General features: G+C 55.8%; 49 protein-coding genes and 1 tRNA gene (1 of these 50 running past the window's edge). 35 read left to right on the top strand and 15 right to left on the bottom strand.

Features of this window, described 5'->3' with window-relative positions:
* Positions 1–365, top strand: the 3' portion of a protein-coding gene (locus EPN93_02390; protein TAL39209.1) for a 50S ribosomal protein L17. 103 nt of this gene lie to the left of the window's left edge; 365 of the gene's 468 nt are visible here — the last part of the coding sequence; its start codon lies off the left edge, out of view; its stop codon occupies positions 363–365.
* A gap of 70 nt (positions 366–435) precedes the next feature.
* On the opposite strand, the gene EPN93_02385 is transcribed toward EPN93_02390, so the two are convergent.
* Positions 436–1,293 carry a hypothetical protein gene (locus tag EPN93_02385; protein ID TAL39208.1) on the bottom strand — a complete coding sequence of 286 codons (858 nt, stop codon included), beginning with the start codon at positions 1,291–1,293 and terminating at the stop codon, positions 436–438.
* 194 nt (positions 1,294–1,487) lie between these two features.
* On the opposite strand from EPN93_02385, the gene EPN93_02380 reads away from it, so the two are divergent.
* The 12 genes from EPN93_02380 to groL all read left to right on the top strand — a co-directional run bounded on the left by EPN93_02380 (position 1,488) and on the right by groL (position 12,086).
* Positions 1,488–2,381: a DUF2225 domain-containing protein gene (locus tag EPN93_02380; GenBank protein ID TAL39207.1), complete on the top strand. Its 894-nt coding sequence runs from the start codon at positions 1,488–1,490 to the stop codon at positions 2,379–2,381.
* A complete protein-coding gene (gene truA / locus EPN93_02375) occupies positions 2,327–3,136 on the top strand; it encodes a tRNA pseudouridine(38-40) synthase TruA (protein ID TAL39206.1) in 810 nt (269 codons plus the stop codon). The genes EPN93_02380 and truA overlap by 55 nt, the downstream gene beginning before the upstream one ends.
* A gap of 110 nt (positions 3,137–3,246) precedes the next feature.
* Positions 3,247–3,810 (top strand): hypothetical protein, encoded by a 564-nt coding sequence (locus EPN93_02370; GenBank protein TAL39205.1) that lies wholly within the window; start codon positions 3,247–3,249, stop codon positions 3,808–3,810.
* Positions 3,810–5,141, top strand: a complete 1,332-nt coding sequence (locus tag EPN93_02365) for a hypothetical protein (GenBank protein ID TAL39204.1) — start codon at positions 3,810–3,812, stop codon at positions 5,139–5,141. The genes EPN93_02370 and EPN93_02365 overlap by 1 nt, the downstream gene beginning before the upstream one ends.
* Before the next feature lie 34 nt (positions 5,142–5,175).
* Positions 5,176–6,387 carry an aspartate kinase gene (locus EPN93_02360; protein ID TAL39203.1) on the top strand — a complete coding sequence of 404 codons (1,212 nt, stop codon included), beginning with the start codon at positions 5,176–5,178 and terminating at the stop codon, positions 6,385–6,387.
* Between the two features lie 3 nt (positions 6,388–6,390).
* Positions 6,391–7,497 (top strand): D-alanine--D-alanine ligase, encoded by a 1,107-nt coding sequence (locus EPN93_02355; protein ID TAL39202.1) that lies wholly within the window; start codon positions 6,391–6,393, stop codon positions 7,495–7,497.
* Positions 7,412–8,188 (top strand): HAD family phosphatase, encoded by a 777-nt coding sequence (locus EPN93_02350; protein ID TAL39201.1) that lies wholly within the window; start codon positions 7,412–7,414, stop codon positions 8,186–8,188. Before EPN93_02355 ends, EPN93_02350 begins: the two co-directional genes overlap by 86 nt.
* 99 nt (positions 8,189–8,287) lie before the next feature.
* Complete coding sequence (gene pssA, locus EPN93_02345) at positions 8,288–9,019, top strand: CDP-diacylglycerol--serine O-phosphatidyltransferase (GenBank protein TAL39200.1); 732 nt, start codon at positions 8,288–8,290, stop codon at positions 9,017–9,019.
* Positions 9,020–9,031: 12 nt separating this feature from the next.
* Positions 9,032–9,502 (top strand): cyclic pyranopterin monophosphate synthase MoaC, encoded by a 471-nt coding sequence (moaC, locus tag EPN93_02340; protein ID TAL39199.1) that lies wholly within the window; start codon positions 9,032–9,034, stop codon positions 9,500–9,502.
* Positions 9,499–9,828: an STAS domain-containing protein gene (locus EPN93_02335; protein TAL39198.1), complete on the top strand. Its 330-nt coding sequence runs from the start codon at positions 9,499–9,501 to the stop codon at positions 9,826–9,828. The genes moaC and EPN93_02335 overlap by 4 nt, the downstream gene beginning before the upstream one ends.
* A gap of 307 nt (positions 9,829–10,135) precedes the next feature.
* Entirely contained in the window at positions 10,136–10,420 is a 285-nt protein-coding gene (locus EPN93_02330) for a co-chaperone GroES (GenBank protein TAL39197.1), read from the top strand.
* Between the two features lie 34 nt (positions 10,421–10,454).
* Positions 10,455–12,086, top strand: coding sequence for a chaperonin GroEL (gene groL, locus EPN93_02325; protein TAL39196.1), 1,632 nt, complete (start codon positions 10,455–10,457; stop codon positions 12,084–12,086).
* A 73-nt stretch (positions 12,087–12,159) separates the two neighbouring features.
* Here the strand turns inward: groL and EPN93_02320 are convergent, their stop codons facing one another.
* Positions 12,160–13,140, bottom strand: coding sequence for a glycosyltransferase (locus EPN93_02320; protein TAL39195.1), 981 nt, complete (start codon positions 13,138–13,140; stop codon positions 12,160–12,162).
* A 162-nt stretch (positions 13,141–13,302) separates the two neighbouring features.
* Between EPN93_02320 and EPN93_02315 the strand changes: the two genes are divergently transcribed.
* Positions 13,303–14,337 (top strand): 2-hydroxyacyl-CoA dehydratase, encoded by a 1,035-nt coding sequence (locus tag EPN93_02315; protein TAL39194.1) that lies wholly within the window; start codon positions 13,303–13,305, stop codon positions 14,335–14,337.
* A gap of 7 nt (positions 14,338–14,344) precedes the next feature.
* Here EPN93_02315 and EPN93_02310 read toward each other — a convergent pair whose 3' ends face one another.
* A complete protein-coding gene (locus EPN93_02310; GenBank protein ID TAL39193.1) occupies positions 14,345–16,330 on the bottom strand; it encodes a hypothetical protein in 1,986 nt (661 codons plus the stop codon).
* 277 nt (positions 16,331–16,607) lie between these two features.
* Between EPN93_02310 and gatA the strand changes: the two genes are divergently transcribed.
* From gatA to moaA, 5 genes are read left to right on the top strand one after another with little or no spacing between them, the layout of a single operon-like run.
* Positions 16,608–18,059, top strand: a complete 1,452-nt coding sequence (gatA, locus tag EPN93_02305) for an Asp-tRNA(Asn)/Glu-tRNA(Gln) amidotransferase subunit GatA (GenBank protein TAL39192.1) — start codon at positions 16,608–16,610, stop codon at positions 18,057–18,059.
* Positions 18,043–18,513, top strand: coding sequence for a hypothetical protein (locus tag EPN93_02300; GenBank protein TAL39191.1), 471 nt, complete (start codon positions 18,043–18,045; stop codon positions 18,511–18,513). Before gatA ends, EPN93_02300 begins: the two co-directional genes overlap by 17 nt.
* On the top strand, positions 18,503–19,009 hold the full coding sequence (locus tag EPN93_02295; GenBank protein TAL39190.1) for a hypothetical protein: 507 nt from the start codon (positions 18,503–18,505) through the stop codon (positions 19,007–19,009). Before EPN93_02300 ends, EPN93_02295 begins: the two co-directional genes overlap by 11 nt.
* The gene (locus EPN93_02290; protein TAL39189.1) at positions 18,999–19,772 is read left to right on the top strand and encodes a hypothetical protein; all 774 of its coding nucleotides are present in this window, start codon (positions 18,999–19,001) and stop codon (positions 19,770–19,772) included. The genes EPN93_02295 and EPN93_02290 overlap by 11 nt, the downstream gene beginning before the upstream one ends.
* A gap of 1 nt (position 19,773) precedes the next feature.
* Positions 19,774–20,772, top strand: a complete 999-nt coding sequence (gene moaA, locus EPN93_02285; GenBank protein ID TAL39188.1) for a GTP 3',8-cyclase MoaA — start codon at positions 19,774–19,776, stop codon at positions 20,770–20,772.
* Between the two features lie 38 nt (positions 20,773–20,810).
* Here moaA and EPN93_02280 read toward each other — a convergent pair.
* Positions 20,811–20,885, bottom strand: a tRNA-Asp gene (locus EPN93_02280).
* 87 nt (positions 20,886–20,972) lie between these two features.
* Here EPN93_02280 and EPN93_02275 point away from each other — a divergent pair.
* Positions 20,973–21,893 carry a hypothetical protein gene (locus EPN93_02275; protein ID TAL39187.1) on the top strand — a complete coding sequence of 307 codons (921 nt, stop codon included), beginning with the start codon at positions 20,973–20,975 and terminating at the stop codon, positions 21,891–21,893.
* On the opposite strand, the gene EPN93_02270 is transcribed toward EPN93_02275, so the two are convergent.
* Positions 21,869–23,191: a M48 family peptidase gene (locus EPN93_02270; protein TAL39186.1), complete on the bottom strand. Its 1,323-nt coding sequence runs from the start codon at positions 23,189–23,191 to the stop codon at positions 21,869–21,871. The genes EPN93_02275 and EPN93_02270 overlap by 25 nt on opposite strands.
* Before the next feature lie 14 nt (positions 23,192–23,205).
* Between EPN93_02270 and ychF the strand changes: the two genes are divergently transcribed.
* Both ychF and EPN93_02260 read left to right on the top strand, forming a co-directional pair.
* Complete coding sequence (ychF, locus tag EPN93_02265) at positions 23,206–24,273, top strand: redox-regulated ATPase YchF (GenBank protein ID TAL39185.1); 1,068 nt, start codon at positions 23,206–23,208, stop codon at positions 24,271–24,273.
* Positions 24,274–24,308: 35 nt separating this feature from the next.
* Entirely contained in the window at positions 24,309–25,172 is an 864-nt protein-coding gene (locus EPN93_02260; GenBank protein ID TAL39184.1) for an A/G-specific adenine glycosylase, read from the top strand.
* On the opposite strand, the gene EPN93_02255 is transcribed toward EPN93_02260, so the two are convergent.
* Entirely contained in the window at positions 25,167–25,577 is a 411-nt protein-coding gene (locus EPN93_02255; protein TAL39183.1) for a hypothetical protein, read from the bottom strand. The two genes, EPN93_02260 and EPN93_02255, sit on opposite strands and share 6 nt — an antisense overlap.
* Positions 25,578–25,693: 116 nt before the next feature.
* Here EPN93_02255 and EPN93_02250 point away from each other — a divergent pair, with 116 nt between their 5' ends.
* On the top strand, positions 25,694–26,626 hold the full coding sequence (locus EPN93_02250) for a radical SAM protein (GenBank protein ID TAL39182.1): 933 nt from the start codon (positions 25,694–25,696) through the stop codon (positions 26,624–26,626).
* Positions 26,627–26,634: 8 nt separating this feature from the next.
* On the opposite strand, the gene EPN93_02245 is transcribed toward EPN93_02250, so the two are convergent.
* Positions 26,635–29,133: a hypothetical protein gene (locus tag EPN93_02245; GenBank protein ID TAL39181.1), complete on the bottom strand. Its 2,499-nt coding sequence runs from the start codon at positions 29,131–29,133 to the stop codon at positions 26,635–26,637.
* Between the two features lie 139 nt (positions 29,134–29,272).
* Here EPN93_02245 and EPN93_02240 point away from each other — a divergent pair, with 139 nt between their 5' ends.
* A complete protein-coding gene (locus EPN93_02240) occupies positions 29,273–32,809 on the top strand; it encodes a hypothetical protein (protein ID TAL39180.1) in 3,537 nt (1,178 codons plus the stop codon).
* A 113-nt stretch (positions 32,810–32,922) separates the two neighbouring features.
* Here EPN93_02240 and EPN93_02235 read toward each other — a convergent pair whose 3' ends face one another.
* Both EPN93_02235 and EPN93_02230 read right to left on the bottom strand, forming a co-directional pair.
* A complete protein-coding gene (locus EPN93_02235) occupies positions 32,923–38,004 on the bottom strand; it encodes a hypothetical protein (GenBank protein ID TAL39179.1) in 5,082 nt (1,693 codons plus the stop codon).
* A gap of 206 nt (positions 38,005–38,210) precedes the next feature.
* Positions 38,211–39,230, bottom strand: coding sequence for an FAD:protein FMN transferase (locus tag EPN93_02230; protein TAL39178.1), 1,020 nt, complete (start codon positions 39,228–39,230; stop codon positions 38,211–38,213).
* A 397-nt stretch (positions 39,231–39,627) separates the two neighbouring features.
* On the opposite strand from EPN93_02230, the gene EPN93_02225 reads away from it, so the two are divergent.
* The 4 genes from EPN93_02225 to EPN93_02210 all read left to right on the top strand — a co-directional run bounded on the left by EPN93_02225 (position 39,628) and on the right by EPN93_02210 (position 42,243).
* On the top strand, positions 39,628–39,909 hold the full coding sequence (locus tag EPN93_02225; protein TAL39177.1) for a BrnT family toxin: 282 nt from the start codon (positions 39,628–39,630) through the stop codon (positions 39,907–39,909).
* A complete protein-coding gene (locus EPN93_02220; GenBank protein TAL39176.1) occupies positions 39,884–40,141 on the top strand; it encodes a CopG family transcriptional regulator in 258 nt (85 codons plus the stop codon). The genes EPN93_02225 and EPN93_02220 overlap by 26 nt, the downstream gene beginning before the upstream one ends.
* Positions 40,142–40,222: 81 nt before the next feature.
* The gene (locus EPN93_02215) at positions 40,223–41,170 is read left to right on the top strand and encodes a dihydroorotate dehydrogenase (protein TAL39175.1); all 948 of its coding nucleotides are present in this window, start codon (positions 40,223–40,225) and stop codon (positions 41,168–41,170) included.
* A 20-nt stretch (positions 41,171–41,190) separates the two neighbouring features.
* The gene (locus EPN93_02210; protein TAL39174.1) at positions 41,191–42,243 is read left to right on the top strand and encodes a histidinol-phosphate transaminase; all 1,053 of its coding nucleotides are present in this window, start codon (positions 41,191–41,193) and stop codon (positions 42,241–42,243) included.
* Here EPN93_02210 and EPN93_02205 read toward each other — a convergent pair.
* The 5 genes from EPN93_02205 to def form a co-directional block, all read right to left on the bottom strand.
* Positions 42,227–42,901 (bottom strand): hypothetical protein, encoded by a 675-nt coding sequence (locus tag EPN93_02205; GenBank protein TAL39173.1) that lies wholly within the window; start codon positions 42,899–42,901, stop codon positions 42,227–42,229. The genes EPN93_02210 and EPN93_02205 overlap by 17 nt on opposite strands.
* 71 nt (positions 42,902–42,972) lie before the next feature.
* Positions 42,973–45,495: a cyclic nucleotide-binding domain-containing protein gene (locus EPN93_02200; protein ID TAL39172.1), complete on the bottom strand. Its 2,523-nt coding sequence runs from the start codon at positions 45,493–45,495 to the stop codon at positions 42,973–42,975.
* Between the two features lie 52 nt (positions 45,496–45,547).
* Positions 45,548–45,898 (bottom strand): HNH endonuclease, encoded by a 351-nt coding sequence (locus tag EPN93_02195; GenBank protein ID TAL39171.1) that lies wholly within the window; start codon positions 45,896–45,898, stop codon positions 45,548–45,550.
* A 4-nt stretch (positions 45,899–45,902) separates the two neighbouring features.
* The gene (locus EPN93_02190) at positions 45,903–46,853 is read right to left on the bottom strand and encodes a methionyl-tRNA formyltransferase (GenBank protein ID TAL39170.1); all 951 of its coding nucleotides are present in this window, start codon (positions 46,851–46,853) and stop codon (positions 45,903–45,905) included.
* On the bottom strand, positions 46,850–47,407 hold the full coding sequence (gene def, locus EPN93_02185) for a peptide deformylase (GenBank protein TAL39169.1): 558 nt from the start codon (positions 47,405–47,407) through the stop codon (positions 46,850–46,852). The genes EPN93_02190 and def overlap by 4 nt, the downstream gene beginning before the upstream one ends.
* 226 nt (positions 47,408–47,633) lie before the next feature.
* Here def and ilvB point away from each other — a divergent pair, with 226 nt between their 5' ends.
* From ilvB to EPN93_02160, 5 genes are all read left to right on the top strand, one after another.
* Positions 47,634–49,313: a biosynthetic-type acetolactate synthase large subunit gene (ilvB, locus tag EPN93_02180; protein TAL39241.1), complete on the top strand. Its 1,680-nt coding sequence runs from the start codon at positions 47,634–47,636 to the stop codon at positions 49,311–49,313.
* Positions 49,310–49,783 (top strand): acetolactate synthase small subunit, encoded by a 474-nt coding sequence (gene ilvN, locus EPN93_02175; GenBank protein TAL39168.1) that lies wholly within the window; start codon positions 49,310–49,312, stop codon positions 49,781–49,783. The genes ilvB and ilvN overlap by 4 nt, the downstream gene beginning before the upstream one ends.
* A 204-nt stretch (positions 49,784–49,987) precedes the next feature.
* Positions 49,988–50,983 (top strand): ketol-acid reductoisomerase, encoded by a 996-nt coding sequence (ilvC, locus tag EPN93_02170; GenBank protein TAL39167.1) that lies wholly within the window; start codon positions 49,988–49,990, stop codon positions 50,981–50,983.
* A gap of 409 nt (positions 50,984–51,392) precedes the next feature.
* Positions 51,393–52,538: an ATP-binding protein gene (locus tag EPN93_02165; GenBank protein TAL39166.1), complete on the top strand. Its 1,146-nt coding sequence runs from the start codon at positions 51,393–51,395 to the stop codon at positions 52,536–52,538.
* Between the two features lie 168 nt (positions 52,539–52,706).
* Positions 52,707–52,886 (top strand): hypothetical protein, encoded by a 180-nt coding sequence (locus EPN93_02160; GenBank protein TAL39165.1) that lies wholly within the window; start codon positions 52,707–52,709, stop codon positions 52,884–52,886.
* 78 nt (positions 52,887–52,964) lie between these two features.
* On the opposite strand, the gene EPN93_02155 is transcribed toward EPN93_02160, so the two are convergent.
* A complete protein-coding gene (locus EPN93_02155; GenBank protein ID TAL39164.1) occupies positions 52,965–54,413 on the bottom strand; it encodes a CoA-binding protein in 1,449 nt (482 codons plus the stop codon).
* A gap of 282 nt (positions 54,414–54,695) precedes the next feature.
* On the opposite strand from EPN93_02155, the gene EPN93_02150 reads away from it, so the two are divergent.
* Together EPN93_02150 and EPN93_02145 are read left to right on the top strand one after the other, a co-directional pair.
* A complete protein-coding gene (locus tag EPN93_02150; protein ID TAL39163.1) occupies positions 54,696–56,228 on the top strand; it encodes a metallophosphoesterase in 1,533 nt (510 codons plus the stop codon).
* Positions 56,229–56,294: 66 nt separating this feature from the next.
* Positions 56,295–57,518: an IS256 family transposase gene (locus tag EPN93_02145; protein TAL39162.1), complete on the top strand. Its 1,224-nt coding sequence runs from the start codon at positions 56,295–56,297 to the stop codon at positions 57,516–57,518.
* The last annotated feature ends 153 nt before the right edge of the window (positions 57,519–57,671 follow it).

Raw genomic sequence — 57,671 nt, 5'->3', positions numbered from 1 at the left:
TCACTACAAAGCAAAAAGGCCGGGAATTGAAAAAGATTTCCGAGAAACTCATCACCAGGGCGAAAAACAATCTTTCCCTTGCGGAAGCCGAAGCCGGGAAAAAGCTTCATAACAAGAGAATGGTCATGCGCATCGTTAAAAATCGCGATGTTGTAAAAAAACTTTTCGAGGATATTGCGATTCGCTTTCAGGCGCGGAACGGCGGCTATACCCGGCTTTACCTTTTAGGCAGACGCCCCGGCGACGCGGCGGAGATGGCGATTGTCGAGTTGGTTGAAAGGAAAGCGGAATCTGCCAAGGGCGCCGATAAATCAAAGGAAAAGACGAAGAAAAAGAAGGAACCCAAGGAAAGCAAAGAGAAATAGCCGTTAGCTATTGATTAAAAAAGCCCCGCTTGTCCGGGGCTTTTTTTATTTTTACCCGAAAAAAGTATTTCTATTTTGTTTTCTTCGTCAAGCGTTCCTTTTCTATGGAATGTATCAATCGCAGATTGTCGTTCGCATCAATCTTGTATTCTTCCGGTATCCTGTCGTCGAATATCGGTGAAAGAGCCTGTGAAGTAAGATTGTATTTTCTGAGAATTTCCCCGATCATGTTGATTTTCAATATTTTGTGAATTTCAATACCATATTGCTTTGCCACCCGGCAATTGCTGATTGTTTTCCAGTAGCGATCAATTATAAAGTCAAGATTACTCGAGGTCTTGTTCTTTTTTTCCTTCACGATTTTCAGCTCTGGGTCCTCGAAGACGGATTTTGCCAGCTCGAGTCGTTTATAACCGGAACGAAGGTAGGTTTCAATCGCTTCCTTGTCGTAGAAAAAGTGATATTCATCTTCCTTGATGGGTTTTATTCCTTCGATGGGATCGTACGGCATGGACAGATATTTTTTCAAACCGGAGTTTTTTCCGTACTTGAGAATGATATCGAACGAGTTTTTTGACGTTGAATCGAGAATTTCCCTGGTTCTCTTGAGATATGCACCGGCTATGATTTCAAGCAGCTCGGAAAGCCGCTCCTTAACCCCAAAGTATTTCTGATGCGAAACCGAAAAACTCTGCGCATAGTAGCTTTCCGAGGCGTCATTGAACAGCTTTTTAATTTCTTCGTATTTTGTCTTTTGTTCTTCGGTTCCGAAATTTTCGATGAAAATCCTCAGATTGCGCAGAACATCGAGTGTGAACATGTAATCAAATTGGGTTTTTACGGCGGTCGAAACGGCAAACCCGGGAGCGGGATGGACAACCGCCTGGAACAGGATGATGCAGAAGATAATGAGTATTTTCCCACGCATGATTAACCTCGGGTGCTGCATTTTTCTTATTATCGTAATATTTTTGTTCATTTTGTATAAAAAATTGTCCTAAAAAAGCAATTAGGCCTGCCTGTTTATAAACAGGTCAGGTAAAATTTTGATTGCATAATTAGTATACTGGGGTATAGGAATAATTCATCCTTTAATACTACTACTAGGCAAAGAATTTATAAATGGACGAAAAAAAGGTCTCCTACAGGCTGAAAGACCCGACCAAGTGCCCGGTGTGCGGGAATGAGTTCCACCGAGAGGAAATGCTCACCGGCGGGGGACGGCTCATCGCCGGCAAGCTGTCGGATGAGCTGAGGCGGCTCTACGATAAAAATGAAAAATGGGGCGTAATCTACCCGCTTGCATACGTCCTCACCGTATGCCCGAGGTGCCTTTATACCGCATATCCGAAGGATTTCGCCATTATTACCCCCGCTGAGGCCGACAAGATAAAGGCGACCATGCAGGCGCGGATCAATTCCGTTAAAAAGTTTTTTGGCGATGTGAGCTTTGAAAGCAATCGCGACCTTCCGCTTGGGGCCGCATCGTACCTGCTTGCGGTGGACTGTTATGCCTTTCGGGTTAAAAATGTGGCGCCGACGATAAAGAAGGCCATCTCGTGCATCCGGGCGGCGTGGATGTTCGGCGATCTTGCCAGGCTTGTTCCGGATAAACCGTATCAGAAAATATCGGATTTTTTCTACCACAAGGCCTACCAGTTTTATCCGCAGATACTCGAGCTCACCCAGAAGGGCGGGGAGTCCCTCGAAGCCGCGGGCCATATCGGACCCGATATCGATAAGAACTGGGGATACGAGGGCATCCTTTACATGATCGCGGCGCTGACGCTGAAGATTGGAATTAAAGAACCCGATATTGCCAAACGCGTCGATCAGTTCGAGGTCACCAAGCGCTACCTGAGCAGGCTGTTTGGGAGCGGAAAGTCATCCCGCAATAAGCCGGGCGCCCTGATAGACATGACCCGCGACCTTTATGACCGGATGAACACCCTGCTGGAAGAATGGAAAAAGGAACTGGAACCGGAAGCGCCCCCGACGCCCCCTGTCGCAGGATAGCCCTTCTCATACAGTATGACGGGACGGCCTATAACGGATGGCAGGTCCAGGTTGGCGGGCTGACTGTCCAGGGCGAGCTCGAGCGTGCCATTGCGGTGCTCACGCGACAGGAGAAGCGGGTTACGGGGTCGGGACGCACCGACGCCGGAGTCCATGCCCACTGCCAGATCGCCCATTTCGACGATACCACCGACATTCCGCTCAAACGAATGTGCGCGGGGCTTAACGGGTTGCTGCCGAAAAGCATCTCCGTGAAGAATGCGTACCTGGTCCCCGGGGATTTCCATGCCCGTTACCGGGCGATCGCACGGGAGTATCTGTACCTGATCCACAACCACCCCCAGCGGAACCCGTTCATGATCCACCGGGCAATGTGGCTCCGCGAGCCCCTGGACACGGACTACCTGCGTCGGGTGGCATCCCGCCTTATCGGCGAACATGACTTTAAATCGTTCTGCAAGAAAATCTCGGCCGAGGGAAACACCGTGCGGCGTGTCGACGAAATCGAGTTCACCAGGATGGACGAGCTCGTCGTCATGAGGATCAAGGGCAACGCCTTCCTTCACAATATGGTCCGGAGCATCGCCGGAACGCTCCTCGAGATGCACGGGGAGAGGCGGGAACCGGAATACCTGGACGGCATAGTGCTGGCAAGGGACAGGGACGCGGGCGGGATCACGGCACCGCCCTGCGGACTTTACCTGAACAGGGTCTGGTACGACCCGCCGCTCTCGTCGATGCCCGCGGCGTATTAATAATTTATTGACAGATACTACCCCTCCCACGATAGTACCTTGATTTTATTCCGCGGCATTGCGTAACTTATATCAACCGCGAACACCAGATTCATAAACCTGATAAACGAATGAAGCTTTTACAATCGATAGTGATATTCTGTTGCGTCATGGGCGTGAGCGCGGCATTTGCCGAACGTCGCGAGGCCGACTATTTTGCCAAGCCGCAGCTGGGGCTTTGGTTTGGTCCCGTCACCCCCGTGTTCGAGACAAACCAGGTACTGGATACAAACCTGGGAGGCGGATTGTTTTTCCGATATACGACTCCGTACAGGCCGCTTAAGATCGGGATAGACGGAAGCTACCAGTATTTTCCCTCCAAGGGCGTGAATTCCCTCACGATGTGGCCGGTCTACGGAAGTTTTCTGTATAGAATACCCCTGAAATTCGCGCTCATGTTCCAGTTGAAGGCAGGCGCCGGCGGAAGCCGTATGGAGATCATGCCGGACGGCATTTCGCAGTGGGACCCGATGTTCACACTCGGTTTCGAAGGCTCATTCCCGGCAGGACGCGTGATCAATATCGGGTTCCGCATAGATTACCTCTATATTTATGAAGGTTATATCAAGGGGGCCCAGCGGGGCGGGCACATCGTCAATACGGGCATAACCCTTTTCTTCAATGTGGGCGGATGATGAATAACGGCGCGATAAAAAATATATTCCTGGCCGGCCTGCTTGCCGCGGCGTCCCTGCCCGGTTGCGGGGATAAACCGCTGTTCGACGAACTGGCGACCAACAGGCTCAAGGTCGTGATCAAGGGCACGTTTGAATCGAATGGTCCAAAAGATTGGAGCGGAACATACCCTGTAGATGATTCGGTGAATGATTTTACTACTTCCAACCTGGATCCCACACGGTTCATGGTCGACATCGCGGAAATGAAGCTGGGGAGAAGCCCGTTCGCAAACTATCGCCAGACGTATGCCTTTGATACTACAAATACCGATCCGTTCTTCAATGGAACCGGGGTGGAATTCGTGTGCGACGACCCGTCACCCAAGCATCATGGTATGCTCCACATTTATTTAAGAAAGCTCATCTTCGACCAGGGGCTTCTGTACCACCTTGACCCCGTGGGAACCTGGACGGCCGACGGCGATCTAAGTTCTATTTTTAAAGAACACACGGTTGAGGGCTTCGATTTCAACCAGCTCCTGGTCAACAGTCACTACGACAGCCTGCTCGACCAGGCGGATAGCATTAACAAGGTATTTCCACTGAGTATTGAAATAGACGACGGGGGACTTGACTTCGATAATGACGAAGAGGAGACCGTACTCGAGGTTCGTTTCGTAATCAAGAATTTCGTGAAGCTGTATGAATACGATTCCTACAATGACGATGGATATCACCAGATCGGGCATTATTATGCGGTTTCGGATTGGCTGCGTGACATGCAGGCGGACGAGAGCGATCTGGGGGGAAACCTGATCGCAACGGCCAGGGCGTACGTGCCGGGAAAGACGGGGACGATCCAGGGATCTGTTACAGCGAACAGCTATGTCGTCGCCATCCCGGCCGATAAAACTATCAGCAGTTATTTTATTTCTGCTCAGGCCGCGCGCCCGGTATGCAATGATACTAATTGCTATGATAAGCCAAAGACACCATATCTTCCGGCTGGGAACAGCCCCGAATCATTCCTGGATTATTATCTGAAATACGAACAATACAAATACCGATTCAATTTATTTGTTCCAAGGGTGGAAGATGGCACCTATGAGACGCAATGGGACGCCTATGAGGACGATGTTAAAACATACAAGATTCCGCCCATAGCTACTTTTTCCACTGGTACAACCTATACGCTGGTGAATGTGCCTATTGGAAAAAAATATAAGCTGTATAGTATAGCAGCAATTCCTGATGGCAATATGCACATAAATGCGGGATGGACCGCCTCAGCAGCGAACTCTTCTCCCATAACAATTATCACCGGAACTAACACAATAGATATACCATAATATACTTTATTTGGAATTAGCCCGCATGTCCGAAATGAAAATCATCGTACAAAAATACGGCGGTTCTTCCGTGGCAACCACGGAGCGTATCAAGGCCGTCGCCGACCGCATCAAGAAATATGTTGAAGATGATTATCGCGTTGTCGTGGTCGTTTCCGCCATGGGAAAAACTACCGACGGCCTCATCAAGCTCTCGAAAGAAATAACCGAGAATCCCGACAAACGCGAGCTTGACATGCTGCTGTCAACCGGCGAGCAGGTCACCATCGCGCTCCTGGCCATGACGCTCCATACCATAGGGATCGACGCCATTTCCTATACCGGTTCCCAGGTGCGCATGATGACGGACGGGAACTTTTCCAACGCGCGCATACAGAGCATCTCCACGGACCGCATCATGAATTCCCTGCGACAAAACAAGGTGGTGATCGTCGCGGGGTTCCAGGGGATCGACGGGGACGAGAACATCACCACCCTGGGCCGCGGAGGGTCGGACACGTCGGCCGTGGCCCTGGCCGCGGCGATAGGGACGCGCGATTGCGAAATCTACACGGACGTGGACGGCGTATACACCGCCGATCCGCGGGTTATCGAAAACCCGAAAAAACTGAAAGAAATCAGCTACGATGAAATGCTGGAGCTCGCGCGACTGGGCGCGAAGGTGCTGCATTCGCGATCGGTCGAGTTCGCGAAAAAGTATAACATCAGGCTCATCGTGAGGTCGAGTTTCAATTACGAAGAGGGCACCGTGGTGATGCCCATGGAGGAAATGATGGAGAAATTCATTATCAGCGGAATCACCTCCAAGGCCGACGAAGCCAAGGTGACCATTCGCAATATGGCCGACAGGCCGGGAATTGCGGCTTCACTCTTCGGAAAGCTTGGCGAGCAGATGATATCGGTGAACATGATCGTGCAGGCGACAGGGGTGGACGGGAAGGCATCGATATCATTCACGGTGCTCAAGGCCGAACTTAAAAAAACCATTGAAATATGCGAAAGCCTGAAGGCCGACCTTGGCGCAAGCTCCATAGATTCCAAGGAGAACATCGCGATCGTTTCGGCGGTCGGGGTGGGGATGACCTCGTCCTACGGCGTTGCCGGCAGGGTATTCAAGGTGCTCGCCGAACACGGCATCAACATCGAAATGATATCCACCTCGGAGATCGGTATCTCCTGCGTTATCGACCCCAAGTACGTCGAGCTTGCCTGCAAGGTCATTCACGGGGAATTCCTGGAAAAATAAACCATGGTGACGATTGCGGTATTATACGGGGGGAGGTCGGGCGAACACGAGGTTTCGCTGTGTTCGGCCGCGTCCGTCGTCTCGTTCCTGGACAAGCAGAAGTATTCAATAATCGCGGTCGGTATCGACAAGCGGGGCGTCTGGCATGTGCAGGAAGAGCCGAGCATCGTCGATGATCCGGAATTCGGCAGGAAACTGGCGATGGCGCGTACGGGACCATGGCTCGTCAATCATTACGAACGCGAAAATAAGCTCGTCATGCTGAACCCCGCGAGCGGGAAATCGGTCTCGGCGGACGTGGTATTCCCCGTGCTCCATGGAACCTATGGCGAGGACGGAACGCTTCAGGGTCTCCTGGAGCTTGCGATGGTGCCGTACGTGGGGGCGGACGTCCTGGGCTCGTCGGTAGGAATGGATAAGGACGTGGCGAAACGCCTGCTCGAGAGCGCCCGGGTGCCGGTAGTTCCCTGGATCACCGTGCATAAATCGGATTGGATCGCCGCACGAGCGTCCATAACGGAACAGGCTCAATCCGAACTTGGGCTTCCGATGTTCATCAAGCCGGCATGTACCGGCTCATCGGTGGGGATCAGCAAGGTAAAGAGTAGAGATGCCCTGGACGACGCGATGACGAAGGCGTTCAAATTCGATACGCGCGTCCTCATTGAAAAAGCTGTGCAGTGCCGGGAGATCGAGTGCGCGGTATTGGGAAATGAGCGTCCCCAGGCATCGGTCCTGGGCGAAATAGTGCCCAGGCACGAGTTCTACTCCTACGAAGCCAAGTATATCGATCCCAACGGCGCCGAGCTCAGGATTCCCGCGGATATTTCGCCGCGTCTCGCGGAGACGATTCGCGATACGGCATGCCGGGGCTACAGCGCCCTTGGGTGTGGAGGAATGGCGAGGGTCGACTTTTTTCTGGAAAAAAATACGGGGGAATTTTTTCTCAACGAGATAAATACCCTGCCCGGATTCACCTCCATCAGCATGTACCCCAAACTCTGGGAGGCAAGCGGTCTCTCGTATGCGGACCTGCTGGACCGCCTGGTCGATCTTGCCCTCGAGCGTCATAGGGCCAGGCTTGCCGTCCAGACCGATTTCACCCGCTGAAACTTATCCCGATGCAACCATGAAACAGCTTAAAGCCGTATTTTTCGACCTGGACGGTGTGGTAGTCGATTCCATGAGGATCCATGCCGATTCGTGGATAGCGATACTGGCGGAACAGGGAATTGAAATTACACCGGATGAAATTTTCAGGCGCGAGGGCATGTCGGGGATAGGCTCGATTATCGACATCTTCCGGGAGCGGGGACTGAGCGTACCCGACGACGGCACGCTTGCCGGAATGCTTGAGCGAAAGCTCATCATGTTCGAGAATCACACCATAGGGCTTTTCCCCGGGGTGGCCGATATACTGCTCCTCATTAGAGACCATGGACTATCAATGGCGCTCGTCACCGGCTCGCTGCGCCGAACGGTTGAATTCGAACTGGATTTGGAAATCCGCTCGTTCTTCGACGCAATCATCACGATCGAGGATGTCGAGAGAGGGAAACCCGATCCGGATCCCTACCTGAAGGCAGCCCGGGTAATTGGGGTAGCTCCAGGAGAGGCTCTCGTAATTGAAAATGCGCCGATGGGAGTGATTTCGGCGAAAAGAGCGGGAATTTTCTGTGTGGCGGTACAGACCACGCTCGGAAGGGAGCACCTTGCCGCCGCAGATATCGTGGTTCAAAATCACCGGGAGCTTCTTGATTATCTGTCCGGGCGCCTTGAAACAATGCATCCGATTGGTTGATAAGGCTTGCCGGTCATTTTTTCATTGACATCCGGTTTTAATGGGATATTTGTGAGTCCGGTTTGAACGACAGTAGTATCGGCGAATACCCTGAATCGTATGGAAAAGGTAGAAAGCATGAACCTAGCGTGGATCCCGAATTCCCTTACGATGGGAAATTTAGTATGCGGTTTTATTTCACTGGTGTTTTCGAGCAACGGCTCACCGGGGGGGTACCTTGTTGCAGGACTCCTGATACTCGGGGCGGCGCTACTGGACGGACTTGACGGCCAGGTGGCAAGGGCGCTCAAGGTGGAGAGCAAGCTTGGAATGGAGCTGGATTCCCTCGCAGATTGCGTAACCTTCGGGGTTGCGCCGGGTTACCTGGCATACAAGGCATACCTTTCGGGCATCTATATACCGGAATTCGGATTTGCATTCGATTTCGGAATTCTCATTGCATCCATATATCCTGTATGCGCCGCGTACCGGCTGGCCCGGTTCAACGTGGTCCATGCGACCGATTCGTTCAGCGGTCTTCCCTCGCCTGTGGCCGGGGTGATCATGGCCCTGGTGCCGGTCAGCTTCGGGACGATAATGATCCCCAAGCTCGCGTTCGGTCTGTTTTACGCGCTTATCGGGCTCCTCATGGTTTCCACATTTAAATATACGAAACCGCAATCGGCCCTGGTTAAGAACATCCATGGCATCAAGCTGCTGATCTTCCTTATCGTCATCATTCTCCTCGTCGTGTTTCTGCGACAATGGGCGGTATTCGCGGTCCTCTTTTTATATGTACTTTCGGGAATCCTTTCATTCGTAATTCAGTTCATTCAGGATCATAAGTACTGAACCGCGGATTCCATGGCCGAGTTCACACATTATTCCGGAGAGGGCTCCCCCACCATGGTGGACGTTTCCGGAAAGTCAGTGACGTCGAGAAAGGCAAGGGCGTCCGGATTCGTGCGCATGCGCGCCGAGACGCTTGATCTTATTTCAAGCAGGCTCCTTCCCAAGGGAAATCTTTTTGAAATAGCAAAAATCGCGGGAATTTCCGCCGCGAAAAGAACCTCCGACCTGATTCCGCTCTGCCATCCCCTCCTCATAAATTTCGTGGACGTTTCGCTCTTCATCGAGGAAAGCCTGCCCGGCGTTCGCATAGAGTCGGAGGTGAGGGTCGAAGGCAGGACCGGCGCCGAGATGGAGGCGCTGACGGCCGTGGCCGCGGCAGCTCTTACCGTGTATGATATGTGCAAAGCGGTCGATAAAACCATGGTGGTGGAAAATATCCGGCTTATTGAAAAACGGGGCGGAAAGTCGGATTTTTCGATATGATAGTCACCAGCCGCGTGGATAAGCACCTTCTCATCCTCATCAAGGACAGCGTAATTATGAACGATGACGCCCTTTACGAGGAAGTGGGGAACGCCATAAGCGGTTCGGAAATACGGCGGGTGAAAATCGATATGGGCGAAATGGAACGCATAGACGATCACGGGGTGGACATCCTTTACAGGCTGATTCAGAAATTTACGCAGCGCGGCTATAATATCAGGATTCAGCACCCCAACCTGTATCTGCTAAAGCTTCTGGTTGTAAAAGGCCTTATTGATAAAATAAACATAGATTACGAGCCCTCAGAACTGCAAAAATATTCCTGATTCGTGAATTAATTTCTAATTTCATGAAATTAGGTCATAATTGCCAATAAATGCCTATATTTACTAATAAATTACATTATCGTCCTATATCTAGGTTTGCATACTAAAAGGAATTGTATATATCTTATTCTTGTTAGCACTCTCTTTGATGAGTGCTAACAAATCCAGGAATTAAATTCATCTGCTAACGGGAATCCAATTTTCTGTAAAGCGCCTGCACTATCTATTTAAGGCTTCAAGACGCGGTGCTCTCGCAGAAATGAGATAAAAAATTCTAAGAATATATTTTTATAAAAGGAGGCTCAAAGTGGCTATTAAACCGTTAGGAGATCGCGCTCTTATCGAGGTATTGGAAGAAGAGATCACCAAACAGGGATCGCTCTTCATTCCCGACACCGCGAAGGAAAAGCCCCAGCAGGGAAAGGTCATTTCGGTGGGGAAGGGACGTTACGAGGACGGGAAATGGATCCCCCTGGACGTAAAGGCGGGCGATACCATACTGTTCGGCAAATATTCGGGCACTGAAATTAAGCACGATGGAAAGGAATATCTCATCGTCAGGGAAAGCGACATTCTCGCGATCGTCGAGTAAACCAATAACACATTATCGATAAGGAAGGTTTGTTATGTCAAAAATTCTGCAATACAACGAGGAAGCGAGACGTTCGGTTCTCGCAGGCGTCACTAAATTAGCCGACGCCGTAATGGTTACGCTGGGGCCCCGCGGGCGCAACGTGGTCATCGACAAGAAGTTCGGATCCCCCTCCATTACCAAGGACGGCGTTACCGTCGCGAAGGAAATCGAGCTCGAGGATCCCTTCGAAAATATGGGCGCGCAGATGGTGAAGGAAGTCGCGACCAAGACGAATGACGTGGCCGGTGACGGCACGACGACCGCAACCATACTCGCCGCGGCCATCTACAGGGAGGCGCTCAAGAATGTTACCGCCGGCGCCAATCCCATGAGCCTTAAGCGCGGCATGGACAAGGCCGTCGAGGCGAGCGTGAAGTTCATTGCGGACACTTCCCGCGAGATCAAGGACAAGAAGGAAATCGCCCAGGTTGCGAGTATATCGGCGAACAACGATACGACGATCGGCGACCTCATTGCCGAGGCGATGGAGAAGGTGGGGAAAGACGGCGTCATCACCGTCGAGGAAGCGAAGTCGATCGAAACCCATCTCGAGGTTGTCGAGGGCATGCAGTTCGACCGCGGTTATATCTCTCCCTATATGGTGAACGATCCCGAAAACATGGAAGCGGTGCTCGAAAACGCGTATATCCTGATCCATGACAAGAAGATCGCGTCCATGAAGGACCTGCTCCCCGTGCTCGAAAAGGTAGCCCAGTCCGGCAAGTCGCTCCTCATAATCGCCGAGGAAGTCGAGGGCGAAGCGCTCGCGACCATCGTCGTCAACACCCTGCGCAAGACTATCAGCTGCGTCGCGGTTAAAGCACCCGGTTTCGGTGATCGCCGCAAGGCCATGCTCGAGGACATAGCCGTCCTTACCAAGGGCCAGGTGATCTCGGAAGACCTGGGACTCAAGCTCGAAGGCACCACGATGGATATGCTCGGAAGGGCGAAGAAGATCATCGTGGACAAGGAAAACACCACGATTATCGAGGGCGGCGGAGACCAGAAGGACGTGAAGGCGCGCATCAGCCAGATCAAGAAGCAGATCGACGAGACCACCTCCGATTACGACAAGGAGAAGCTCCAGGAGCGTCTTGCGAAGCTCGCGGGCGGGGTCGCGGTCATCAACGTGGGCGCCGCAACCGAGGTTGAACTCAAGGAAAAGAAGGCGCGCGTCGAAGACGCACTTTCCGCGACCAGGTCGGCCGTGGAAGAGGGCATCGTTCCCGGCGGCGGGCTCACCCTGATGTACGCCCAGGCGGTGGTGCGCGAGGTCGGCTCCAAGCTCGATGGCGACGAGAAAATAGGCGCCGAGATCGTCGCAAAATCCCTTGAAGACCCCATGAGGCAGATCGCGAACAATGCCGGCGTGGAAGGCTCTGTCATCGTGGAAAAAGCGAAGACCGAGAAGAAGGGAATCGGTTTCAACGCGTCAAGCATGGTGTGGGAAGACCTCATGAAAGCCGGCATCATCGACCCGGCGAAGGTCGTACGCTCGGCCCTGCAGAACGCGGCGTCGGTTGCCAGCATGCTGTGCACGACCGAAGTTCTCATTACCGACAAGAAGGAAGAAGATAAGACGCCTCCAATGCCCGGCGGAATGCCCGGCGGCGGAATGTACTAGGAAACGGCACAACACCAAAAAAGAAGGGGGGGTGTAGAGACGCGATTAATCGCGTCTCTACACCCCCCCTTCTTTATTTAATGTTGATCGTTTCTTTCACCTGGTAAGGGCGCTTGTTCTGAGATTCGTGGTAGGTGCGGATGGAAATTTCGGCGAGGATGCCGAGCATTATGAAAAGGAAACTCAGGGTTATAAGAAGAACGGTGAATTGCAGCAGCGGATTGCGTACCATCGACATGTGGAAATATATCTTCATCAAGATAACGGCTATGCCGGTGACGACGCTCATTGCAAAGAGCAAGAATCCCGTCCCCCCGAAAATGTAGATAGGCTTGGTCGCGAACGATCCCATGAACTTGATCGTAATAAGGTCCAACAGCACCTTGAAGGTGCGCTGGATTCCGTATTTCGATTTGCCGAATTTCCTGGGATTATGGTTGACCGGGATCTCGGTTATGCGCGCGCCCACCCAGGAGGCATGGATGGGAATGAAGCGGTGCATTTCGCCGTACAGTTTGACCTCGCGGATCACCTCGCCGCGATAGGCCTTGAGAGAGCAGCCGAGATCGTGAAGTTTTACCCCGCTTACCCGGGAGATGAGCCTGTTTGCGATACGCGAGGGAATAGTGCGAAAGAGAAAATGATCCTTCCTGTTTTTGCGCCAGCCGCTTACCACGTCGTATCCCTCCTCGATTTTTTCAAGGAGCCTGCGGATGTCCTCCGGGTCGTTTTGGAGATCCGAATCCATGAAGATGATGATTTCTCCCGCGGCATGATCGATCCCGGCGGCCATGGCCGCGGTCTGGCCGAAATTTCTCCTGAATTTAACCAGTTTGATCCTTTTATCTTTCACCGCCAGGACTTTAAGCGCGTCGAATGAGCCGTCGATGCTTCCGTCATCGATAAAAATTACCTCGAAGGATTTCCCGAGTGGGGACGCGGCCTTTATGATCGCTTCATACTGAAGTGTAATGTTCTCCTCTTCGTTGTAGACGGGGAGAATGATGGTCAGGTAAGGGGTTTTCGAGGATGACTTCTTGGTCCTTGGGCTCATGCCAGACTCCTGGAACGGAAACGGTGGAATATTCATACTGGATACAGGGTATATGGGTAAAACCTGAGAGCAAACATTTTTTACCCGGAAGGGGCCAATTTTAATTGCGGTAAATTGGAGCCTTGCCAATCCTCATCACATGTCGACAGCCAAGGAGCCTGGATGCTGAATTCGCTGGAATCGGCCCTGGTCCGGATCAGGGCTTTGCAAGCCGGAATTCCCGAGATCGCGGCAAACTCGGGCTTACCCGTGGCCGGCATCCTGGGCGATGTGATGCCTTCTGAAATTCTCCGGGCAAGTGGAATCCTTCCCCTGAAGGTGCCTTCCGCGGTATTCTCAGGTCTCCCCGTCGATGGGAAAGCGCCGGTTGATTTATACGAATGGCTGATCGTCCCAGAATATATGAAGGAGTTCGTCCAGTCCTCATTCCAGACGAAAAATATTATCGCGCTTCCGGCGATCCACGGCTACGGAGAGCAGGCGGCGGAAGCGATACATGCGCGCATAAACATGGCGCTTTCGGCGATGGGAGCCGGGGAGGCGCTGGGGGTGAGCCTCGATAGCCTGCGGCGTTCCGTCGGTGAATTTAATGAAATCCGACGAGCGGTGAGAGGGATTTCACTGCTGCGCTTGGAAAGAAATTCGGAGCTTGGAAACGCGGCTCTCCAGGAAATATTTGAATCGGCGCTCACGGTGCCGAGTGAAAGGATCAGGCCGGAGCTATTAAAAATACTTGATATCCTGAACGGAATTCCTCCCGTCGAGACCTCCCTGCCGCGGGTCATGATCGCGGGGGGATATTGCGGATGCTGGTCGCTTATCGACGAAATAGAGCGGGACTCCTGCCTGGTGACGGAAGACGATCTCGCGGACGGAAGAAGGCAGTTCGACATAACCCTGGACGAATCGTCGGACTACCTTCATTTCGAGCTGCTCAACGCATATTCGTACAAGGCCTTTCCGTTCGGCGTGCGCGCGGCGAGGGAGCGATTCGAGCTCGTGTACAGCCAATTGAAAAATTACGGGATCGAGGCGGTGGTTTTTCTCGCCGATTCGCTCTGCGGTCCGCGGGGCGAAGAGCTGGAATACCTGCGCGCCCGGCTCATGCGTGCGGGCATCGATCCGATTATCGCGCGCAGTGCGGATGCCGCCGCCGTTACCGCGGAATACCTGCGCGAGGTGCACCGGAGCGCCTGAAGGAGCGTTACCGGCCCATCATCTCGATATAGTCCGCGGCGACGTTGAACGCCTCCCTTAGAAATATATCGCTCGCCGTGTCTATGAGTTTATCCTCGCTGTCGCGTTTCAGCTGCTTTTCGAGATCCTTCATTTTGTTCTTTTCCACCGCGGAGTCCTCCTTGAGGCTGATCTCCTTGGAGTTGACGACCTTTTTAAGCGATGCGATCCTCTCGTTGAGTGCGGTGAAATCCTTGTCCGTCGCCACGCGGCGCTGGGAGGCGCCCTGCAGCGCGGTCACGACCTGGGGGTTGACGAAATTTTTGTAGGGGGCGAACACCGCGCTCTTGATGCGCTCCCACACGAGCGGGTTGCGGAGCTTGTCCTCGCCTATATCCCATACCGAGCTGATATCCGTGATCGTGACGTCGGGCGCGACGCCTCCCATTTGGTTCGAGGTGCCCCCCGGCTGGTAGAAGATCGCGGTGGTGATTTTAATCGCGCCCTTCTTGGGCTGCTGGGGATTGTAGCTCTGTACCGTTCCCTTGCCAAACGTGGAGGAGGAGCCGACTATTATTCCGCGCCGGTAATCCTTGATGGCGCCGGCGAAAATCTCGGAGGCGCTCGCGCTGAATTTATCGATGAGGACGACCAGCGGCCCGTCGTAGGCGACGCCCGGTTCCTCGTCGTTGAGAACCTCAACGGAGCGGCCGCTGTCCTTAACCTGGACGACGGGCCCGCGGTCGATGAACAGGCCGGCGACGTTTACCGCCTCGGTGAGCGCGCCGCCGGGATTGCCGCGAAGATCGACGACCATGCCGTCGAGTTTTTGATCCGTGAGCTTCTTGATGTTTTCAATCATATCGATATACGAGCTGCGCGCCGCGGGATCGTTGCGCTGCACGGCGTCGAAATCCAGGTAAAATCCGGGAAGGCGGACATAGCCTATCCGTATGGCGCGGGTGCCCTTGGTCACCGTGTAGATCTCGGACCTGGCCGCCTTGTCCTCGAGCCTGATCTCCTCGCGGACGATGGGGATCACGAGCCTTTCCTGTTTTCCGGTCTCGGTGGATTTGCGCGTGAGGGTGAGCTTTACAAGCTTGCCCTTCTTGCCGCGGATGAGCTTCACCACGTCACGTAAATCCATGTCGATAACGTCGGCCGGCTCGCTGTCCCCCTGGGCTACCGCGACGATCTGGTCGTTGGGTTTGAGCTGGATGTTCGCGGGAAGCTTCGCGGCCGCCCCGCCGGGCATGATGGAGTCCACGTAGACGAACCCGTCCTCGGAGCGCAGGAGCACACCGATTCCTTCGAGCTTGAGCTTCGTGGAAATCATGAAGTCCTCGTGCTCTTCCTGCGAAAGGTAATTGGAATGGGGATCGAGCGCCGTCGATACGGCGTTGATGAACAGCGCGATTATCCGATCGTCGTCGATTTCCTCTACGCGCTTCTTGGTGAGCCGGTACTTGTTGAGCAGCTTCTCCCTGGCCTCGGCGATATTTTTTCCCGCCGACAGGTAATTCAGCAGTTGGAGCTTGATGCTCTTGCGCCAGCGTTCGGACATGTCCGCCTGGTTCGCCGCGAAATCGGTTTTGTCGCTGTCGGTGTTGATGGTCTCGTCAACCGTGAAGTCGTAGTCCCGCTTCACCAATTCTTCGAATATTTTGAGGTTCTCGTCGAACCGCTTCTTGTAAAGCGTGAACAGCTCAAAGACGAAGCGGTAATCTTCCTTCGCGATGATTTCGTCCATTTTTTCCGCGTAGGGCGCGAACTTTTCGATATCCGCCTTGAAGAAATAATATTTCCCGGGGTCGATAAAACCGACCAGGTTGGTGAACGCTTTCCTGGAAATGTCCTTGTCGATGGCGTGGTATTTCACGTGCTTGGAGAGAAAAATTTCGACCACGGGACGTATATCGGACTGCCGCAGACCGGTGGAACCCTTGGAGCAGCTGAATACGATCACCAGCGTAATGACCGCCGTGATCGCGGCGTTGAACCTTTTATTGATCATAGGGGGGATGGACTCCTCATTATCGGATATTCCTTACTGATAGTTCCGAACCGGCAAAACGTCAATAATAATTATGGGAAGGCCGCGTCGATTAAAAAAATTATTGACCCGTCGCCCGCGTCCCTGCATACACTTATGGGCGCTTCCGGGCGGTTCGTCCTTGCCGCGCAGCGCCGCCCGATATATCTTGATCTTATCGGACGGCCGGCACCATGCTCCGAGGCGGGTACCCGAAGCGATGCGCCAGGAACTTCATTCACCCGCGTGCGGGAGGCACATGATGCTAACGAACAAGACGCTTACCGAGCTCGCCGCGCTGCTGGCACGGGGCGAGGTTTCCTCGGTCGAAATCGCGCGCGAACTCCTGGAAAAATCGCGCGCCATGAACGCGGGGCTTAACGCCTTCATCACGCTGAACGAGGAGGGCGCCCTCGCCGAGGCAGCGGCCTCCGACGCGCGCAGGAAAAAGGGGACGCTTCTTTCCGGCCATGACGGCCTTCCCATCGCGATCAAGGACAACATCTGCACCAGGGGACTCCGGACCACCTGCGGCTCCGGGATACTGCGCGACTTCATCCCGCCCTACGACGCGACCTCGTACGCGAACCTCAAGGACGCGGGATTCGTAACGCTCGGGAAAACGAACATGGACGAGTTCGCGATGGGATCCACCACCGAGACCTCGTTCTTTGGCCCCGCGAAAAATCCCTTCGACCCGGCGCGCGTCCCCGGGGGGAGCTCGGGCGGCTCGGCGGTCGCGGTCGCATCGGGAATGGCGCCCGCCGCGCTCGGTTCCGACACGGGGGGCTCCATCCGGCAACCGGCCTCGTTCTGCGGCGTGGTGGGGATCAAGCCCACGTACGGAAGGGTGTCGCGCTACGGGCTCGTCGCGTACGCGTCGTCGCTCGACCAGATAGGAAGCTTCGCGCGCTCGGTGGACGACGCGGCGCTCGTGCTTGGCGTCATCTCGGGTGCCGATACGAAGGATTCCACATCAATAGCACGCGACATCGATTTCGGCCCGGAAGGTCTCACCGGTAACGTGAAGGGCATGGTGATCGGCATACCGGAGGAATACTACCGGGGGGTTTCGGACGAGGTCAGGGACGGGGTTCTGGCGAGGGTGAAGGCCCTCGAGGACGCGGGCGCGCGCACGCAGCCCATTTCGCTGCGCTACACCGATTACGCGATTCCCGTCTATTATCTCATCGCGACGGCCGAGGCCTCGTCCAATCTCGCGCGCTACGACGGCATACGCTACGGCTTCCACACCCCGCACGCCGGGACGCTCGACGATCTTTACCGCAAGACCCGGAACGAGGGTTTCGGCAAAGAGGTCAAGCGGCGGATCATCCTGGGGACGTTTTCGCTGAGCTCCGGATATTATGACGCGTATTATTTGAAGGCGCTCAAGGGCAGGACGCTCATCATCCGGGATTTCCGCGAGGCGTTCTCGAAGGTGGACGCGATCGTGACCCCGGTGACGACGACGACCGCGTTCAAGATAGGCGAAAAAATAAGCAACCCCCTGGAGATGTACATGTCCGACATACTCACCATTTCCGCGAATCTCGCGGGGATTCCGGGCATCAGCGTGCCCGCGGGGGTCGACCGGGAGGGGCTCCCCATAGGCCTCCAGGTCATGGGCAACCACTTCCAGGAAAGAAAAATTCTGGAAATCGCAAAGGCGGTCGAACGTGTATCCGGGCCCGTTGTTCCGCGCATGTAGCGCGTCCCTGCTCCTCGCGCTGTGCGCGCTCGGGTGCTATTCCTACGCCCCCATCCGCGTCGTCAAGCACGTGGACCCCGGGGCGTATTCAGGCAGGGGGTCCGATACTAAAACGTCCGCCGTCCGCGCGTCATCCCCGGAAATCCGCCCGCGACTGTTTCAGAAAAAGTACCTCGCGGGAATAGGCTTCGCGAACGCCGCGGAGCGCATCAACAACATGGGCGTCGATGCGGCCCTGAGGGGCGAGTTCCGCGAGGCGCAGAAGCTCTTCGAGGAAGCGATCGCCGAGGATCCCGCCATGGCGGCCGCGTACAACAACGCCGCGGTGATCAGCGAGCTTTTCGGCCGCGAAGAGGAGGCATTCCGCCTGTACGCGCGCGCCTGCGTGCTGAATCCGGGGAACGAGCGCTTCCGCGACAATTTCCTGTACCGGATCCATAACGATGAAAACTGATCTCACGATCTTCGCGGTATTCCTACTCGTTATCGCGCTTTCGGGGTGCTCCATAGATTCTCCTGTCGGGGAAGAGTACTTCAATGACCTTGACAAGGTTGATGGCGGAGAAAAGCCTGGTCCGCCGAATCTCCTGAGCGCGAGCGTCCTGGATGATAAATTGACGCTCACCTTCAATACTGATCCCACCGATGGCATACCAGTCCCGGTAGAGACACTGGACCCAGAAACAGGGACCAACGATAATCTTTACTACTTGGTTTATTATTGGGACCAGGACCCCGCGACGGGCCTTTCGGAGCCCGAATACTACAGCGTGCTCTATTATATCGGCTATGTCCGCGAATCGGACTACACGGACCCGGACACCACCAACAAGGGAGTGACCTTCTTCGTAAACCCCGCGTTTTCCGGGAGACTCTGGTTCTGGATGACCTCCTACGACGGGGGAAGGGAGAGCGATCATTCGAACGTGGAGTTTGTCGATGTTCCGTGACATGAATTCCGGATCGCGTGTGCTCCCGTGCGTCATGATCGTGCTCGCGTGCATGATCGCGGCGGCAACCTGCGCATCGGCCCCCCTGTTTGCCGCTGATGCGGCAGCAGTGGAAAAGGCCGCGATTCCCGACGACCGGCAGAAGCAGGCCGGGGACGGAAAGGTCGAGGAAAAAAAACCTGCGGTCAAGGTCGCGGACGAGATCGCGGGCGACAAGGACGATAAAGGGGGCTCGATAAAAGAGAACCGGACGCGCCCGATGGATATCGAAGCGAAATCGCCCGTTGTGCGCCGGGGGATATCCCTGCCCGAGGCGCTTGCGGTGGATTTTTTCGTGCCCGGCGGAGGCATGTTCTACCACGAGAATTACTATGCCGGGGCGCTCTTCGCGGCGGCGAAGCTGGGCGGCGTCTGGTCGATCTATTATTTTTACCGGGAGTGGGAGTATCGGCAATCCCTTTACCGTTCGGCCCGCAAGGCCAACAAGGCGCTGGATCCCGATCACGAGCTTCGATTCAGGGTGCCCGGGGAGGGATACAAAACCGTGGAACAGATGCGCCACGATTACGATCGCGCGGCGCAGAACATCACCTTTGCGGCGTTCGGGACCGCGGCGGCGTTCGCCATTTCGTTCGCGTATACCTGGATACAGGTCGAAAAAATAAACGAGAAAACCATTCCCACGTTTGACATTGCGATGTCGTGTGCTACACTGAATCAATGGGACTTCCGCTTCAACGCGGGCTATTCCTGCAGGTTTTGATATGCTGGTCGACGGATTCAACAGGAAGCTCGATTATCTGCGCGTGTCGGTGACCGACAAGTGCAATCTTCGCTGCGTGTACTGCATGCCGCAGGGAGGGGTGCGCCCGCTCCTGCATAACGAGGTGCTCAGGAACGAGGAATTCGTGCGCCTGGCGGGGATCTTCGCGGACATGGGGATCGCCAAGGTGCGTTTCACGGGCGGGGAACCGCTGCTCAGGAAGGGCTTCCTGGATATCGTCTCCCGCGCGCGCGCGGCGCACCCGTCGCTCATAATGGGCCTCACGACGAACGGCATGCTTCTGGGGCAGGCCCTCCCGGGACTCGCAGGGAACGGGGTTTCGAAACTGAATATCAGCCTGGACACGATCGACAGGACCAGGTTCCGCGCGATCACGGGCAGCGACCGCATCGACGATGTTCTCGATGCGATAGACCGCGCACTGGAAGCCGGCCGCTTCAGCGTGAAAATAAACGCCGTGCTGTTCCGTGAGACCCTGGACGAGCTGGACGGCATGCTCGATTACTTCAGGGACCGGGACGTCACGCTCCGCTTCATCGAACGGATGCCGTTCAACGGCGAACCGGGCGCGGAGGGCTTCACGGGATTCGGGGAGCTTGTGCGTATGCTGGAACAGCGCGGAACGCTGGAGCGGAACACCAGTATCGACACCTCCGTCGCGGTCATGTACTCATTTCTTTACAAGGGGCTTCACCGTATGCGCGTGGGCGTCATTCCCCCCATGACGCACAAGTTTTGCGGACGGTGCAACAGGCTTCGTTTAACCTGCGACGGACTGCTCAGGGTGTGCCTGCACAGCCGGAAGGAGTACGATCTAAAAACCCCCCTGCGCATGGGTTTGGGGGACGACGCGATACGCGGAATTATCGCTGAGGCCGTGGCCGATAAACCCAGGGAGCACACCCTCGAATGCGGGGGAGAAGGAGACGGGTGCGTTTCGCTCGCGGCGCGCAGGCAGATGTCCCAGATTGGGGGATAAAATAAAAAGAACCGCAGTATGCGGTTCCGTTTTAAGTTCGGGGTGTACGAGGCTCGAACTCGCGACCTCCTGCGTGACAGGCAGGCACTCTAACCAAACTGAGCTAACACCCCTTGCGCAAGGCACGATCAGTTAAAGCCAAGGGCGCTTTTATTGTCAATGATATTTTCGATTAATTTTCCGGCGAACCGCAGGGGCATATGGGGAACAAGCTAGTCGAGGAGATTTACCAGGAAATCCGCAGGCGCAATTCGAGCGTGGGGACCGGTTCCATACCGCATTCGGACGAGCTGTACAAGTTCGTCCAGTCGTCCATGGGGATCGATCCGGATCTCGCGAAGACCATCATCCAGGTCCTCGTAAACTCGCACAGGGTTTTCTCGATGGAGGTGACCGCCGAGGACAAGACCCACGACGTTCCCCCGATCGAGGGCTACGTTTCCGCGAACCTCACCGATATCCGCAAGCTCAAAAATTATTTTCAGAACGAGCTCATGATCGAATACGAGAAACAGTTCAACAAGCGCCAGATGACGCACCAGATCGTGAAGGATATTTTTCCCATGATGCGAAGCCTCAACAATACGGCCCTGGGGATGGTCGCCAACAAGGCGATCATGCTCGAAGAGTTCGAAAAACTCATGGAGAAACGGTTCGAGGAATATACCGAGGAATGGAAGGAAAAACGGCTCGATATCGAGCTGTCCCACTCCAACCTGAACGAGCAGGCGGCCCTGTCGCAGAAGGCCGCCGAGGAAAAGAAGCAGCAGGCCGCGCACCCGGCGCGGAAAACCAAGATGGTGCGCGCGGTCGATTCCGCCAAGTACGATGAATTCGCGTCCCGCAGCCGGAACTACCCGCTGCAGCGAATTATCAAAATATACGGAACGAATTTTTTCCTGCAGGTGAACCTGCGCAAGTACCAGTTTTCCTACATCGAGAAGCTCGTGAAGGACGGCCAGCTCAACAAGCGTTCGGACCTGTTAATGCTCAAGGAGATGATCCAGACGGTGAAATCGCACGCGGAGCAGGACGCCGGGCTCGCCGGTCACGAGGGCGAGCTCTACGCGCTTGAAAAAACCGTGAACCACGCGATCTATTTCACCGGCAAGCCTTCCTGAATTCCGGCGCGCGCGAACTGGATTCTCTTCCCGATCGAGGGATGACCGTGAAAAAAGAACTCCACCGCCGGATGGGGCTCGCGGTCCGCGAGGTTTCGCACCGCGATTTTTTCCATCGCCGAGATGAAGGATGACGGGTCGTTGGTCACTTCGAGGGCGTGCCGGTCGGCGGCGCGCTCGAAGGCGCGGGATACGGCGTTCGTGAACGGCATGAGGGCGAGGGAGAGCACCGAAAGAAAGAAGAGCAGTATCGGTATCGCGGCGAGGTCGTGCGGGCCCGCGAGACCCAGGGAGGATATCGCCGCGCTGTACGCCGCGCTGCATGCCCCGAGCGAAAGAAATATCAGCGCGCCGGAGATGAGGATATTTTTGGGAATGTGGCGCCCGGAGAGGTGACCGAGCTCGTGCGCGAAGATGACGCGAATCTCGTCCGCGGAAAATTCCCGTAGAAGCGTATCGCCCAGGATGATGCGCCTGCCTTTGCCCAGCCCCGTGAAACCGGCGTTGGCCTTCCGCGTTTCCCTGCTCATGTCGAACACGAATATTCCGCTTATGGAGACGCCCTCGCGCGAGAGGAGTCCTTCGAGCGCCTCCCTGACCTGGCCCGGTTCCAGCGGCGTGAAGGTGTAGAAGAGCGGGAAGATCACGAGGGGCGCCAGCCGCGCGAACACAATCCCGAGCACGAAGACGCCGGCGCCGAAATACATCCACCACGACGATCCCGCGGATTTCAGGAGGAAATAAAAGAGGAGCGCCACGGGAACGCCGATCACGATCGAGAGAATCGCCGACTTGAGGCGGTCGCGGAGCCACCCAAACACGCTCAGGGTCGACAAGCCGAACCGATGCTCGATGACATAGCCGGAGTAAAAGGAAAGCGGCGCCCCCAGTATTCCGAAGCAGGCCCCCGCGATCGCGAAAAACACGAGAAACCGGGAATATTCCCCGGCGGCGAGTCCGGCCGAAAGCGCCGCGAGGCGCGCGGCAATGCCGCTGAAGGCGAACAGCGCGAGGCACGCGAGATCGAGAACGCCGTCGACAAGCCCCACGACAAGCTTTATGCGTGCGTACCTTTTTGCGTCTTCCGGGGATGCGGCGGCCTGCGCTCCTGTTCGCGAATCATCGTCCATGTGAGGTCCTCCGTTCACCGATACGATTGTAATGTAGGCAAGCGGGGCGGCGCATGTCAAAATAATTTGCCGCGGTATGCGCGTAATGAATAAATTATGGCGGCGGGGCTGAAATATGGTTGCGCGCGGGCGGACAATCTCTGTATAGAGACACACATATCGGATCATGGGATGGACAGACAATGAAGCTTGGAATTTTCGGATTGCCGCAGACGGGGAAAAAGACCCTTTTCGGACTCCTCACGGGCGCCGCGGCCTCATCGCCGGACGCGCAGAAAGCGGTTACGGGGGTCGCGGAAATTTTCGATCCGCGGTTCGACCGGCTCGCCGCGATGTACAACCCTAAAAAGCGGACCCGCGCGCGGATCAATATCGACCTGCTTCCCAAGCTGGAACCGGATTCGGCGGTGGAGGGCGATATCTTCAAGAACATCGCCGACACCGACGCCCTGTGTCACGTGGTGCGCGCGTTTCGGGACGAGGCCGTCTACCATGTGAGCGGGAGCGTGAACCCGGCCCGCGATATCGAGCGCATCAGCTCCGAGCTCATACTCCATGACATGCTCTTCGTCGAGAAGCGACTCGAACGCCTCGCGGCGGGAAAAAAGAAGCAGGGCGCGGAGCTCGCGAAGAAGGAGGAGGACCTGCTCCTGCGCTTCAAGGAGCGCCTGGACGCGAACCGCCCGCTGCGCGGGGAACCGGTGAGCGACGAGGAGACGAAGCTCATCGCGAGCTATCCCTTCGTGACGATGAAGCCCGTGCTTATCGTCCTGAACGTCGCCGACGGCGACGCGGGCGCGCGCGCGATGCTGGACGAGCTTTCCGCAAAGTACGGGCAGGAGGGCGTCGCCCTGATGCAGATCTCCGCGCGGCTCGAGCTCGAAATCGCCGCGCTGGAAACCCCGGAGGAGCGCGCCGAGTTCATGGCCGAGGCCGGAATCGTGGAGCCCGCCGTGAACCTCCTCTCGCGGCTCTGCATGGAGGCGCTGGGGCTCATCTCGTATTTCACCGTGGGCGAGGACGAGGTGCGCCAGTGGCAGGTACGCCGGGGCGCGCTCGCGCCGGAGGCGGGCGGGGTGATCCATACCGACATCGCGCGCGGCTTCATACGCGCGGAGGTGATCAAGTACGACGACCTTATTTCGCTGGGCGGCGAGGACGCGGTGAAAAAGGCCGGAAAGCTCGGGGTGATGGGAAAGGATTACGAGGTGCGCGACGGCGATATCATGAATTTCAGGTTCAATGTCTGATACGCCTGCGCCGCACGAGGAGGGGCAGGTCCCACATGTCACGCTATACGCATGAGGAACTCTCCGGCCTGATAAGGGACGCGCACGCGCCGCAGGACGCGAAGGCCGCCTTCAGGCGGATTATCTATGACCACTACAAAAAACACGGCCGGGCACTGCCGTGGAGAAACGCCCCCACCCCCTACGAGGTCTTCGTATCCGAGATCATGCTGCAGCAGACCCAGGTCGAGCGCGTGGTCAATAAATTTCCGACATTCCTGGCGCGGTTTCCGGACTTCAGGGCGCTCGCGGACTCCACTGCGGGAGAGGTCGTCGCGGCCTGGCAGGGGATGGGCTACAACCGGAGGGCGCTCTCGTTGCACCGCGCCGCGAAGATCATCGTCGAGAAGCACGGCGGCGCACTGCCTATTCATATCGAGGAGCTCGAGGCGCTCCCGGGAATAGGGAAGGCGACCGCGCGCTCCATCGCCGCCTTCGCGTTCAACGAGCCCGTCGTGTTCATCGAGACCAATATCCGCAGCGTCTTCATACATTTTTTCTTCCCTGGCGCGGAAAACGTTCCGGACGCGGAAATCCTCCCGCTCGTCGAGCGCACCCTCGACAGGAAGAACCCATCGCGCTGGTACAACGCGCTCATGGACTACGGCGTGATGCTGAAAAAGGAAAATGCCAATCCCTCGAGGAAGAGCGCAGCCTACAGGCCGCAGGCGCCCTTCAAGAACTCCCGGCGCCAGAAGCGCGGACGGATACTCGCGCGCCTGGTAGAATCGGGTCCGCTGGGCATCGCCGGGGCCGCCGCGCTCCTGGGGGTCGATATCGAAACGGCAGGCGGTCTGCTGGACGAGCTCGAACGCGAGGGTTTTATACGCAAGAAGGGACGCGCGTATGTTCTCTCATGATGAAAATTCGTCGATCACGGGCGCAAGGTCAAGATGGGGTTCGTTGTCGTCGACCGCCGCGAATTCGGAGATCAGGTCCGCGGAGGTCGAGAGGACCGCGCCCTCGATGTGAAAGTTTTCGAGGTTCATGAAAAGCGCGTCGTCCAGGGACGCCTCCGGCAGGAAATCGGCCGGGAGGGCGGGGATCCTGCCATATCGGTACAGGTATTCGAGGGATCGGACTCGAGGCCGGTCGAGCTGCCCGTGATTTGCATCATGGATCGCAAAGTTCGATGCATGGCACGTCGGGCCGCGGGGATTACAGAATCCTGGTTCGAGACGGCAGGAAATCCCCTGATCGTCCTCAAGGGAATCGGTCTCCTCGAAACCGAGGGTATAATACCGGTTTGGATCTTTGGTGCACATGAGGAATCCTCGCGATCTGAATTGCGCCGGGGCGTATACTATAGTGAGGGAATGGACCTGGAACCGACAAAATAATGTTCGCTTCCGGCGAAAAATTTTATATAGTTTGGGATGCGATGCATAACTATGCATTATTAAATGGCGCCGATACCGCCTCCGCGAGGTGTACGATGTGTCCCCGTGCGTGCGGCGCGCCCAGGGCAGATGGCGCCTTTGGCTATTGCAACAGCGGCGTCCTGCCGGAGGTTGCATCGGTATGCGTGCACCGGGGCGAGGAGCCGGTGTTCGGTCCGGAGGGGATGTGCAATGTCTTCTTTTATCATTGCACGATGCAGTGCGTGTATTGCCAGAATTCGCAGATAAGCGTGAATTCCGGCGAGGCCGGGCACACGGATGCGGAAACGCTCGCCGAATCGATACGTACGCGTATCGGCCCCGACCGCCCCTGTGTGGGATTCGTCTCACCCTCACACTTCGTTCCGCAGATGCGGGAGACGATCGCGATTGTCAAGCGGTCCGCGCCGTGGGCGGTCGCCGTCATGAACACGGGCGCGTACGACCGGCGCGAGACCATCTCGTCGCTCGAGGACGAGATGGACGTGTACCTGCCCGATCTCAAGTACATGGACGAGGCGCTCGCGCGCAAGTACTCGCGGACGCCCGGCTACCCGGGGATCGCGCTCGCGGCACTCCGCGAGATGTACCGCCAGAAGGGGTCGAACCTGGCGCTGGACGACGCCGGGATCATCCGGTCGGGGCTCGTTATCCGGCACCTGATTCTTCCCGGCCACGTGGAAAACAGCATCGCGTGCCTGCGCGCGATCGCCGAAGAGCTGTCGGCCTCCGTGCACGTGTCGCTCATGGCACAGTATCACCCGACCGACGCCGTGCGCGCGCACCCGGTGCTCGGGCGGACGATCACGCGGGACGAGTACGAGACGGTGCTGGAGGAGTTTTACAGGCTGGGTTTTTACCGGGGCTGGGTGCAGGAGATGGAGAGTAGCGGAAGCTACCTGCCGGATTTTGGGAGGGGGGATGTGTTTGGGTGAAGGGGGGGCTATTTGGCGATTACAACTTTCTCGAACGAATTCAGGATCATTTTATTCGAAGTCTTTCCTTTCGCTTTTATCTGAATATAGTATAGTCCCACACCAAGAGACTTGTCCGATTTGTTCCTCCCATCCCAACCCTCTTCTTTTATGTTCTGACCGCCTTTTCTAAAGGCGCTGTCGAGGAGTGTTGCAACCGGTCTCCCTTTGATGTCATAGACGATTATGGTAACATCTGCATCTTCGGAAAGGTAATATGACGGATAGGCCTTTCGATGAGTTTTCGTGATCACATTGTTTAAAATGCGTGTAGGCCATGGCTTGAAATCGGGTTTATTAGTTATCGAGAAAGACCACTCGTGATTATTTGGATCAGAATCGACGGAAGCATCTATATCCGAATAAGCCTTGATATCCGGTGGGATCGCCCTCTTCTGAACGGTTTCCAGCACAAATCTTATCTGATTTCCATTCTTGATGATAGATGTTGAGGTCGGATTAGTCGGCAAATAAGCGACCCACTTGTTAGGTGAAATACGTTCTGCTTTGGCAGAGAGTAGATATGGAGGTCCGGGAAAGATTAACAGGTCCGGTGCCGGTCCGACCCCAATAATGTTTGTGGCGGTCATATCTTCTGTATACCAGACATTGATTTCGTCCGGTACATCATCGGCAGTAATAATGCTCATCTCGATCCTGATATTTGATTCTCTTACAGGGCGGGTAGCTGCGTCACCCGGCAATAATGCAGGTGTGAAGGTGTCATAGGGGTGGACGATCCCGTCGCTGATAGAAACGTTGATCTGGTAAGCCGTGGTGCTCACTATCCTGCCAATAATGGGCGGTGATTCATTTCCGAATACGTCTACCGCCGTTATATAAAAATCGTACGGGGTAAAAATGTCAAGGTCCGGTATTACCGTATACTGCCGGCCGGCGTTAATATTTGGAGGATTTCCAAATCTCAGCGAGCTGTCGTCGTTGCCGTTCCATTGCCGGTACGGCAGTGCTCCTTTTCGGAAATAGACCCTGTATTCATAAAGGTCGCCGTTATCAGTGCCCGAAGCCGTATTTAAAGGAATCCACCAGAACGTGACGCTCGTGGCGGAGGCATCGGGAGTTTCTGTATTTATTGTCACCCCTGTATCCGCGTCCGGCGAAAGTCCATTATCCCAATAGATGGTATGTGTGATCGCCGCGCCGTTCCCGTCATCGGGCTGGTTTAATTCGAAGGCACCCCCGGTAATCGAAGTGATCTGGTAGGACCAGCCCACAGTATCATTGGCCGCCACCAGGAAATTGGGATAACCCGTATTATTGTAAGGTATCGCGATTATCTTCTGGCTGAACCCGGAGGGAACCGTCACTAAGAGATTCTCGGTGAGAACGCCATCGGTGAATCGGACATTGAATGTCGTGTCACCGTGCATTGCGAGGCCAGTTCCCCCGCTTACCTGCATGGTCACATTCAGCTCGATGAGCGTTCCCGTCTGGCCGTAGGCCCGGTAATAGTCGGCGATATTATCCGGGGCGGGATGGGTCGGTCCGCGTCCCGCACCGCCGCGAAAAACGAATGACGAAACTTGAGCAAGGTTTGATTCAAGGGCAAGCGAATTTGGACTATCCTTCGTCTGGCCCCCAAAATCAGCGCGGGCGATCCAATAATAACCGTTTCCCAGAATTGCTATGGGTGTCGCCATTGGAACTAATCCGCTGAATGCTGCTGTTGCACCTCCTGCAATTGAGATTGCCATAGTTCCCAGTGTACGTCTTATCAATCGTAGTGATACCGATGTTGGGTTTTCCGTACTATCGGATGCATTCTCAAGATTGTACCCAGGCAGGTCGTAGACGATGGTGCCGGTAACATTAAAATCGGCGCTTCGTGTTGGACTGATAAATCCGTCGGCTGCAATTCCGTCCTGGGCAAAGTTGTACGCTTTTATACTCACTGATATGCCATAGGCCTGAGTTTTGGTGTCGGTTTTAGTTGTAGCGATGCCGGTCTGTTTCACCTGCGCGGTAATGGTTCTCGAAGCATTTACAGTTGAAAAATCGAGCGCCGGAGCGTTTCTCCATCGGAACCTGACCTGAAATGTGAATGTGAGATTGGTCCAGTTGCCATCGTTCGAGGGGGTAATAGCAAGGTCAGGCAGAACATTCGTTGCACCGATGGTGGCAGTTGTAACGGCGGTGGCCGTAGTGTAGCGAATGATCAGGTTCCCGGCAGTGGTCGGAATGGTCAACTGAAAGTACTCATAATCCGTAAGCGCCGTCGCAGCAGGGTTGGTTGCGTTAATCTGGAAGCTATACGCAGTCGCCCCGTGTGCAAGGTAATAACGACCGCCATTAGACATCAGGTTGGGTGTAGGTACTGTAAGGGTCACTGAGCCAAGCTGGGCAAAAGCGCTTGTTGTGTTCAGTATAAGCGCTGCAAGAAGCGCGAAAAGCCCAAAAAAAAGTTTCCCTTTGGGGCGCGGTGCTGGTATTATTGCATTGTGGCTCATAATCGATGGGAGCGTTGAAAAGCCCGTTTATTTATAGTATACTTCACTCCGGCCGGACCGGGTAAGTAATTATCCCTGCTGAGTGATATTTCTTCAAGTAAAAAAGATAGGTTTAGAAGAGCGCGGAATAGGGCGGAATATGAGAGCATCGGATCTGGTTCGGAGTATAGTTTTATGCGCGATGGCTTTTACCCTGGCCTGTTCGGATATAGCGCCGACCGTTCCTCCCACGATCGTGCGCACTACGAATCCTACCGATGACTCCGGCATTATTTATCCGCAGATACAGCTTGTAGTGCCGGGGGGGCTCCAGACCCTTACAGCGCCACAAGCAGTGGATACGGGCATATCGCCAAATAATCCAGGTATTGTCCTGGTTTTTACTAGGGAAATAGAGAATGACGGCGGAGAGATGTATTTCTCCATAGAATTATTACAGGGGGCGGTGAATTTACCTTTTACGCTTAATCCTGCTGGTGCCTCCTCATTCTCTTTCAACCTGATTCCCCTTGGCGCATTGTCCGAAAATACAAACTATGTTATAAGAATATATAATTCCGCTTATGAGAACGGATTTCCTTCGACCACGCTCGTATTCGATAATCTTGGCTCAGTCGGGAATCCCCTGAATCCATTGAATCCTTCGTATGTGGAATATGAATTCCAGACTGGTTCGGAAACCCCTGCGGACCAGATCGCACCCACGCTACAGTCGACTACGCCGGTAGATCTTGCAGTCGGGGTCGCGGTGGATCTAAATCCAAACGGATATATTCAGTTCGTGATGAATGATGCTGTATCTCCAATGATCGATCCCACAACCGTGAATTCAGCCTCCGTGACGTTGTATAATGTGACCGATTCGCTCGCGGTTTCAGGGGCTGTGTTCCTTGATCCTACTGTTGCTAACCTCTCAACCTATCGTTTCTACCCGGATAGCATGCTTGAGTATGGTACAAACTACAGGCTTAACGTTTCGGTAGGCGATGCAATCACCGACATGTCCGGAAACGCGCTTGCCTATGATTCGGTGACCTTCACAACTGCGCCTGAAGGAGATCCGGCGGTATCAGATTATGAAATAACCGCGGTCACTTCTACCAGCGCGACTATTACCTGGTCCACGAGTCGCGCCTCAATCAAACATATCGAGCTGGATGACGCCGCGGCCTTCGTTGCTGCAACTGTCACCGTGCACGATACCACCCTCGCCGATACATTCAGCGAAACCGTCGCCGGGCTTACACCGAACACGCTTTACAGCATCCGCCTGGCGGCCGATAACGAGACCACGACTCCCGTGGGCGGTCCCTTCGACGCGACACAGACATTTAACGCGGTCTTCCGCACGCTTCCGGATACGGCCGAGGGCGCATCCGGAAACTTTCAACTGGCGGTTAACAATAACGCCAAATCGAATATCCGGCTCGTCCAGAACAACCAGGACGAGTCTTACATGTTCTGGCTCGATTCGAGCGGCGAAGTGCGAGGCCAATTTATCGATTCGGCCGCGGGTGCTTCCGACACGTGGGACAAGTGGCCAACTACAGCGGCAAACACTGGTGTCCAGGTGTTCTCATCCGGGGGCAATGATGTGCGTGCCATTGCCGGTACATTTGGAAGTGTTGTCGTGGCGAGGATTGATAATGCTGCCGGGGAGATATATGCTGCTTCCGTATACGACAGCGGTGGAACGCTCGCATTTGACTGGGGGAGCGGCGGCACCGGCATTACGGCATTCGATAACGGCGGAACTGCGATTTCCCACGTGCGCGCGGCGATCACCTACAGCGGATACGTAGCTGAGATAACAAGCGGCACAGTAGACAGGAATGTCATTTATGACAGCAGTATTGATTTTTCCACACTGGCTCCCGCGCTTGACCCTGGTGACCACGTAATCAACCAGGCGACGCTTACAGGTCACACCACCATTACATCGATAGATGGAATTAATTTGCTGGTGCTGCTTGCTTCCATTATCACTTCGGCAAACCGGCAATATCGGATCGGTGACGACGATGTTCAGGAATCGGATACCGCTTCCGCAAATGCCGTCGGGGCAACGATATTTTATAACAATGGACTTTTTGATCAGACAGATATCGTCACAAATAGCACGAATTATTCTTACCTTACGGGTCCGGCGATCTGGCTTGGGGGCTCGCCATGGTATTCTCAAGCTACCGCGATTAATTCAGGTTTTCTTAATACCGAGGCACTTATTACTTATGACTACATCGCAAATGGGACAATGGAAACAAATTTTCTTTTCGATAACGGCATCAATTTCTCTACGGTAGGCCCGCTGGGGACTGGCATCCTTGTAAATGATATTGTTTTTCACTCGAACGTCAGTGGGAGCGCAGAGTATGACAAGGCAGTAAGCGTTTATGGAGCCAATACGAACCTGCTCTTGCTCAGTGATCCGGCCAAATACCTGTTCGATACAGCGGCTGACCAGTACCAGATCTTACGTTTACCGGACCACACGACCTTTGTCACGAGCGGACTGAGTACTGCGACAGGAGCGCTTACCATGACCGAGGCGGGTCGCAGTTTTATGGTGGAAGGTGTACTTGCCGGGGATGTGGTCTACAACCTTACCACTAATCGTTATACCGAAACGACTGCGGTAGCAGCCACAACCATCACCATGGCAAGCCAGATATTTGGAGGAGCTGGGGAGAATTACATAATATTAAGGTACAAAGGCATTACGTTCGTATGGGCCCAGGCAGGTGATATTAGAGGCAGGACGATAGATGCGAATACCGGTGCGTTGATGGACACAAATGCGCTCACCAACGCATTGATAGATCCGGGAACGGTTGCCGGCAACTTTATCGTTTCTCCCAGCGGCGTTAACGCAAAGCAGAATCCATTTATCGTAAGCGGCGTTGAAGGTAATGCAATCGTAGTGTATGAAGCTCAGATGGGCGGTAATATTAACATTTTCGCGAAAAAGGTAACCGGCAGTGGTCAGGTGGTCTGGGGCCTTGCCGGAGATGGAACTTCCATTGTTGCAAATGCAGCGCGCGATGACCTTATCCAGAAGGTTCTTCCTGACGGAAATGGCGGGGTGTGGGTGCTCTATACCTCCCACGATGCCACGACCAAGCGTTCGGGGGTCGCGCATATTTCAAATGCAGGCGTTCCTACTGTCCTGCCAATCCTCACCGATGCCGATCACCCGGACATGACCGCCATAACGGCGGCCAACATTGCGGTAGCATATGAAGTGCTCACAGTGGTAGCCACCGAAACTGTACCGCGAATTTTCGTGCAGAGATACATCAATACCCCTGCAGTGGTTGGCGGCGCGATCAATGTACGTTCGGCAAACCAGGCGATAGCGCAACTGAATCCGCATATCGCATCCGATGGTAATGTAGGCGCGATGGTTTCGTGGTTCGAGATGAAATATGCTCCCTCCATGGCCTATGCCATTTTTGGTCAACATTTTACTAATTTTGCGCCGACCCGTCAGTGGGGAGATGATTATTTCGTGGGGATACCCGTGCTTGATTCGCTTACCGGCGTGAACATCTATACGGCGATAGAGCACGGTATTTTCCGCTGGAACGATGCCGCGGCCCCGAATTCGGGCGTGCTTTACTGGCTCGACCAGAGGGGTACGGGGACGGATATTTATTTTCAGAATGTGAACGATTAAATCGTGTAGGTGAATGATAGTCAATTTACCGTATATCTTAAAAATAAAACCCTGCTATTAAGCAGGGTTTTTTAATGCAAAGTAGATAAATTTAGTGGCCGTGTTATCAGTTTCTACGGAACTCGAGTGCCGTTATCGGGGGCACTATCAGCGCTGTCATGAACAGGGGAGTCGTCGTGAGCAACGACCGTATACACATATGTCGTGCTTACTACGGCGGTAAAATCATCATAGGGGGACCCGGCAATCGCAGTCGCGATAGGCGACCCATCGCGATTAATGGTATAGCTGTCCGCGCCAGTTGAGGCCGTCCAGCTAATTGTTACCCGATCCGTAAGCCCGTCGGTGGCGCTTACCGCGGTAGGGGCTGACAATTGGCGCGTCCCCGTATCCGCGGCGCTCGCCGCGCTGTAATGATCGGGCGAAAGGTCATGGGCGACCACGGTGTACGAGTACGAGGTACCCGGGACCGCGGTGGCGTCATCGAACGGAGAAGTGACCCCGGTGCCTGCGGCCAGAATAATCGCATCGCGATACACGTCATAATTGTCGGCGCCGGTGGAAGCCGTCCAGGTAATGCGGACATCGGTAGTCCGCGTGAAGTCGGTCGCGCTCACAGCCGACGGCGCGGAAATCTGTCGTGTTCCCGTATCCGCGGCGCTCGCCGCGCTGTAATGATCGGGTGAAAGGTCATGGGCGACTACGGTGTACGAGTACGAGGTGCCCGGGACCGCGGTGGCGTCATCGAACGGCGAAGTGACCCCGGTGCCAGCGGGAAGAAGTGCCAAGTCGCGATACACGTCATAGTTGTCGGCGCCGGTGGAAGCCGTCCAGGTAATGCGGACATCGGTAGTCCGCGTGAAGTCGGTCGCGCTCACGGCGGTCGGCGCGGAAATACCCTTATAACCGGTGTTCGCGGCACTCTGAGCGGAGTCATGCACTGCGTTGATATCCGTGTTATGAGCGCGAACGGTATAAGAATATGTCGTTCCCGGTACAACAGTCAGATCGTCCGCTGAATCCGTGTACGAGAGAACCGCAATACCGGACGCGATCGAAGCCCCGTTGCGGAATACTTCGTAGCTCTCGGCACCGGTTACGGCGTCCCAGGATATATTCACTTGAACGGTCGATGTCCCGTCGGACGCGAGTACATTGACGGGAGCGTTAAGGCTCATGTAACCGTTATCGGCGGCGCTGGGGACACTGTCATGAGCCGGGAGGTTAACATGCGCCACAACCGTGTATGAATAGGCGACGCCCTGCAACGGCGCCAGGTAATCATCGTACGAGGTTCCCGCCACACCCGAAACTATCGAAACCCCGTTACGGAATACTTCGTAATTGTTCGCGTTAGCGGAAGCAACCCAGGTTATGTTTACGTGATCGGTGAACCCTCCGTCTGAAGCAGTTACAAGGGTAGGAGCAAGCACCTGACGATACCCGGAATCCGTAAGACTCCCGTCTCCCTCGGCAGAGGAGGATGTCGCATATGCCTTCACCATGTACGAGTATTGTATTCCTGGAGCCGCAGTTGTATCGTTATACGGCGATGCGACAAGTCCTGTTATAATTGGAGTCACGTAACCGTCATCGCTGCGGTAAATCCTGTAGCTGTCTGCGCCGGTGACCGTGGCGTTCCAGCTTATCTGAACATGTACGTTCGAGGTCCCGTCGCTGGCCGATACACCTGTCGGGGCGGTAAGTCTCTTATAGCCGGTATCCGCAGCGCTTTGAGCGGTATCGTGTACGGCGCCCGCATCGGAATTATGGGCCCGCACCGTGTACGAATACACGACGCCCGGCACCACGGTCGCATCGTTTGCGTTATCGGTATATGCCGGTCCAGCGACACCGGAGGCTATCGAAACGCCGTTGCGGTATACCTCGTAGCTGTCGGCACCGGTGACTGCGAACCAGGTTATGTTGACATCGGTGGTTGAAGTGCCGTCCGTGGCTGAAACACCTGTGGGTGTCGCCAGGAGCTTGTAACCGGTATCGCCTGCGCTTTGCGGTGTATCATGAACCGCTCCCGCATCAGAGTTATGCGCCCTGACTGTATACGTGTATGCATTTCCGGGAATCACGATGCCCGCGCCCGCGTTATCGGTATATGATGTAACCAGAATACCTGATGCTATGGATACCCCATCCCGGTAAATCTCGTAGCTGTCCGCGCCGGCGATCGCGTTCCATGAAACGGCGATCTGGGTCAGCGATACGCCGTCATCTGCCGCTACGCCGGTGGGAGTCGACAGGAACTTATATCCGCTGTCCAACGCGCTTTGTGCGGTATCGTGAACCGCTCCCGCGTCGGAGTTATGTGCCAGTACGGTATAGTTGTACACCGTGCCGGGTACCACAGTTACATCATTAGCCGTGTCGGAATACGTGATCGCGCCGATTCCGGACGCGATGGAAGCGCCGTTACGGAATACCTCGTAGCTGTCAGCGCCGGTCACCGCTGTCCAGGATACGTCAACCTGGGTAGTCGACGACCCATTCGTGGCCGCAACTCCAACGGGAATGGTAAGGCGTTTGGAACCGATATCGGCTGCGCTCGCAACACTGATATTTCCTGCAGGGTTGGTGTCATGGGCGATAATCGTATAGGAATAAGTGTTGCCAGGAACCACGACGGCATCGAGAGCCGTGTCGTTATAGGTGAGTCCGGCTATTCCGGTCTGAATTGTTACCCCATCGCGGAGAACTTCATAAGTATTTGCGCCTGTGACAACATTCCAGGATACGCCGATTTGTGTGGTGGAAGTAAAATCGGTAGCGGCTTGTCCGGTCGGCGCCAGCAGCCGTTGGCATCCGTTATCCGGTGCACTGTCGGGACTGAACTGGGTCAGGATTCCGTCATTATTATATGCCTTGATTTTATAGTCATAATTGGTACCGGCAACCGCGGTCAAATCGTCCCAGGTATTTACAGTATTAAGGACACTGCCCATTTCGACATAGTTACCGGCGATATCAGTATTCTTACGGTAAATGTAGTAATTGCGTGTGCCCGCGAATGGAACCCAGTTTATATGCGTCCATGTTACCGTAATCCTGGTCGTATCGGTAAAATCAGTCGCCGCCGTGGCTGTGGGCTGGTCGAGCTCTGTGTGAACATAGCCGATATCCTCCGCGCTAATCAGCCCATAGAGCGTATCCGGGGACCAGGCCCTTACCGTGTAGTAGTAATTCGCGCCGGGCGTGAGCGTGGGATCGCTGTCCGCATATGAAGTCCCTGATGTCACCACCGCGATTTCAGGATACGGCCCGCCGGTGACCGTCGACCTGCCGATATGATATTCCGTAGCTCCCCCGACCGCCGTCCAACTCACCACGATACTGTCAAGGAATGTCCCGTCCGAGGCGGTTACGACGGGAACTCCCAAAGCCAGCTTGTTTCCTGAACCCGCGGGGCCAAGGGCGCTGTATCCTGCGGCAGCATTCCATGCTTTCAACTTGTAATAATAGGTAGACGTGTCTCCCGCCGGTATCGAGGTATCGTCAAAGGTCAACACTACCGCGTTTCCGATCTCCGTATAGGTGCCAAGGAGCGTCGTTGATCGATAAATAAAATACTGCGACGCCCCTGCGACCGCCGCCCACGTCAGTGTGATCCGGTCATCAAGAAGTGTCGTGCCAGTTGGTGCCAGTGGCGCGCTCAAGGTAGACACTATAACCCCGGTGGCCGCGGTTACAAGAGTTATGTCGGTCTCGGAGGTAATAACTGAGTTATATGCCGTGACCTTGTAGTAGTAGGTTGTTCCGGGTATACCAGTGGTGTCATCATAGAAGAAAGTTGTTGGTCCCACCGTCCCGGGGGCAAGCTGGCCGTATGGTCCTGCGAGTGCGCCGGCGCGATATATTCGATACTCGGTCGCATCGGCGGCACTGCCCCAGGTGATGCGCACCTTATCGGTGTAGGCGCTCGTTGCCGAGATATTCTGGGGAACATGGGTGGTCATATCGGAACTGGAGTATCTGAACCCCAGGTCGACGTTGCTGTAGGCGCTATAGGTCACCGTACCCGCATTATAGGCCCTTACCTGGTAATAGTACGCTGTTGCGACCACTGCGGTTAAGTCATCCTTGCTGGTCCCCAACACGTTCAAATCGAGGTCGGACCAGGGTCCAACCGGGGTGTTCCCGCGCTGGATCTCGTACTTGGTAGCCCCCGGCACGGCCGCCCAGCTGATCCTTACCATTGTAGCTAGAGCGATATCGCCGTCAGTGGCCGCAATGACAGGGGGTACGCCCATTACCGCCCGGTAGCCGGTATTGGGGATGCTGCCCAGGCTGTCACCGTTAATCGCCGAGTGCGCCTTAACATAGTAAGAGTATATTGTTCCCGGGAGGGCGGTCGTATCGTCGTATAATACGGTGGGATGTGCCACCGTATTGAGTGGCGTGGATGTATCATCGGATCGATAGATATCATAACTGTCTGCAACCGGGGGACCGGTCACGCCGGTCCAGGTAATGCGTACATAATCACCAAAGGTACCATCCGAAGCGGCGACACCGGCAGGTGTGCCAAGCAGCGCAAGCGTTTCTCCATATTCCGCCACGCTGTAGTTACTGTACCCGGTTGTATCCCAGGCCCGGACCTTATAATAGTACTGGTCGCCTGTAACCACATCCATATCGTCGAAGGTGAGCGCGGAAAGGATTTTGATCAGCGTGTATGTCCCTGGAGCCGCATCGGACCGGTAGACGTAGTATTTAGTCGCGCCCGGGACGGCGGCCCAATCGAGGGAGATTCGGTCGACAAGTGCCGTGCCTCCATCGGTCGCGTTCACGGATGGCGGTGTCAGGACCGCGATAGGATTTCCCGTAAACCCCGAATCGTCGTTACTGAATCCGGAAAATCCATCCGCATAAGACCAGGATTTTATACTGTAGTAATAGGTGGTTCCAATGCCTGCACTGTAATCATCAACCGTGGTATCCCATGAATCGTCGATTTCTGTCGGGTTTGGATCGTTTGCCGTTGTAGAACGGTAGATATAGTACTTTTCCGCCTTGGAAACTGAATTCCAGGAAATTTTCACACGGTCGGTATAGCTTCCATCCGTCGCGCTCACGTTTGAGGGCGCGGCGAAATCCGCAGCCTGTTTGGCGCAGGCTGGAAAAAACGTTAATAATGCCAGGAATAAGGCAGGGATATCTCTATATATATTGAACGGCCTCATGACTCTATTCGGCCACCTGGGCCGATCTACTCAAATATAGCCTACCAGGGATATGCCTTCAAGCAATATTTCCTTCAATACAGGAATCCGAATTTTGACCAAATCAAGAAGGCTCTCACCGTATTTTGGAAATACCGTGCATCGATCATAGAAGTGCAACTTATTTTGGTACCGATTAATCACAATAAATTTTTACTTTTAACTCCTCACCGCCACGCCACCCCCACCACCTCCTCAAACACAATCCTCTCCCTCAACCCCTTCGACGCGCTCATGCGTAAATCCTCATCGATAAGCACCACCTCCAGCTCCGGATGCTCCTTCATGAATCCCGCGGCCTTCCCCGGCCCCATTACGAACAGCGCCGTGGAGTACGCGTCCGAATCGACCGGGCTCTTCGAGATCACCGATACCGATACGAAGCCCCGCGCGGGGTAGCCGGTCTTCGGGTCGATGATGTGGTGGTAGCGGACCCCGCCGTACTCGGCGAAGCGCTCGTAATCGCCGCTCGTGGAAACCGCGTCCCCGTCGCGCATGAGCAGCGTGCAGATCAGCTCCTTTTTCCGCGGGTGCATGAGCCCTACGCGCCACGGCCCGCCGTCCTTCGAGCCCGCGACCTGCATGTCGCCCGCCGCCGCGACGATCGCGTTCGTGACGCCCGCTGCCTTGAGCTCCTCCATGCCGCGCATCGCCGCGTAGCCCTTGGCGATGCCCCCGAGCCCGATGCGCATGCCCGGAACCGCGAACGAGATCTCGGAGGCGGCCGAATTAAGGCGTATGTACCGATAATTCACCAGGGCCAGTGCGCGCGCGACCTCCATCGCATTGGGCGGGATGAAATTCGGGTCCTTCCAGTTCCAAAGCCTCTCGAGCGCGGCGAAGCTGATATCGAACGCCCCGCCCGTCCGCGCCGCCACCTCGTTCGCGCGCCTGACGAGCATGAATGTCCCGTCCGATACCCTCACGGGCCTGTACGCCGCCTGCTCGTTCAGGCGATACACGTCCCCGGCCTCGCTCTTCGGGCTCATGAGCCGCTCGATCTCCTCGATGGCCCCGAACGCTTTTTCCGACGCCGCGTCGGCCTCGCGCTTCGAGTCCGCGATGATCGTGATGTTCACGATCGTGCCCATGAGCGGGCGTGAGTAGGTGTGAGTGCCCCCGCCTGAGCACGCGGTCAGGATCGAGATAAATGCCGCCAAAAGCGCAGTGAGATTTCGATAGATCATGATGGTTGTCGTCCTCTCAGCAAAGTATGTTCATAATTATGACAGCATAATAGAGTTGTTGCAAAACTGGAAATAAATCGCTCCTCCCCCGCCGCAGGCGGGGGAGGAGCGATTTATTAGGCATGTAACAACTCGATTATTTATTCAATGAAAAAAGGATGATGTGGTCATTTAAATACGCCTGGCATTTGCAAAGGTGTATTATAACGAAGCCCAACGGCCCCGTCAGAGATGGTGGAATATCTGACTTGTTGCGTAACTCAATTGTTTACGGGGTATAAGGGGCGAAGCCCCATAAAAAGCGCCTCGCAGGAATTCCCTGCGAGCGCGAGACGGCAGTTTCGCAACAAGTCAAATATATGTATTGACATACATATATTTATATGTATTATTAATCATGGAGTTCGAGTGGGAAGAATCCAAAAACGCGCAGAATATAGCCAAGCATGGAGTTTCATTCTATGAGGCACAGAATGCCTTCCTGGATGCACATAGGGTTATCGCGTTAGATGTGAAACAAAGTACACAAAACGAAAAACGATACTTTTGCTATGGGAATGTTCTGGATAGGATTCTCACGGTCAGATTTACGGTTCGAGCGTCCGCGATAAGGATAATCGGCGCGGGATACTGGAGAGAGGGCAAGAAGCGATATGAAGAGGAAATTAGACTATACTAAAGCGCCTAAAAGCGTTTCACTCGCCATCAGGGAATCCAGGGTAATTGCGGACTTTCTGCCCGCACCCGAAATGCTGGTGAAAAAAGAGGAATCCGTGAAAGTGACCATTTTACTCAGCAAGGCGAGTGTAAATTTTTTCAAGAGCCGCGCTAAAATGAACGGCGTCCCTTACCAGGTGATGATAAAGGCGGTGCTGGACAGGTATAGCGAACATTATCGGGATGGGAAGTAAGCGCGCACGTCCCTTTTATTTCTTGACGGACTTCCCCGGCTACGCTTTTCTATACCGCGCCGAAATTTGGAATAACTGCGAATGAACACGTACGTCACCATAGGAAGCCTCACGCTCAAGAACCCGATCACCGTCGCGTCCGGGACAGCCGGTTACGGGGAGGAGCTCGCGGGCTATTTCGACATCGCGCGGTTGGGCGCCATCTTCACGAAGGGGCTCTCGATCGAGCCGCGCCCGGGGAACCGCGGCCCGCGCATCCTGGAAACCCCTTCCGGCATGCTGAACTCGATCGGCCTCGAGAACGTGGGGATCGATGCGTTCCTTGAAAAAAAGATGCCCTTCCTCCGGGAGAAGGGCGCGACTGTGATCCCGAACGTGGCGGGGCATTCCGTGGACGAAAACGTGGAACTCTGCCGCAGGCTCACGGGCGTTCCGGGCGTCGCGGCCATAGAGCTCAACGTGAGCTGTCCCAACGTGAAGGAGGGCGGCATCGCCTTCGGCAAGAGCGTGCCCACCTTCGCGCCGCTCGTCGCCGCGGTGCGCCGCGTGACCACGGTCCCCCTCATCGTGAAGCTTTCGCCTAACGTTACCGATCCCGCGGAGTTCGCGCGCGCCGCGAAGGACTGCGGGGCCGACGCCGTCTCGGCCGTGAACACGTTCCTGGGCATGAAGATTGACATCGAGAAGGGCAGGCCCTACTTTAGAAATACCGTGGCGGGGCTTTCCGGGCCGGCAATCCGGCCCATCGCGCTCAGGATCGTCTACGAGATATGCGCACGGGTCGACATCCCGGTCGTCGCGATCGGTGGGATAGGAACGCTCGAGGACGTGATCGAGTTTCTCATGGCAGGCGCCTGCGCCGTGTCCATAGGCACCATGTCGCTCGTCGACCCGCTCACCTCCGTCAATTGCATCGAACGGCTCGAAGGCTACATGCGCGAAAAGGGGGTGTCCGATATCACTGAAATAATAGGGCGCGCCCAGGGTCCGCGGAACGGCGATACCGCCGGCGTCCCGTGCGATAACTGACCGATACGCGAGGAGAACTCATGAATTACTGGAACACGCGCCTCAAGATCATGGCCGAGTACACCCCGGGCGAGCAGCCCGAGGACATCGACGATTTCATCAAGCTCAACACGAACGAAAACCCGTTTCCGCCCTCGCCCGCGGTGATCGAGGCGCTACGCAAGGCCTGCAACGAGAAGCTGCGCCGCTACCCGAACCCCACGGCCATGAAGGTGCGCGAGCTTTTCGCGAAGCAAAACGGGCTTGGTCCCGAGAACGTGTTCGTCGCGAACGGCTCCGACGAAATCTTTACGCTTATATTTCGCGGCCTCATCGAGCCGGACGGGAAGGCCGCCTTCGCGTATCCCTCCTATTCGCTCTATTACACGCTCGCGGAGGCGAACGGGATCGCCTACGAGAAGATCAACCTGGACAAAAATCTCGATGTGAACCTTCCCGATTTCCTCAAGAAAAAGCATAACCTGGTGATCATCGCCAACCCGAACAATCCCACCGGTAGGGGCGTCGACGTGGGCGCGATAAAAAGCTTCCTCGCGAAATTCAAGGGGCTGCTGGTCGTGGACGAGGCGTACGTGGACTTCTACGGGGAATCGGCGATCGGTCTGGTGGGCCAGTTCAAGAACCTGATCGTGACGCGCACCTTCTCGAAGTCGTACTCGCTCGCGGGACTGCGGGTGGGGCTCGCGATCTCCCAGCCCGGCATCATCGACGGGCTCATCAAGCTCAAGGATTCCTATAATGTAGACCGGCTCGCGGAGGCGGGCGCGCTCGCCGCGCTCGCGGACACGAGAAGCCTCAAGGCCAATATGCAGATGGTGCGCGACAACAAGGAGTTTCTCGAGGAAAAGCTCGCGGGGCTGGGGTTCATTGTGGTGCCCTCGAAATCGAATTTTCTTTTCGTGAAGCACCCGAAGACGGGCGCGAAGCAGATATACGAAGGACTCAAGGAGCGCAGGATCCTGGTGCGCTATTTCTCCGGGCCCGTGCAGTCGGAATACGTGCGCATCAGCGTGGGGACGATGATGGAGATTCGGACGCTCGTGAAGGAGCTTTCTTCTATGGTATCAGCCTGACGAGCTTTCCCTTCGCATCGGTGATACCGCTTTTGCCGATAAGCTCTTTCAGCAGAAGCTCGCTTTTCTCGTATTTCCGGAGATCGCGCTCGTCCATCCAGACGACCAGAGAATCGGCCCCCCCCGGCCCCTCCCACAGGAAGCGAACTGCCATACCCGCCACCGACTCCTCGCTGAAAAGCGAGGTGCAGGAGTGCGCGACCGCGATCACGTCCCCCAGGTGCGCCTCGAGGATGCGAAGTGCGCTTTTTTCGAAGGGGTCCTTCCCGCCGTACGATCCGCGCGGCGCGGCGATGTCCATCCCCAGGTAAAACCTGTTCCCCCGCGCCTCCTTCCGGTCGTGGTAGAGCCCGATACTGCCCCTGGCCACGGCGAGTTTCTTTTTCCCGGTGAGCACGTAGGCGACCGCGAGCAGGCAGCGCTCGTACTTGCGGTGAAGGGCCGCGCCGCCGCCGGTGTACTTTTCCGGCTCCGCGAGCAGCGCCCGCGCCGACGGGTCGCGCGCCGCCTCGTCCTGGACCGACGCGTTCTCCGCGTTCATGCGCCGGGACTCCTCCAGGAGCGCGAGCTCCCGCTCCGACGCCGATCCGCACTGCGCAGCGATCGAGAAGGGGGAGGAAATGAGCAAAAGCGACGCAACGATCACGAATTTATTCATAGGTATAGCCTGCCAGCGGCACTTGGTTTGTGCGATTTTTACAGGGCGGGACACGTTTCTGTCAAGCGGTTTCAGTTCTGCATGAAATCAAGGAAGCGCTGCAGGGCCTCGGGGAGCCGCCCTTCGCCGTCCATGTATTTCTTGAACTTGCGCTGGTACCCGGTGATCTCCCGGGTCCGGATGTTCTTGAACTTGGTGCCGATTTCGGCGAAGGCGGGCATGTTCTCCAGCCTGTTCCGCACATCCTTCCTGAAGGGGACGTATCGGTACATCATCTCACGCACGACCGAGTTGCACTTCATGATGCCTTCACGCTCGTAGAGGAGCCACATGATGTAATCGTCGGCGAAGCGGTCGCGGTTGGTGCGGATGCTCTTGAAGCGCTCCTCGATGTATGACTTGGTCTCCACGGAAAGCTTGGACATCTTCTTGAAAAAGTTCACGTAGTCGAAGTAGACGCCGGTAAGCCCGCCCTCCACCGGGTCGGCCCACATGGCCCCTTTGAGGGTGCGGTTGAGCTCCCAGCGGAAACAGGCGAAGGTGTGGGCGAGGTTTTTCTGGAGATCCCCCATGAACAGGATGGGGACCACGATGCGTCCCCGGCTCTTCCGGTTTGTGCCGTCGAGCTCCTGCCAGAGCATGCTCTTGGTCCCGAACGAGGGGATGAGGACGAAGCTGGGGAGCACCTCCTCCTCTATGATCTCGCGCGCCTCCCCGACCTTCTCGATTATCTCCCGGTAGAAGACCGAGTAATCGATCTCCTTTAAGCCCTGCGCGATCGATTCGAGCTTCTTCTTCGAGGTGTAGAAATTCGCCGGGTTTCCCTTCATGGTCATGTTGGTGAGAATGGGGAACGCCGTCGCGGTCGAGCCCGAACAGACCGCCAGCGTATTGAGCAGCCTGTGGTCGATCTCGTACATCACCCGCTTCAGGTTTTCGTCGATACTCGCGGCGCCGTCGTCCTTGGCCTTACGGTGCTTTTCCTCTTCGCGAAGGTGTGCTTCGTAGGTCATGCCCATTTCGTTAATGCTCGGGTTCTCCTTGCCTTCATAGATGAGGGTGAGGAAATCCTCTTCGAAATAAATTGGCAATTCCGTGATCTCGTGCGCGCGCAGGGTGAGCGAGTGGAGCTCGGAGATCTGGCCCTCTTCAAGCATGGCCTCGTCGAGAAAGCCGAAGTTGAGCATGAGTTTCACGGGCGCGGGCGCCGAGGACTCCTTTTTCGTACGGATGAATACCTGCTTGTAGAGGTCGAAGTACATCTTCGTGATCGCGCGGCGGATTTTCCTCCCCTCGATTTCGGTGTTGAAGGGATTGGAGCTTTTCTTGAACTCGGTGAGCGCCATGAGGAGGCTCTTCTGGAATTCCTTTTCGACCACCGCGAATTCGAATATCTGCTGCATCGAATTCTGATAAAGCGTTCCCGTGGCGCGGGACCGGCCCGGGGATGCGGCCGTCTCCTGCCGCCTGGTTTCGTTCTGGGCCGGCGCCGCGGCCGGGAGGTCCTTGCGGCCGCTGTAATATTCGTGAAGCTTCCGGAACGCGGGGTATTCGACGGTGAGCTTCTTGCCGGATATTTCCTCGAAGAAGTTGTGGAACTTAACGGCCACCGAGAGGAAATTCTTCACGAAGTCCTCGGATATCCTCCCCCGTTTCTGCCAGGCGGTGAGCTCGCCGCCGTCGACCAGGAAGGTCACCCAGCTCGCCTCGGAGCCGAAAAGCTGAGAGAGCTCTTCGTCGATCTCGTTATGGATGGCCTCGATGCGGTCCAGCACCTTGATCAGGTTTTCGGCGACCGTTTCGAAAATGTAACTGGGAATCGCGGGATCGCTGTTGATGATGGGCTGGAGCAGGCCGGGGTCAAGGTTCGATATCTGCGTAAGAAAGGTACACTGCCGCATATCGACAAGGGATTCGAGCGGGAGCCCCTGGTACGCGTATTTCTTTTTTAGAAGGCTCGAGTTATCACGGATGAGAAACTTGGCGTCGATGACGGACGGGAAGTCGCCCCCGTTTTTCACGTAGGTGGCGTAAAGCGCATCGGCGCGCTGCTGAAGCCGGTCCGGGGCGTCGCCCACGGCGTTTTTCCTGTAGACGAGCCCGAGGTTATCGTTCACGAGGGCCAGATTTTGATAGAGCCGCGCGTATTTTCCCGCGTCGGCGATCGAGAGCTTGATTCTCCTGGTCATGTGGGTGAAAAGGCTCATCGCCATCTGGGGATTCTCTTTGAGGACCTGCATGATGCCGCCCTCGCGGATGGGGTGTTTCGCCACTACGGAATCCTCGATCACCCGGATGGACTTCTTGTAGGGCTCGTTGAACAGGAGGCTCATCCCCGAGATGACGCCCTTCTCCCGGATGACGCCCACGCGCTTGCTCCTGGAGACGAGTATGTCGGGATGAAGCTCGTTAAATTCGTCGGGCGCCGAAAGGATTTCGACCGCGCCGCTTTGAAGGTAATAGATGTACTTCGGTTCGCTTCCCTGAACGATCAGCAGCTCGCCGCTGCGGATATTTTCGCCCCTGTTATCGGCCATTTTTCCCCGGTTCCTTCCCCTGGTGTGTATTTTTGGTGCGCCCGGGAGGTGACGCATGCTACGAACCTTCACCTTACCTTAAAATCGGAATAATTTTCAATAAATAATTTTATCGGGGGGTGTTTTTTATGGACTCGAGGTAATCGTCCCATTCAGCGGGGAGGAGGTAGCTCTTTTTATTGTTACAATCCTTGCAGGCGGGGACGATATTGAACCGCTCCGAGGTCCCGCCGCGCGAAAGGGGAATTATGTGATCCATCGTGAGTCCCGCGTGGCCGACGATTGTTCCGCAGTAGTGGCATTTTCCCGCGGCGGTTTTTTTCCTCCACCACGCCGATTGGCGCAATTCCCGCGCCCTGTGTTTTTCGTGCCCGCCACCGGAGGGGGCGCCGGGAGTCGCCGCCGGCGCGGAAGCCCGCCGCGGTCTTCGCCTGTCCCTGTTCTCGTCCTTGTATCCCATGGTGCTACCCTGCCGCCGTATGGGGTTCGAATCGCGAGTCCGGCTGGAGCCTGTATCCGTTGATGAACGAAAGGGCGTCCATAATCTTTTTCCGCTCGGGCTGGAGGGTGAGGATTTCGACACAGCCGTCGCCGGTAGCCGCGAGCAGGCGCTTCTTCTGGTGTACGATAAGCGACCCGGCGGCCCGGGGCTCGCGCGGCGGCTCGGGGAAGGGCGCGGTCGTCCATATCTTGACAAGCATCTCCCTGAAGCCGGTGGACGCCCCTGGTTTGGGATTGAGGCCGCGCACGAGGTTGTGAATTTCAAGGGAAAGCCGGGACCAGTCGATGCCCGCGGTTTCTGCGGTGATCTTCCCGCAAAAGGTCGCCTGGGATTCATCCTGCTTCACGGGCGCCGCCTTCCCCGAATCGAGGAGCTCGATCGCCTCCACGAGCATATCGGCCCCCAGGGGCGTTACGATTTTATAGAGCCCGCCCGCGGTGACGGCGTCGTCCAGCGGGATTTTTTTCTGTATGACGATGTCGCCCGCGTCGAGCCGATCGTTGATGAGCTGCACGGTCACACCGGTCTCGGTCTCACCACGGATGAGGGCCCATTCGACCGGGGCTGCGCCGCGATAGCGCGGAAGGAGTGAGGGGTGCAGGTTGATGGTGCCCAGGCGCGGCATGGCGAAGACCTCGCGGGGGATGAGCCTGCCGTACGCCACGACGACGAAGATATCCGCGCCGTGCGGGCGCAGTGCCGATACGAATTGTTCGTCACGGAGCTTCGCCGGGTGAAGCGTTTCGATGTTGCGCGCGGAAGCGGCGGCTTTTGCGGGACAGGGCTGCACGTGCAGGTGTCGCCCAATCGGCTTATCCTCTCCCGTCACCACGAAGGCGATATCGAAACGCTCCGCGAGCCTTTCAAGCGCATGGGCGGCGATTTCGGGCGTGCCGAAGAAGCCGATCTTCATGAGGCCTTGTTGAGCTTCTTGATCTTTTTCAGTTCGGCGGTGAGCTCTTTCCTGGTGAAATCCTCCAGGTAGTCGATGAACAGTATTCCGTCCAGGTGGTCTACCTCGTGCTGGATGACGCGCGCGAGGAGCCCGTCCGCGTCGAAGGAAAGCTCCTCCCCCTCCTGTGAGATCGCGTTGACCGATATTTCGACGGGTCGTATGATATCGGCCATGATCCCGGGAACCGAGAGGCATCCCTCCTCGTAGGGTTCGACCTCGCGGGAGCGTTCCGTTATGACGGGATTGATGAGCGCCAGCGAGGGCCCCTTGTAATATTCCAGGTCGATGACGATGATGCGCTCCCCGTGGTTCACCTGCGGTGCGGCAAGCCCTATGCCGCCGGCCTTGTACATGGTATTGAACATGGATTCAATCAGCTCGATATGTCGCTGGTCGACGGTTTCTATCTCCTTCGCGACCTGCCTGAGCGTCGGGTTGCCGTAGTAAACGAGTCGTGTGGTCATGTGTGCTTTCCGTGCTCTCAAGTATGCCCCTTCCCCCCGGGACTGCATTAGGTAAATATAACGCGCCCGGAAAAAAGAATCAAATCTTAATCGGGCCGCTTCGCAGGCAGTGAAGAATTAATCGCGATTTTAGGCAAACAATTTTCCCGGCTATTTTTTATGGACACATGCCGGCTGATGATGTAAATTATGTTGACATCACCGGGGCGGAGCACATTCAATTCCTGTATTTTCCGCCGTGCGCGGTGATTCAAGACGTTCCGAGGTATACCAGTTGAAGATTTCCGGCGCCGAGATACTCATAGAATGCCTGAAGAAGGAAGGGGTGGAGGTCATGTTCGGCTATCCCGGCGGGGTGGTCATACCTATCTTCCATCATATATTCAACGCCCCGTTCAAGTTCATACTGGCCCGCCACGAACAGGGGGCCGTGCATGCGGCGGACGGATACGCACGCGCGTCGGGCAAGGTGGGGGTCGCGCTCACGACGTCCGGCCCAGGGGCGACGAACGCCGTCACCGGGATCGCGACCGCGTACATGGACTCCGTGCCGCTGGTGGTCATCACCGGGCAGGTGTCGACGGCGATGATCGGGAACGACGCCTTCCAGGAGGCGGACACTACGGGCATCACCCGTCCCGTGACCAAGCACAACTTCCTGGTCCAGAACGTGGAAGAGCTCGCCCGCATCGTGAAGGAGGCGTTCTTCATCGCCTCGACGGGGAGGCCCGGACCGGTCGTGATCGACATCCCCGTGGACGTCTCGAAAGCCGAAACGAAGTTTGTTTACCCGGAAGAGGTGAAGCTCCGCAGCTACAAGCCCGTCTACAAGGGACACCCGGTGCAGATCGAGAAGGCGTGCAGGCTTATCGAGACCTCGAAGCGACCCGTGATCTACGCGGGCGGGGGCGTCATCGCCTCCAATGCCGCGGCCGAGCTCGCGGAGTTCGTGAAAAAAACCGGCATCCCGATCACTACCACGCTCATGGGACTGGGCGCGTACCCTGAAACCGATCCGTTGGCGCTCAAGATGCTCGGGATGCACGGGACCTTCTACGCAAACCAGGCTGTCCATGATTCCGATCTCCTCATCGCCGTGGGCGCGCGGTTCGACGACCGCGTCACCGGGAACGTGTCCGAATTCATCCCGGAGGCGAAGGTCATCCACATCGATATCGACCCCGCCTCGGTCTCCAAGAGCGTGCAGGTGGATATTCCCATCGTGGGTGACTGCAAGGCGGTGCTGCACGAGATGACGAAGATCGTGAAGCCCCCGCAGATACAGGAGTGGGTTGACGCCATACTCAAGATGAAAAAAGAAAACCCGCTCACCTACGGCAGCGACGGGACCAGGATCAAGCCCCAGTACGTGGTGGAGCGGATATACGAATTGACGAAGGGAGACGCGGTGATCACCACCGAGGTGGGTCAGAACCAGATGTGGGCCGCGCAATTCTACCAGTACACCCAGCCGCGAAGCTTCATAAGCTCCGGGGGACTTGGCACAATGGGGTTCGGGTTTCCCGCGGCGATCGGCGCGCAGCTCGCGCGCCCGGACAAGCGGGTGATCGATATCGCCGGCGACGGCTCCATCCAGATGAACATCCAGGAGCTCATCGTCGCGGTCCAGCACAGGCTTCCCATAATCATTGCGATTCTGAATAACGGGTTCCTGGGCATGGTGCGGCAGTGGCAGCAGCTCTTCTTCGACAAGCGCTACTCGCACAGCTGTATCAGTTTTTCCCCGGATTTCGTGAAGCTCGCCGAGGCCTACGGCGCGGTGGGGATTCGCGTGGAGAAGCGGGAGGAGGTGGACGAGGCCATCCGCAGGGCGCTCTCCGAAACCGAAAAGCCCGTCATCCTCGACTTTCACGTCGACCGCGAGGAAAACGTCTACCCGATCATTCCCGCGGGTAAATCGGTCAAGGATATGATCACGAGGGAGCTGGTATGAGGCACGTCATTTCGGTCAAGGTTGAAAACAAGTTCGGCGTGCTGGCCAGGGTCGCGGGCCTCTTTTCGGCGCGGGGATATAATATCGACTCCCTCACCGTGAGCCAGACGGAGCAGGAGGATATATCGGTCATGACGATCGTCGTGAGGGGCGACGACCGCATTATCGAGCAGGTTAAAAAGCAGCTCAACAAGCTCATCGATATCATCAAGGTGACCGACCACAACGAGTTTTCCGCGGTGCAGAGGGAGCTCGCCCTCGTGAAGGTCAACGCGCAGCCCGCGAAGCGCACCGAAGTCTACCAGATCGCGGAGATTTTCAGGGCCGAGATCGTCGACATATCGGTCAAGACCATGACCCTCGAGGTCACCGGCGAGCCGGGGCGCATCGACAGCTTCATCGAGCTCCTGCGGCCGTACGCGATCAAGGAGATGATCCGGACCGGCCGCGTTTCGATGGGCAAGGAGTGACCGCGCGGCAAGGCCCACGGCATGGGGGCCGATAAAACTATTGACAGAAGCCGCCTCTTCGTGATCATAGGCGTCTCCGGAAACCGGGTCCCGCTCACAATGTCACGTGCTGGTTGTTATTTCGCGGGAACCGCGCCGCGCGCAGAGCGGGGACGCGCGTCCGAAACCTGAAGCCCGCGCATCTAATCCGCAAGGAGGAATTGTATGGCTAAAATGTATTACGACAACGACGCCGATCTCGGGGTGCTCAAGAATAAACTCATCGCCGTCGTGGGATACGGGAGCCAGGGCCACGCCCAGGCGCAGAACCTGCGCGACAGCGGTCTCCAGGTCATGATCGCCGAGCTCCCGGGGACGGAAAACTTCAAGCTTGCGGAATCGCATGGCTTCAAGCCCGTGACCGCCGCCGAGGCGGCCGCGAAGGCCGACATCATCCAGATACTCGCGCAGGACCACATCCAGGCAAAGCTCTACAAAAACGACGTGGAACCAAGCCTCAAGGCCGGCAAGACCCTTGTGTTCTCCCACGGCTTCAATATCCATTTCGGCCAGATCGTGCCGCCCAAGGACGTGGACGTGATCATGGTCGCGCCCAAGGGACCAGGCCACCTGGTACGCAGCGAATACGAAAAGGGCGCGGGCGTCCCCTGCCTCATCGCCATCCACAACGACGCGTCCGGAAACGCCAGGAAGATTTCGCTCGCCTATGCGAAGGGAATCGGGGCGACGCGCGCGGGCGTAATCGAGACCACCTTTAAAGAAGAAACCGAGACCGACCTCTTCGGCGAACAGGCCGTACTCTGCGGCGGCGCGTCCGAGCTCGTCAAAGCCGGGTTCGATACGCTCGTCGAGGCCGGGTACCAGCCGGAGATCGCGTACTTCGAGTGCCTGCACGAGCTCAAGCTCATCGTGGACCTCTTCTACCAGGGCGGGATCAACTACATGCGCTACTCGGTATCGGACACCGCCGAGTTCGGCGACTACGTGAGCGGCCCGCGCATCATCAACGCGGAGACCCGCAAGGAAATGAAGAAGATCCTCGCCGAGGTCCAGGACGGCTCGTTCGCGAAGCGCTGGATCAAGGAGAACGAGGACGGGCGCCCCTTCTTCAACAAGGTGCGCGAGGAAAACAAGAACCACAAGATCGAGAAGGTGGGCGCGGAGCTGCGCAAGATGATGAAGTGGATCAACGCGAAGTAGGACTTCACTAATAACCGGTACATGCAACAAAGGCGCGGAGAAAAATTCCGCGCCTTTGTTTTTTTGAGAGGGACGCCCTGGACGAAGGTAGTGCCGGATTCGTTCCTCATTTCGATAATACATTGACTTTTCATCACCGTAATGCACAATCTGTGAAACGGCCGAGGGCCGTTTTGCCCAGGCTTTTGAAAAAAGCGCGATTTTGGGACATCGCAAATTTTAAGCCCTCTGTCTGAGGGATTTTTAACGGGGAAGGGCAGCTTCTTTGAGGAGCACACTTCCGAGAAGCAGGTTTATGTCAGGGAACTCTCCCCGGAAAGAGGACGCAGTTTCCTTGATTTAAAGCACTTGACAAACTCTGCATATTGTAATTATCATTATCAATATGCAGAGTTCCATTCCACGGGCCATGGCCCCTGTATTAACAGAAAGACTGAAAAACAATCCAGCTGTGGCGATCTTGGGACCGAGACAGTGCGGGAAATCGACGCTGGCGCGCTCGATACTCGCTTCCCACAAGAACGCGGTATTTCTCGACCTCGAAAGGCCCTCGGATCTGCGTAAAATAGAGGATATTGAGGCCTTTTTTGAGATAAATGCGGACTGCCTTGTATGTCTCGATGAAGTCCAGCGCGCGCCGGAAATTTTTCCGGCGCTGCGAAGCATACTCGACAGGAGCGGCATGAACGGCCGGCTCCTTATCCTCGGGTCCGCCTCGCGTGACCTTCTGCGCCAGAGCTCCGAGTCACTGGCCGGAAGAATATCCTATCTTGAACTCACTCCCTTTTTACTTTCCGAGGTAAACCCGGGGCACGACGCGGCCCTGTTGCGCAAAATCTGGCTCAGGGGCGGCTATCCCAGGAGCTATCTTGCCGCATCGGCCGCGAGCTCGCCGTGGCGTTCGGATTTTATCAGGACATACCTGGAAAGGGACATTCCCCAGCTTGGATTCAACATCCCCGCCGCGTCTATGAGACGGCTGTGGACCATGTGCGCACACTCTCACGGGCAAACACTCAACTACTCGAAAATAGGCGAGTCCCTGGGAGTGAGTCACAATACCGTGCGATCGTACATCGATATACTTGCCCAGACCTTTCTTGTCCGGATACTTCCTGCATATAGCACAAATGCAAAAAAGCGTGTTATCAAGTCGCCCAAATGCTATATCAGGGATTCGGGCCTGTTGCATTCGCTGCTCGAAATAGAAACGTGGAACGATCTCCTGGGGCATCCCGTGTACGGGTATTCGTGGGAAGGGTTCGCGATGGAAAACATTCTATCGGCGCTTTCCTCATGGTCCGCTTCCTTTTACCGCGCTTCAACGGGAGCGGAGATCGACCTGATACTGGAAAAGGGACAAAAAAGAATCGCCGTGGAATTCAAGGTTTCCTCGGCACCCGAGCTGGGAAGGGGGTTTTACCACGCAAGGGAGGCCCTTGCAATAACCGAATCATGGGTCATCGCTCCCGTACCCGGTCCCTATCCATTGCCGAAAAACATTACCGTGGCACCGCTTTGGCATTTCATTGAACACATGAAGGCGAAGCCTTAAAACAAGCTGCGAAGGGAGCATCAGGAAGAGGCCTATTCCGCGCAATGAATATTATGCTTGAAAAACCGGTATTTCCTATTAACGCTATAAAGGCTGCGCACAGGAGGAATAATGAATATCTCAATCAAGTATTGCACCAGCTGAAACTACCTGCCCGAGGCTTCCCGTGTGGAAGCAGAGCTTTTAATGGATTTCCCGGATTCGAAAATCGAGTTGATACGGGGAAGCGGCGGGGTGTTCGATATTAAATGCGACGGAAAACTGATTTATAGCAAACAGGAGACCAGTGATCACAGCTTCCCCGCGAAGGGCCTGGTTACCAGGTTGATTAGAGACAAAAGCAAATGAATATAAGTGGCCTCTGCCCTGCACGGGAGAGGAGACCAGATCGCACCCTTCCCCGACCCCACAGTACCAAAGTCGCACTCAGTCGGATATGCGGTTCCTCCGCCACTCGGCGTAGCGGCAGAGCGCCCATGCGGCGCGGGCGGCCCGTTCCGGCGTGGGCAGGAAGGGGACGTCGTGTTCGATCAGGTGCGCGATGAGGGATTCGTCCAGGTCGAGAAAGGTCGAACAGATGATCGGTACCGGAAGGCCCTTGAGCGTATCGGCGATGGTGTGCTTGAGGGAGTCGCCGATCTTCATGGCGGCGTCGATGATGGCGCGGTCAAGGCTGGGCGCCACCGAGGGGTGATCGCTGTAATGGAGGAAGGTCTCCACGCCAAAGAAGCCGTAGTAGAGGAGCACGTCCACCTCGCCGGATTCGGCGATGAGCCGCGGCACCTTGCTGAAATAGCCCTCCCAGTCGTTGATAAAGGTGAAGTCGACGGGATTGGAGAGCGAGGCGGTGGGCGGCGCGTATGCGGCGATGGCCTGCTGGAGGGCCGGTGAAAACCGGGGAAGGCTCATCCCGCAGCGCGCTACCGTGCCCGCCATGATGGCGCCGGGGCCGCCGCTGTTGGTGAGTATGCCCACACGGCGGCCTTTCGGCAGGCTGCAGCGGGAGAGCACGCAGGCGAAGTCGAACATTTCCTCGAGCGAGTCTGCACGCACGATCCCGGTCTGGCTGAACATGCCGTTGATGACGCCCTCGGGCGTGGCTATGGCCGCCGTATGCGAGGCCGTTGCGCGGGCACTTGCCTCTGTACCGCTCGCGTACAGCGCGATGACCGGCTTAACCCGGGAAACCGCGGCGGCCTTTTCCATAAAGTCCCGCCCTCGCCGGATGGTCTCTATATAGCAGGTGATGGCCTTGATGGGTTCGCGTCCGGCCATGTAATCGAGCCCGTCGACGATATCGAGGTCGCCCTCGTTTCCCAGGCTGATCGCCTCCGCCCAGTTGAGGCGGCGCGCGTTCAGGTAGGGCATAAGGTGCGTCACGAATGTCCCGGAATGGGAAAGCATCCCCAGGGTGCCCGGCTTCCCTTCGAAGGGGAATATGGTAAAATTGTAGCTTTGGTGGAGATTCGCGACACCGATGCAGTTGGGCCCCACATAGCGGAGGCCGGCGCTCTTCGAGGCATCGTCCAGTTCGCGCTGCAGATCGCCGCCGCCCGCCTCGCTGAAGCCGGCAGTGACGATTACGGCGCGCCGGATTCCCGCCTCGCCCAACTCGCGCACGATCCCGGGAACGAGTTTCGCCGGCAGAATAATGACGGCGAGATCGACGGGCTTCCCGATATCGCCCACACGCCGGTAGGCGCGCAGTCCGAAAATCTCCTCTTCCCTCGGATGGATGGGGTAGATGGCGCCTGGATAATGATTGCACAGCAGCGTCACCAACTGGCCGGTTCCCATCTTCGCCATAGAACTGGAGGCGCCAAAAAAAGCGATGGAGCGCGCGTTCATTATTTCTTGGAGCGGGTTGTGTGACATGGCATGTGACCTCGGGGATCTGGATAATGATGGAAACCATGAAATAAAATCCTGGCGGGGTGTCCAGTAGAATTAACAGGACGAAATCGAGGCAGGGCCCGTCGTCGCGCAGGCATTATCGGTCGCATCGAAACAGTATTGAGCGCTGCGAGGTCCCGATGATCGGACCGTTGGCGAACGAGGCTTATCAAAGAGCGGGGTGCCGATACACTGGTTTACGCGGGTAAGCTCTCCCCGGATCAACGGCGCGCGTTTTTCGGGCGCGCGAATTCCTTGATTATTATGCCGTGGGTCCGCCTGAATAGCTTGAAAAAAAAAGCCGAAGCTTCATACTGGTGCGGACTGAAAGGATTTCCCGGCAGGCGTACCATTGGGCCAGGAGAATTTCACTGCACCTGTGGCCCGGGAAGGAATTACCCATCGCATATCGGATACCAGCAGGAGTTGCGCGCCGCCATGAAAAAATTTACAATCACGTTTGCCGTCATTGCACTGGTTTCAGCTGTATCCTTAACCTGCAATAGATCGACCGCCCTGGAATACCAGAAGGACCCCAGGGTTCGGGAACTTCTCGGCATTATGCCCGACTACCCCCCGGTTCGGTTCGTCGTTGTATCCGACACCCATTACCACGACCCCTCTCTTGGCAGCTCGGGCGAGGCATACGCGAAATATCTCAAGGACGACAATAAGATGCTTCACCTGAGCGGCGAGATTTTCGACGCGGGCCTTGCAAAGATCGCGGCCGAGAAGCCCGATTTCATCGTCATTCCCGGCGACCTCACCAAGGACGGGGAGAAGATAAACCACGAACGGTTCAGGGACAGGTTGGGCACGCTGATGAAACTTGTTCCAAAGATTTTCGTGATACCGGGAAACCACGACGTCAACAACGGCATGGCGTGCAGGTACCACAGCGACGCGACCGAACCGGTCGATGCCGTCTCGCCGGAGGAATTCGCGAAGATATACACCGACTTTGGTTTCGGGGGCGCCCTGGCGAGGGATGTTTCGTCGCTGAGCTACGTCGTCGAACCCACGGGAGGGCTCTGGCTGCTTGCCCTGGACTCGTGCATATACAGGAATAATAAACCGGGCAAACACCCGGAGACACAGGGCGAATTCTCCGAATCCACGCTGAAATGGATAGAAACGATGCTCATCCGGTCCAAGAAGGAGAAGAAGGCAGTCATCGTATTCATGCACCATGGGATAGTCGAGCACTATCCCCATAATGAGAAGTATTACGGGAGGTTCATCGTCAACCAGTTCGAGACGGTATCGAACCTTTTCGCGGAATACGGGGTCAGGCTGGTATTCACCGGCCATTATCACGCCCAGGATATCACGATGAAAAAGCTGGAAGCGCCGGGCCGTTTTGTGTTCGATATTGAGACGGGTTCGTTTGTGACGCATCCCTGTCCCTTCAGGGTGATCGGAATCAACAGGGACCAGACAGTCCGCGTCGAGAGCCGGTTTATTACTTCCATCGCTTCCAGGAGGGAAGGTTTCGAAAAGTATACGTACGATTATGCCTACACGGGCACCCTGGGAATGGTAGAGAAAGCCCTGGGTAAATTCTGGGTCTCCGCGAGGGACATCGAGACAGTTGCGCCGGAAATAGCACGCGCGTATGTTGCGCATCTGCGCGGTGACGAGATTAAGCCGGAGAAGCCGATCGATACCGAAGGCCTGGGATTATTGGGCAAGGTGGCGATGAAATTCCAGGGCAATCTGATCGAGGGTTGGAATACCGACCTTCCCCCTGCCGACAACAACATTATAATCGACCTGAAGTCCGGGGGATGGCGTTAGGTATACAGTTTCGCGAGGGTGTAATAAAGATTGTGTAAACGGCCATAATAATATAAGGAGAACCTTATGGCCACGAGAGAAGAAGAACTTGAGAAACTGCTGGATGGTATCGATTTCAAGAATCTCACCGCCGAGCAGATCACCGGGAAGGATGGGCTTCTAAAAATTCTTACCAAGCGAATCGTTGAGAAGGCGATGACAGCCGAGATGGATCAGCATCTCGGCTATGCAAAACACGACCCCGCCGGCAAGAACAACGGCAATTCCCGCAACGGAAAAAGCACCAAGACCATAATAACCGAGCAGGGCGACGTGCACATCGACGTACCCCGCGACCGCAACAGCGAGTTCGAGCCCCAAATCATCAAAAAACACCAGAAACGATTTGACGGGTTCGACGATCAGATCATCTCGATGTACGGTCGCGGGATGACCACGCGGGATATTCAGGGTCACTTGAAACATATCTATGGCGTTGAGGTTTCACCGGAATTCATTTCAACGGTCACCGATGCGGTTATCGAAGACGTCAAGGAATGGCAGAATCACCCCTTGGATCCATTCTATGCCATTGTGTACTTCGACGCCATTGTGGTCAAGGCTCGCAACGATGGCCGGGTAACAAATAAGGCCGTATATACCGCTATAGGGGTGAATTTACAGGGGAAAAAGGAGGCTTTGGGCCTGTGGATAAGCGAAAACGAGGGCGCCAAATTCTGGGCGGGGATCATGACCGAGCTGAAAAACCGTGGACTTGCTGACATCCTGATTGCCTGCATCGACGGGCTTAAAGGCCTCCCGGAGGCGATTAACGCGCTTTATCCCGGCACAAGAATCCAGTTGTGCATCGTTCACATGGTCCGTAATTCTGCAAAGTACGTATCGTACAAGGAACGCAAAGTACTCTGTGCCGATCTGAAAAAAATCTATACCGCAGCCACCGAACGCCAGGGGGCCGACCAGCTCGACGCCTTTGCCGAAAAATGGGACAAGAAATATCCGAGCATTAGCAAATCGTGGCGGGTGAACTGGGAAAATCTCAATGAGTTCTTTTCGTATCCCGATGAAATACGGAAAGCTATTTACACGACGAACGCGATCGAGTCCCTTAATTTCAGTCTGAGGAAAGTGACGAAAAACAGGGCGGCATTCCCCACAGACGAAGCGGTCATGAAGCTCTTGTATTTGGCATTGACAAACGCCTCGAAAAAGTGGACGATGCCTATACGAGATTGGGGGGCTGCTCTGAATCAATTTGCGATTTACTTCGGCGAGAGAGTGCCCTTGTGATCAATGCCGTTTACACAAAGAATCTGACACCCTCTGTTTCGCTTCACCCAAATGGGAATTATTTTCGGTTGAATTAAGCTGGTAAATCCTCCAGTAGAATGCTGTTCAATCCCCTGTTTCGTTCAAATCTTGCATTACGGGCCTGTTTGAGTT

Source organism: Spirochaetota bacterium (genome assembly GCA_004297825.1).
In the GTDB taxonomy this organism is placed as follows: domain Bacteria; phylum Spirochaetota; class UBA4802; order UBA4802; family UBA5368; genus FW300-bin19.
The sequence above is the reverse complement of the archived record's forward strand: the minus strand, read 5'-3'. Positions and strand labels throughout refer to the sequence as shown.

Excerpts from the sequence above, each read along its gene's own strand:
- pssA (TAL39200.1), top strand. The coding sequence starts at position 8,288 with ATGGAAAAGGTAGAAAGCATGAACCTAGCGTGGATCCCGAATTCCCTT.
- EPN93_02200 (TAL39172.1), bottom strand. The coding sequence starts at position 45,495 with ATGCGTCACCTCCCGGGCGCACCAAAAATACACACCAGGGGAAGGAAC.
- EPN93_02370 (TAL39205.1), top strand. The coding sequence starts at position 3,247 with ATGAAGCTTTTACAATCGATAGTGATATTCTGTTGCGTCATGGGCGTG.
- EPN93_02205 (TAL39173.1), bottom strand. The coding sequence starts at position 42,901 with ATGAATAAATTCGTGATCGTTGCGTCGCTTTTGCTCATTTCCTCCCCC.
- EPN93_02365 (TAL39204.1), top strand. The coding sequence starts at position 3,810 with ATGAATAACGGCGCGATAAAAAATATATTCCTGGCCGGCCTGCTTGCC.
- EPN93_02215 (TAL39175.1), top strand. The coding sequence starts at position 40,223 with ATGAACACGTACGTCACCATAGGAAGCCTCACGCTCAAGAACCCGATC.
- EPN93_02150 (TAL39163.1), top strand. The coding sequence starts at position 54,696 with ATGCCGTGGGTCCGCCTGAATAGCTTGAAAAAAAAAGCCGAAGCTTCA.
- EPN93_02230 (TAL39178.1), bottom strand. The coding sequence starts at position 39,230 with ATGATCTATCGAAATCTCACTGCGCTTTTGGCGGCATTTATCTCGATC.
- EPN93_02350 (TAL39201.1), top strand. The coding sequence starts at position 7,412 with ATGCGGACCTGCTGGACCGCCTGGTCGATCTTGCCCTCGAGCGTCATA.
- EPN93_02385 (TAL39208.1), bottom strand. The coding sequence starts at position 1,293 with ATGCGTGGGAAAATACTCATTATCTTCTGCATCATCCTGTTCCAGGCG.
- moaA (TAL39188.1), top strand. The coding sequence starts at position 19,774 with ATGCTGGTCGACGGATTCAACAGGAAGCTCGATTATCTGCGCGTGTCG.
- EPN93_02290 (TAL39189.1), top strand. The coding sequence starts at position 18,999 with ATGTTCCGTGACATGAATTCCGGATCGCGTGTGCTCCCGTGCGTCATG.
- ychF (TAL39185.1), top strand. The coding sequence starts at position 23,206 with ATGAAGCTTGGAATTTTCGGATTGCCGCAGACGGGGAAAAAGACCCTT.
- EPN93_02270 (TAL39186.1), bottom strand. The coding sequence starts at position 23,191 with ATGATCCGATATGTGTGTCTCTATACAGAGATTGTCCGCCCGCGCGCA.
- EPN93_02145 (TAL39162.1), top strand. The coding sequence starts at position 56,295 with ATGGCCACGAGAGAAGAAGAACTTGAGAAACTGCTGGATGGTATCGAT.
- def (TAL39169.1), bottom strand. The coding sequence starts at position 47,407 with ATGCAGTCCCGGGGGGAAGGGGCATACTTGAGAGCACGGAAAGCACAC.
- EPN93_02245 (TAL39181.1), bottom strand. The coding sequence starts at position 29,133 with ATGAGCCACAATGCAATAATACCAGCACCGCGCCCCAAAGGGAAACTT.
- EPN93_02255 (TAL39183.1), bottom strand. The coding sequence starts at position 25,577 with ATGTGCACCAAAGATCCAAACCGGTATTATACCCTCGGTTTCGAGGAG.
- EPN93_02310 (TAL39193.1), bottom strand. The coding sequence starts at position 16,330 with ATGATCAATAAAAGGTTCAACGCCGCGATCACGGCGGTCATTACGCTG.
- EPN93_02165 (TAL39166.1), top strand. The coding sequence starts at position 51,393 with ATGGCCCCTGTATTAACAGAAAGACTGAAAAACAATCCAGCTGTGGCG.
- truA (TAL39206.1), top strand. The coding sequence starts at position 2,327 with ATGGAAAAAGGAACTGGAACCGGAAGCGCCCCCGACGCCCCCTGTCGC.
- EPN93_02240 (TAL39180.1), top strand. The coding sequence starts at position 29,273 with ATGAGAGCATCGGATCTGGTTCGGAGTATAGTTTTATGCGCGATGGCT.
- EPN93_02360 (TAL39203.1), top strand. The coding sequence starts at position 5,176 with ATGAAAATCATCGTACAAAAATACGGCGGTTCTTCCGTGGCAACCACG.
- EPN93_02225 (TAL39177.1), top strand. The coding sequence starts at position 39,628 with ATGGAGTTCGAGTGGGAAGAATCCAAAAACGCGCAGAATATAGCCAAG.
- EPN93_02190 (TAL39170.1), bottom strand. The coding sequence starts at position 46,853 with ATGAAGATCGGCTTCTTCGGCACGCCCGAAATCGCCGCCCATGCGCTT.
- groL (TAL39196.1), top strand. The coding sequence starts at position 10,455 with ATGTCAAAAATTCTGCAATACAACGAGGAAGCGAGACGTTCGGTTCTC.
- EPN93_02335 (TAL39198.1), top strand. The coding sequence starts at position 9,499 with ATGATAGTCACCAGCCGCGTGGATAAGCACCTTCTCATCCTCATCAAG.
- EPN93_02220 (TAL39176.1), top strand. The coding sequence starts at position 39,884 with ATGAAGAGGAAATTAGACTATACTAAAGCGCCTAAAAGCGTTTCACTC.
- EPN93_02275 (TAL39187.1), top strand. The coding sequence starts at position 20,973 with ATGGGGAACAAGCTAGTCGAGGAGATTTACCAGGAAATCCGCAGGCGC.
- EPN93_02235 (TAL39179.1), bottom strand. The coding sequence starts at position 38,004 with ATGAGGCCGTTCAATATATATAGAGATATCCCTGCCTTATTCCTGGCA.
- EPN93_02210 (TAL39174.1), top strand. The coding sequence starts at position 41,191 with ATGAATTACTGGAACACGCGCCTCAAGATCATGGCCGAGTACACCCCG.
- EPN93_02355 (TAL39202.1), top strand. The coding sequence starts at position 6,391 with ATGGTGACGATTGCGGTATTATACGGGGGGAGGTCGGGCGAACACGAG.
- gatA (TAL39192.1), top strand. The coding sequence starts at position 16,608 with ATGATGCTAACGAACAAGACGCTTACCGAGCTCGCCGCGCTGCTGGCA.
- EPN93_02155 (TAL39164.1), bottom strand. The coding sequence starts at position 54,413 with ATGTCACACAACCCGCTCCAAGAAATAATGAACGCGCGCTCCATCGCT.
- EPN93_02260 (TAL39184.1), top strand. The coding sequence starts at position 24,309 with ATGTCACGCTATACGCATGAGGAACTCTCCGGCCTGATAAGGGACGCG.
- ilvN (TAL39168.1), top strand. The coding sequence starts at position 49,310 with ATGAGGCACGTCATTTCGGTCAAGGTTGAAAACAAGTTCGGCGTGCTG.
- moaC (TAL39199.1), top strand. The coding sequence starts at position 9,032 with ATGGCCGAGTTCACACATTATTCCGGAGAGGGCTCCCCCACCATGGTG.
- EPN93_02315 (TAL39194.1), top strand. The coding sequence starts at position 13,303 with ATGCTGAATTCGCTGGAATCGGCCCTGGTCCGGATCAGGGCTTTGCAA.
- EPN93_02380 (TAL39207.1), top strand. The coding sequence starts at position 1,488 with ATGGACGAAAAAAAGGTCTCCTACAGGCTGAAAGACCCGACCAAGTGC.
- ilvC (TAL39167.1), top strand. The coding sequence starts at position 49,988 with ATGGCTAAAATGTATTACGACAACGACGCCGATCTCGGGGTGCTCAAG.
- EPN93_02195 (TAL39171.1), bottom strand. The coding sequence starts at position 45,898 with ATGGGATACAAGGACGAGAACAGGGACAGGCGAAGACCGCGGCGGGCT.
- EPN93_02295 (TAL39190.1), top strand. The coding sequence starts at position 18,503 with ATGAAAACTGATCTCACGATCTTCGCGGTATTCCTACTCGTTATCGCG.
- EPN93_02320 (TAL39195.1), bottom strand. The coding sequence starts at position 13,140 with ATGAGCCCAAGGACCAAGAAGTCATCCTCGAAAACCCCTTACCTGACC.
- EPN93_02250 (TAL39182.1), top strand. The coding sequence starts at position 25,694 with ATGCATAACTATGCATTATTAAATGGCGCCGATACCGCCTCCGCGAGG.